The following is a 57,671-nucleotide window of genomic DNA, read 5'->3' on the forward strand; positions in this document are numbered from 1 at the left end:
TTTACGAGGCGGTGGACGAATGACGATGAAGGGTGGGGTGGCCAGCCAGGACTTCTCCGCGGCGATCGCGGCGGCTTGCGAGCCTGCGACGGCCGTCTGGTCTAAGGTTTGCGTGGCGTTGAAGCGCGAGCTGGGCGATGCGGCTTTCGGGTCGTGGATCGCGCCCGCCATTCTGCGTGAGGCCGCCTCTGGCGACATCGTCCTGGTGACCCCGACGGGCATCGCCCGCGACTGGATCCGCCGCAGCGCTTGGCGCCGCATCGGCGAGCTGTGGGCGGCCAACGACCCGACCGGCCGCCGCATCGACCTGAAGTCGCGCCTGGAGTTCGAAGCCCTGGCCGGCGTCTATGTCGAAGCCTCCGCCAAGCCCGCCACCGCCGCCGAGCCGATCGAGATCGTGCTGCCGGTGTCGACCGACGCTCCCGCCGTGGCCCCGACCAGCGCCAAGTCGCCCCGCACCCAGGGCCTGCAAGAGCGCTTCACCTTCGAGACCTTCGTTCCGGGTCCGGCCAACGAGTTCGCCCACGCCGTGGCGCGCCGGATCGCCAACTGGGCGGACGGCCACTTCAACCCCGTGCTGTTCCACGGCCCCTACGGCTTCGGCAAGACGCACCTGCTGAACGCCCTGGCCTGGGAAGCCATGCGCAACGCGCCGGAAAAGCGCGTGGTCTATCTGACCGCCGAGCGCTTCCTGTCGACCTTCGTTCGCGCCGTGATGGATCGCCAGACGGCGGCCTTCAAGGAAGAGCTGCGCGCCGCCGACCTCCTGATCATCGACGACGTGCACTTCATCGCCGGCAAGCAGTCGACCCAGGAAGAGCTGTTCCACACCCTGACCGCGCTGGTCGAGGAAGGTCGTCGCGTCGTGTTCTCGGCCGACCGTCCGCCGTCGGCCATGACCGAAATGGACGCCCACCTGCGCTCGCACCTGTCGGCGGGCCTGGTCTGCGGCCTCGAGCCGGCCGACCGTTCGCTGCGCCTGGGCATCCTGGAGCGCAAGATCCAGACCCTGTCGGCCGCCCACGGCTTCGAGCCGACCATGCGTCCGGACGTGCTGCAATTCCTCGCCGACCGCTTCACCGACAGCGTCCGTGAGCTGGAAGGCGCCCTGAACACCCTGTCGGCTCGCGCCGGGGAAGGGCTGTCGCGCATGACCCTGGAAGAGGTTCAAGCCATTCTGCGCCCGCACCTGCGGTCGGGCGAGAAGCGCATCACCATCGACGACATCCAGAAGGCCACGTCCGAGCACTACGGCATGAAGCAGGCCGACCTGCTCAGCGAGCGCCGTAACCGGGCCGTGGCCCGTCCGCGCCAGGCCGCCATGTGGCTGGCCAAGCAGTTGACCACCCGCTCGCTGCCGGACATCGGCCGCCGCTTCGGCGGTCGCGACCACACGACGGTCCTGCACGCCGTGCGCCGCATCGAGGCCCTGCGGGCCGAGGACAGCGCCCTGAACCAGGACCTCGAGACCATCACGCGCAAGCTGCGCGGCTGATCTCGACGGACCGGCGCGCCGGTTTCCGGACGCAGATCAAGGAAAGGCCGCTCCGGAAGGGGCGGCCCTTTTTCTTGGCGTCAGCGCGCCCGTCGCAGGGTCAGGTTGATCCGGCCGCCGCCCGGGACCAGGCTGGACGAGCCGGGCAGGATGCGGTCGACGCCGTGGAAGGCCAACCGCGCGGGACCCGACAGGCGGCAGACGTCGCCCGAGCTCAGCCGCAGGCTCCGCGTCGGATCCTTGCGATGCGTCCCGCCGATCCGGAACACCGCGGTGTCGCCCAACGAGATCGACAGAACCGGAAAGCTGGGATCGACCTCGTCGCGATCCTGGTGCAGGCCCATGCGAGCCTCGCCGCGATAGAGGTTGACCAGGCACGAGTCCGGCGGCGTCTCAGGATCCGCCAACCGCGCCCAGAGCCCGAGCAGGACCTGCGGCATCGGCGGCCAGGGCTGCTCCGTGCCCGGATGGCGATCCGTATAGCGATAGCCGCTCCGATCGCTGATCCAGCCCAGCGGCCCCAACGCCGTCATGGCCGCGCTCATCGCCTTGCCCTGTGGCGTTTCGTACTGCGCGAAGGGCGCGGTCTGGGCCGCCTCCAGGATCGACGCGACCAGAGCCTTCTGGGTCTCGACGTCCAAAACGCCGGGCCAGAGGTCGAAACCCGGAACGACAGACAGCGACTGCAACATTACGGATTATTAACGCGCGAGGCGAAGGTGGAAGGTGTTGGTTTGCGCCGCCGGCTGAGGGGGCCGGATAATTTTTCCAGTCTGGAAGCCAACATGCGTCGTCTCTTGTCCTCTACGGCCGCTGCCGTGATCCTTTTGGCCGCGGGGGGCGCTTCCGCCGCCACCGCGACGGCCCCGACCGCCGGCTCGAAGGGGGCGACCTTCGCCACCGTCACGACCCAGCTGCCGCGAAACGTCCGGCCCACGCACTATGATCTGGCCTTCACGCCCGACGCCGACAAGCTGAGCTTCAAGGCCCGCGTGAAGATTTCCATCGAAGTGGTCGAGCCGACCGCCACCGTGACCCTGCAGGCCGCGGACCTGACCTTCGACAAGGCCGAGATCGCCGGCCCCAAGGGGGAAAAGATCGGGGTCGCCAAGGTGAAGGCGGACGAAGAGGCTCAGACCGCCAGCTTCACGTTCGACAAGCCGCTGCCCAAGGGCAAGTACGTCCTGTCGATCGATTACGCTGGCAAGATCTACACCCAGGCCGCCGGCCTGTTCGCCCTCGACTACGAGACCGAGGCCGGCAAGAAGCGCGCGATCTACACCCAGTTCGAGAACTCCGACGCCCGCCGTTTCATCCCGTCGTGGGACGAGCCGTTCTACAAGGCGACCTACAGCGTCGAGGCGACCATCCCGACCGGCCAGATGGCGCTCTCCAACATGCCGATCGCCTCGTCCAAGGATATCGGCGGCGGCAAGACCGTCGTGACGTTCGCGACCTCGCCGAAGATGTCGACCTACCTGCTGTTCTTCGGCCTGGGCGAGTTCGACCGCGCCTCGGTCAAGGCGGCCGGCGTCGACGTCGGCGTGGTCACCAAGAAGGGCGACACGCCGAAGGCGGAGTTCGCTCTGAAGTCGGCGGCGGACATCCTGCCCTGGTACAACGACTATTTCGGCACGCCCTATCCCCTGCCGGTGATGGACAACATCGCCGCCCCTGGCCGTAGCCAGTTCTTCAGCGCCATGGAGAACTGGGGCGCGATCTTCTACTTCGAATACGCGATGCTGCTGGATCCGAAGATCTCGACCGAGACGGACAAGCAGAACGTCTTCACGACCGTCGCCCACGAAATGGCCCACCAGTGGTTCGGCGACCTGGTCACCATGGCCTGGTGGGACGATCTCTGGCTGAACGAGGGCTTCGCCTCGTGGATGGAAGGCCGGGCGACCGAGCACTTCCACCCCGAATGGAACTCGGCGCTCGCCGCGGTCGGCGGCCGGGAATACGCCATGAGCCTGGACGCTCTGTCGACCACCCACCCGGTGGTCCAGCACGTCGAGACGGTCGAGCAGGCCAGCCAGGCCTTCGACGGCATCACCTACCAGAAGGGCGAGGCCGTCATCCGCATGCTGGAAAGCTATGTGGGCCATGACGCCTGGCGCGACGGCGTGCGCGCCTACATGAAGAAGCACGCCCACGGCAACACGGTCAGCGACGACCTGTGGCAGGCCGTGGAGGCGGCGGCCAAGAAGCCGATCACCGCCATCGCCCACGACTTCACCCTGCAGCCGGGCGTGCCGCTGATCACGGTCGACAGCGCCACCTGCGCCGCCGGCAAAACCACGCTGGCCCTGACCCAGGGCGAGTTCAGCAAGGACATGCCGAACAAGAAGCCGCTGGTCTGGCGGACGCCGGTGACGGTGAAGGCCCTGGGCGGAGGCGAAGCCAAAACCCTGGTGGCGGACGGCAAGGGCTCGGTGAGCGTCGAGGGCTGCGGACCTGTCGTCGTCAACGCCGGCCAGAGCGGCTATTTCCGCGTCCAGTACGGCCCCGAGCGCTTCGCCGCCCTGGCCGGCGCCTTCGCCAAGCTGCCGGCGATCGACCAGCTGGGCGTGATGAGCGACGCCTGGTCGATGGGCCTGGCCGGCTATCAGCCCGCCACGGACTTCCTGGATCTGGCCAAGGCCACGCCGGATGACGCCGATCCGCAGGTGCTGTCCAAGATCGCCGGCGTCTACTCGACGATCGACGCGTACTACGAAGGCATGCCGACCGAGAGCGGGCCGCGTTCCGCAAGCTCGCGATCGCCAAGCTGCGTCCGCTGCTGGCCAAGGTCGGCTGGACCGCCAAGAGCGGCGAGCCGGACAACATCGCCATCCTGCGCGCCAACCTGATCGGGACCCTGGGCGGCCTGGGCGATCCGGACGTGGTGGCCGAGGCCATCCGCCGCTTCAAGGCGGACAAGACCGACCCGAGCGCCATTCCGGGCCCGTTGCGCCGGACGATCCTGGGCGTCGTGGCCAAGGGCGCCGACGCCGCCACCTGGGACGCCATCCACGCCCAGGCCCAGGCCGAGAAAACCCCGCTGATCAAGGCCCAGCTCTACTCGCTGCTGGCGTCCAGCGAGGACGAGGCGCTGGCCAAGAAGGCGCTGGAGCTGGCCCTGACGCCGGAGCCGGGCGAGACGATGTCCAGCACCATGATCTCGCGCGTCGCCGGCAATTTCCCGGACATGACCTTCGACTGGGCCGTGGCCAACAAGGACGCCGTCAACGCCAAGGTCGACACCAGCTCGCGCACCCGTTTCATCCCGGGCCTGGGCTCGGCCTCGTCGAACCCGACCATGGCCGACAAGATCAAGGCCTACGCCGCCGCCAACCTGGCCGAGGGCTCGCGCAAGGAGGCGGAGAAGTCCGCCGCTTCGGTGCTCAACCGCGCCAAAATTCGCCAGGATCGCCTGCCGGCGATCACGGCCTGGGTCGCCAGAGCGCGTTAGGACAGGCTCCAAGGCGGGCCAGCGCGGTAAGCGCCTATAAGTTCAAGACTTTCCATGGCCGCGCTCTCCGGGCGCGGCCATTTTTATGGGCCTGGGGACCAGATTCCCCCTCGCCCCATGGGGTTATGGTCTTGCACCCCGGCCCCTATCCCCCATATCCGGCTTCGAAGCGGGGTTGACGGGCTCGTCAACTTCGCACAACGCATTCTGCCCGTTCGGCTTTCGTCGGCCGGGCAGGATGTGGAACGTAAACCCGAGAGAGTGCGAACCACGGGGACGGTACGAGAAAAACCGGGGCGCTTCCGAGAAGGCCCTTGTCACCGCCGTCCGCCTAAAGGAGCGACAGGTACGAAGATGAGCAAGATTATCGGCATCGACCTTGGCACCACGAACTCGTGCGTCGCCATCATGGACGGCAAGAACCCCAAGGTGATCGAGAACGCCGAGGGCGCTCGCACCACCCCGTCGGTCGTGGCCTTCATGGAAGACGGCGAGCGCCTTGTCGGCCAGCCCGCCAAGCGTCAGGCCGTGACCAACCCGACCAACACGCTGTTCGCGATCAAGCGCCTGATCGGCCGCTCGGCCAGCGATCCGGTGGTCGAGAAGGACAAGGGCATGGTGCCCTACGAGATCGTCAAGGGCCCGACCGGCGACGCCTGGGTCAAGGCCCACGGCAAGGACTACAGCCCGCAGGAAGTTTCGGCCTTCATCCTGCAGAAGATGAAGGAAGCCGCCGAAGCCCATCTGGGCGAACCGGTGACCAAGGCGGTCATCACGGTTCCGGCCTACTTCAACGACGCCCAGCGTCAGGCGACCAAGGACGCCGGCAAGATCGCCGGCCTGGAAGTCCTGCGGATCATCAACGAGCCGACCGCCGCGGCCCCCTGGCCTACGGCCTGGACAAGGACAACAACAAGAAGATCGCCGTCTATGACCTGGGCGGCGGCACCTTCGACGTGTCGATCCTGGAAATCGGCGACGGCGTCTTTGAGGTGAAGTCGACCAACGGCGACACCTTCCTGGGCGGTGAAGACTTCGACCTTCGGATCGTCGACTACCTGGCCGACGAGTTCAAGAAGGAGCAGGGCGTCGACCTGCGCAAGGACAAGCTGGCCCTTCAGCGCCTTCGTGAAGAGGCCGAAAAGGCCAAGAAGGAGCTGTCGAGCACGGCCCAGTACGAAGTGAACCTGCCGTTCATCAGCATGAACGCGTCGGGCCCGCTGCACCTGAACATCAAGCTGTCGCGCGCCAAGCTGGAAGCCCTGGTCGACGACCTGATCGCCCGCACCATCGGTCCGTGCGAACAGGCCCTCAAGGACGCCGGCCTGAAGAAGAGCGACATCGACGAAGTGATCCTGGTCGGCGGCATGAGCCGCATGCCCAAGGTCCAGCAGGCGGTGCAGGACTTCTTCGGTCGCGAGCCCCACAAGGGCGTGAACCCCGATGAAGTCGTGGCGCTGGGCGCGGCCGTCCAGGCTGGCGTGCTGCAAGGCGACGTCAAGGACGTGCTGCTGCTGGACGTGACCCCGCTGACCCTGGGCATCGAGACCCTGGGCGGTGTGTTCACCCCGCTGATCGAACGCAACACCACGATCCCGACCAAGCGCTCGCAGACCTTCTCGACCGCGGACGACAACCAGTCGGCCGTGACGATCCGGGTCTTCCAGGGCGAGCGCCCGATGGCGGCCGACAACAAGATGCTGGGTCAGTTCGACCTGGTCGGCATCCCGCCGGCGCCGCGTGGCGTGCCGCAGATCGAGGTCACCTTCGACATCGACGCCAACGGCATCGTCCAGGTTCACGCCAAGGACAAGGCGACCAACAAGGAGCACTCGATCCGCATCCAGGCCAACGGCGGCCTCTCGGACAGCGACATCGAGCGCATGGTCAAGGAAGCCGAGGCCAACAAGGCGGCGGACGAGAAGAAGAAGCAGCTGGTCGAGGCCAAGAACCAGGGCGAGGCGATCCTGCACTCGACCGAGAAGGCCCTGGCCGAGCACGGCGACAAGGTCGGCGCGGCGGAAAAGTCGGCCATCGAGACGGGTGTCGCCGATCTGAAGTCGGCCCTGGAAGGCGAGGACGTCGAGGCCATCCAGGCCAAGACCCAGGCTCTGATCCAGGCCTCGATGAAGCTGGGCGAGGCCATGTACGCCGCCCAGCAAGGCTCGGCCGAGGGCGGTGAGTCCCCGGCCGCGGACGACGGCGTCGTCGACGCCGAGTTCGAGGAAGTCGACGACAACAAGCCGGCGGCTTAAAGCTAGCCATGCGCGCGCCGCGGAACATTCGCCAAAGGATCGTTCCGCGGCCGCGACCTTCTGTCTCGGGAGCCACGAGCGCCTTGCGCCGGGCCGCGGGTCATCCCACCTCTTCCTTCATCAACGCCACTTTCGTGGGCCTTTTGGGCGCCAGACGCTGACGATGCGCGACTATTACGAAATTCTCGGCGTGACCCGGACTGTCGACGAGGCAGGTCTGAAGTCCGCGTTCCGCAAACTGGCGATGGAACACCACCCCGACCGCAACGGCGGTTGCGAGAACGCGACCGGGCGGTTCAAGGAAATCAACGAAGCCTATTCGGTCCTCTCGGATCCCCAGAAGCGCGCGGCCTACGATCGCTTCGGCCATGCCGGCGTCAACGGTCCGCAGGGCGGACCGGGCGGGTTCGGCGGCCAGGGCTTCGACGCCAGCGACATCTTCAACGACGTCTTTGGCGACGTTTTCGGCGAGATGTTCGGCGGCGGCCGTCGCCAGTCGAACGGTCCCCAGCGCGGCCAGGACCTGCGCTACGACCTGGAGATCAGCCTCGAGCAGGCCTATGCGGGCGCCGAGGTCGAGATCACCGTCCCCGCCGCCATGACCTGCGAGGTCTGCGAGGGCTCGGGCGCCAAGCCGGGCACCAGCCCCACCGTCTGCGGCACCTGCGGCGGCGCCGGCCGCGTCCGCGCCACCCAGGGCTTCTTCGCCGTCGAGCGCGGCTGCCCGCGCTGCGGCGGCTCGGGCCGTCTGGTGCTTGATCCCTGCGCGAACTGCAACGGCCACGGGCAGGTGCGCCGCGAGCGCGTCCTGTCGGTCCGCATCCCGGCCGGCGTCGACGACGGCGCCCGGATCCGTCTGGCGGGCGAGGGCGACGCGGGCGCGCGCGGCGGTCCGCGCGGCGACCTCTACATCTTCCTGTCGGTGACGCCGCACGAGCTGTTCGAACGCGATGGCCTCGACCTGCTCTGCACCGTGCCGGTGCCGATGACCACGGCGGCGCTCGGCGGCGACATCGACGCCCCCTGCCTGCTGGGCGGCGAGAACTGCGACGGCAATTGCAAGGTCAAGGTCACGGTGCCCGAGGGCGCCCAGACCGGCAAGACCGTCCGCCTGAAAGGGCGCGGCATGCCGTCCCTGCGCAGCCGTCAGCGCGGCGACCTGGTGGTCGAGCTGTTCGTGGAAACCCCAACCCACCTCTCCGCCCGCCAGAAGGAGCTGCTCAAGGAGCTGGCCGGCCTGTGCGGCGAGAAGCAGAACCCCAAGTCCGCCAACTTCGTCGGCAAGGCCAAGCGCTTCTGGGAAGAGGTCACCGGGAATTAACCTCTCCCGTCGGCGTCCCCGATTTTTGGGCGTTCCGTCCCCGGAAAACCTTAACGCCGCCTCTTAACGAGAGTCGCGACGCTCTATAGTTTCCGGGGCGATGAACGCCCACACGACGCCCTCAGCCGCCACGCTCGACCCCACCGGCGCGACGCCGGTGATGCAGCAGTTCTTCGAGATGAAGGCGCGCCAGCCCGATGCGCTGATCTTCTTCCGCATGGGCGACTTCTACGAGCTGTTCTTCGACGACGCCTACAAGGCGGCCGCCGCGCTCGGCATCAGCCAGACGTTCCGGGGCACGCACAACGGCCAGCCGATCCCGATGGCGGGCGTGCCGCAGCACGCGGCCGAGGCCTATCTCTCCAAGCTGATCCGCCTGGGCTTCAAGGTCGCCGTCTGCGAGCAGATGGAAGACCCCGCCGAGGCCAAGAAGCGCGGTTCGAAGTCCGTCGTCCGCCGCGACATCGTTCGCGTGGTGACGCCCGGCACCCTGACCGAGGACGGCCTGCTGGACGCTCGCGGCGCCAACCGTCTGGCCGCCGTCGCCATCCGGGCGGGGCAGGCGGCGGTGGCCTCGGTCGAGCTGTCGACCGGCGAGGTCGAGGTCTTCGCCCTGACCAAGGAAGCCGTCGCGCCGATCCTGGCGGCCCTGGCGCCGTCCGAGACCCTGGTCGCCGATCGGCTGCTGTCGGACGACGCCCTCTCCCAGACCCTGAAAATCTGCGGGGGCCTGGTGCAGCCCATGCCCTCGGCGCTCTCCGAGCCGCAGGCCTCCGAGGCGCGCGTGAAGCGCCTCTACGGCGTCGAGACCCTGGACGGCTTCGGCGGGCTGTCGCCGGCCGAGATCGGCGCCCTGGGCCTGATCGCCGCCCACCTGGAGATGACCCAGGCCGGCAAGCTGCCCGCGCTCCGCGCGCCGCGCCGCGCCGCTGATGCGGATGTGATGGCCATCGATCCGGCCACGCGCGGCAGCCTGGAGATCGACCGCACCCAGACCGGCGACCGCAACGGCTCGCTGCTGGCCGTCATCGACCGCACGGTGACCGCGGGCGGGGCGCGGATGCTGGCCTCTCGGCTGGCCCGTCCGTTGCTGGACGTCGCCGCCATCGACCAGCGCCTGGACGCGGTGGAATGGTTCGTCGAGCACCGCCAGCTGCGCCAGCGCCTGCGCGAGGTCCTGAAGGGGGCCGGCGACATGGCCCGAGGCCTGTCGCGTCTCGCCCTGGGCCGAGGCGGCCCGCGCGACCTCGGCTGCATCCGCGACACCCTGAAGGTCGGGGAGCGGCTGGCCGGCATGGCGGGCGGCTCGCCCGACCCGCTGTCGCCGCCGCCTTTCGAGCTGGAGCACGCCTTCAAGGCCCTGACCCCGGCTCTGCACGAAGGTCTCTCTCAGTTCCTCAACACGCTGGAGCAGGGCCTCGGCCCCGACCTGCCGGCCCTGGCCCGCGACGGCGGCTTTGTGGCCGCCGGCGTGCGGCCCGAGCTCGACCAGGCCCGCACCCTGCGCGACGACAGCCGGAAGGTGATCGTCGCCATGGAGGCCCAGCTGACGGCCGAGAGCGGCGTGCCGCTTAAGATCCGCCACAACGGCGTGCTCGGCTATTTCGTCGAGGCCACCGCTGGCAAGGCCGATCCCCTGTTCCAGCCGCCGCTGAACGCCACCTTCATCCACCGCCAGACCCTGGCCAACCAGGTGCGCTTCACCACCGTGGAGCTGGCCGATCTCGACGCCCGTATCGCGCAGGCCGCCGAGCGGGCGCTGGCCATGGAGGTCGCCGCCTTCGAGGACTGGCGCGAGCAGGCCCGCCTGCTGGCCGACGCCATCCAGATCGCCGCCGAGGCCCTGGCGCGGATCGACGTCGCCTCCGCCCTGGCCGAATGGGCCGAGGACGCCGGGGCGGTGCGCCCGATCGTGGACGCCTCTTACGCCTTCGACGCCAAGGGCGCCCGCCACCCGGTGGTCGAGGCCGCGGTGAAGCGGGCCGGCGAGCCCTACACCCCCAACGACTGCTGCCTGGACGCCTCGGGCGAGGGCGGGCCGCGCCTGTCGATCGTCACCGGTCCGAACATGGCCGGTAAGTCGACCTTCCTGCGCCAGAACGCCCTGCTGGCGATCCTGGCGCAGTCGGGCTGCTACGTGCCGGCCGCCAGTTTCCGGCTGGGCGTGGTCGATCGCCTGTTCAGCCGCGTCGGCGCCGGCGACGACCTGGCGCGCGGCCGCTCGACCTTCATGATGGAGATGGTCGAGACCGCCGCCATCCTCACGCAAGCCGGACCGCGCAGCCTGGTGATCCTGGACGAGATCGGCCGGGGCACGGCGACCTATGACGGCCTGGCCATCGCCTGGGCCTGCGCCGAGGCCTTGCACGACGTCAACCGCTGCCGCGCCCTGTTCGCCACGCACTATCACGAGCTGGCGACGCTGGAGGAGCGGATGAGCTTCGTCTCGAACCTCTCCCTGCGCGCCAAGGAATGGAACGGCGACCTCGTCTTCCTGCACGAAGCGGTGTCAGGTCCGGCCGATCGCTCCTATGGCGTGCAGGTCGCCAAGCTGGCCGGCGTGCCCATGCCGGTCGTGGCCCGCGCCCGCGAGGTGCTGGATCGCCTGGAGACCAAGGACCAGTCGCCGGCCAAGCTGGACGACCTGCCGCTGTTCGCCATGAGCCAAGCCGTGGTCCAGGCGCCCGCCAAGGCGGCGCCCAGCGCCGTCGAGACCACGCTGGAGGATCTCGACGTTGACGGCATGAGCCCGCGCGAGGCCCTGGAGGCGCTCTATCGTCTTAAGGGTCTGCTGAAGACCTAGAGTACTTAGTGGCAGCGTGACGGTCGCTAAAACCGGCTTCCACTTTTCGCTGTCACGCTGTGGTACCCATATAGTCAACATGCCCCGTCGCCTTCGCCCCACCCGCCTGGAACACGTCGTCGACGGTCACGCCCTGCGGGCGCGCCTCTCGGCCGCCGCCCTCGACTCGATCGGCAACGAGGCCGAGCAGCGGGCCCGCGCCATCGAGATTCTCAAGCAGGCCCTGTTTCGCGGCCGGATGATCGCTAAGGAGCGGTTGGAGAACGGCGCCAGCGGCGTCGAGACCGCCCGCCTGCTCAGCGGCGTCACCGACGAGGTGATCACCGCCCTCTACGATTTCACGACGGTCCACGTCTTCCGGGCCCGCAACCCGACCGAGGGCGAGCGCCTGTGCCTGCTGGCGGTGGGCGGCTACGGCCGCGCCACCCTGGCGCCGTTCAGCGACATCGATCTCCTGTTCCTGCGGCCCTACAAGCAGACGCCGCACGCCGAGAGCGTGATCGAGTACATGCTCTATGCGCTGTGGGATCTGGGCTTCAAGGTCGGCCACGCCTCGCGGACGATCGAGGAGTGCGTGCGGCTGTCGAAGGAAGACTTCACGATCCGCACCTCGATCCTGGAGGCCCGCCGCCTGACCGGCGACGAGCGACTGGCCGACGACCTCAAGCGCCGCTTCCGCGACGAGGTGATGAAGGGCACCGGCGCCCAGTTCGTCGCCGCCAAGCTGAAGGAGCGCGACGACCGCCAGGCTCGCGCCGGCGCCAGCCGCTACATGGTCGAGCCCAACGTCAAGGAAGGGAAGGGGGGCCTGCGCGACCTCCACACCCTGATGTGGATCGCCGAGTACCTGCATCCGGTCGACCGTCCCGAGGACGTCTTCAAGCTGGAGGTGTTCTCGACCCGCGAGACCAAGGCCTTCATCCGCGCCTTCGACTTCCTGCACGCGGTGCGGGCCCATCTGCACTTCACGACGGGCCGGCCCGAGGAGCGCCTCACCTTCGACCTGCAGCCGGAGATCGCGCGCCGCATGGGCTACGGCGACCGGGGCGATGCGCCGGCCGTCGAGCGGTTCATGCGCCGCTATTTCCTGATCGCCAAGGAGGTCGGGGCCCTCACCCGCGCCTTCTCGGCCAAGCTGGAAGCCGAGCATTTCAAGCACGAGCCCAAGGGCATCTCCCGCTTCCTGACGGGCGGCAAGCCCAAGCGCAAGGCGCTGGAGGTCAAGGGCTTCTTCGAGGACAACGGCCGCCTCAACATCGAGGGGCCGGAGATCTTCGAGGCCGATCCGGTCAACCTGATCCGCCTGTTCAAGATCGCCGACGAGCGCGATCTCGACCTGCATCCCGACGCTTTCACGGCGGTGACGCGGAGCCTGTCGCTGATCACGTCCAAGGTCCGCCGTGATCCCGAGGCCTGCCGGGCGTTCCTGGACCTGCTGGCGCGCGGCAAGCGCAGCTATCGCACCCTGACCTTGATGAACGACGCTGGCGTGCTGGGCCGGTTCATCCCGGAGTTCGGCCGCGTCGTCGCCCAGATGCAGTTCAACATGTACCACTCGTACACGGTGGACGAGCACACCCTGCGCGCCGTCGGCGTCATCGGCGACATCGCCGCCGGACGCCTGGCGGACGACCATCCCCTGGCCGTCTCGATCATGCCGCTGATCGAGGACCGCGAGGCCCTGTTCCTGGCCATGCTGCTGCACGACACCGGCAAGGGCGGCGTCGGCGGCCAGGAGAAGGCCGGCGCGCGCTCGGCCCGCAGCGCCTGCGAGCGCTTGGGCGTCGAGCGCACCAAGGTCGAGCTGGTCGCCTGGCTGGTCGAGAACCACCTCGTGATGAGCGATTTCGCCCAGAAGCGCGATGTCTCCGATCCCGGCACCGTCGCGGCCTTCGCGCGCATCGTCGAGAATCCCGAGCGCCTGCGTCTGCTGCTGGTCATCACCGTCGCCGATATCCGCGCCGTGGGCCCGGGCGTCTGGAACGGCTGGAAGGGCCAGCTGCTGCGCGAGCTCTACAACGCCACCGAGGCGGTGTTCCGGGGCGGTCGCGGCAGCGACGCCGCCGCCAATGTCCAGCGCCACCAGGAGGCCGCCGCTGAAACCGCGCGCGCGGCGCTGCTTGAGGCCGACCCCGACGCCGGTCGTTGGGTCGCGGCGATGGAGAACGCCTATTTCAGCGCCTTTTCGCAGGAGGACCTGCTCGAGCATGCCGTCCTCGCGCGTCGGGCGGCGGCCCAGGGCGGCGCGGCGGCCGAGGGGCGGGTGCGCTCCGGCCAGAACGCGGCCGAGATCGTGGTGGCCGCCAAGGACCGCCAGGGCCTGTTCGCCGATCTGGCCCTGACCATCTCGTCGCTGGGCGGCAACGTGGTCGGCGCGCGGGTCTTCACCTCGCGCCAGGGCCAGGCGTTGGACGTCTTCTACGTCCAGGACGTGACGGGCGCTCCGCTCGGCTGCGAGAACCCTCGCGCCTTGCGCCGCCTCGCCGACGCCCTGGAGGCGGCGGGCAAGGGCGAGCCTCTCGTCGTGGAGCCGCGTCGCGGCGCCGAGCAGGCTCGCGCGGCGGCTTTCGCGATCGCGCCCAGCGTGACCGTCGACAATGACGCCTCGGATGACGCGACCGTGGTCGAGGCGTCGGGTCGCGATCGCCCCGGCTTGCTGCACGCCCTGGCCAAGAGCCTGGCCGACAGCGGTCTGTCGATCCAGTCGGCCCACATCGACGGCTATGGCGAGCGGGCGGTCGACGCCTTCTACGTCCAGACGGCGCAGGGCGAGAAGATCACCGAGACCCGGAGGATCAACGCGCTGAAGGCCGACCTGCTGGACGCGCTGGAGCAAAACGAGGCCGGCGCGCCAGCCGCCCGGCCGGGCCTGCGACGCGCCCGCGCCAGCGTGGCCCGGTAGGCGCGGCGGCTACTTGCCGGCCGCGTCGATGGCCGCGTCGATCTCGGCCAGCGAATGATAGCCCGGCTCCATCTTGCGGCCGTTGATCTCGAAGGTCGGCGTGGCGGTGACGTCATTCTCGCTGGCGTTGCGCTCGACCCGCGCGTTCAGCGCCTTGATCTGGGCTTCGTCGGTCACGCACTGAGTGAACTGGTCCTCGCTCATGCCCGACGACTTGGCGATCTCGAGCAGGGTTTCGCGAGGGGTGTCGAACACGCCCGGTTGGCTGGCGAACACCGCGTCGACGACGGGGAAGTACTTCTCCTTGCCGGCGCAGCGGGCCAGCAGGAAACCGGCCGAGGCCACCGTCACCTCCGAGCCGCCGCCGACCAGCATCTCGCGGAAGACGTAACGCACCTTGCCCGTGTCGATATATTTGGCCTTGAAGGCCGGATAGACCTCCTTCTGCCAGGCCGCGCAGACCGGGCAGCCGACCGAGGCGTACTCGACGACCGTGATCTTGGCGTCCTTGTTCCCCAGGCTCATGTCGTCGGCCATCGCGGTGGGAGCGGAGGCCTTGTTGCAGCCCGCGAGGGTCAGGCTGGCGAGCATGGCGGCGGCGAGAGCAAGGCGACGCATCGAGTTTCAAACCTTCAGTTTAGCGGCGCGCCATCAAAGGGAGGATCGGTCGCCGGGTCAATCGCAGACGAGGGCGCGCGCCCTTGACGCCTCTCCGCCAAACGCCCAGAAGCCGCTCGTGACCGACACCGCCGCGCCCGCCTCCGCCGAACAGCCTCAGCCCCCCAAGAAGGGCGGCCTGCTGAAGTCTTCGGCGATCTATTCGGGCCTGACCCTGGTCAGCCGGTTCATGGGTTTCGCGCGCGATCTGGCGGTCTCGTTCCGCATGGGCGCCAGCGCCACGCCGGCGGCCGACGCCTACAACGCCGCCCTGGCGTTTCCGAACCTGTTCCGCCGCTTCTTCGCCGAGGGGGCCTTCGCGGCCGCCTTCGTTCCGGCCTACGCCAAGTCGCTGCAGCGCGACGGCGAGGAGAAGGCTGACATCCTGGCCGCCGACGCCATGGCGACCCTGGCGGCCTCCACCATCATCATCACCGTCGTCTGCCAGCTGGCCATGCCCTGGCTGATGATGCTGATCAGCCCGGGCTTCGGCTGGGGCACCGAGAAGTACAAGCTGGCGGTGCTGCTGACCCAGATCACCATGCCCTACCTGCCATGCATGGCGATCGTGGCGCACCTGTCGGGCGTGCTGAACGCCCGCGACCGCTTCATCCTGTCGGCCGGCGCGCCGATCCTGCTGAACATCGCCACCCTGGCTTTCATCCTGCCGCAGACGACGGCCGTCGGCGCGGCCCAGTGGGGCTCCATCGGCGTCGTGGTGGCGGGCGTCGCCCAGGCGGCGCTGCTGGTCTGGGGCGTCAACAAGTCGGGGGCCAAGGTCCACTGGCGGCTGCCGCGCCTGACGCCGGAGGTGCGCGAGCTGATCGGCAAGGCCATCCCGGGCGCCCTGGCGGCCAGCGCCACCCAGGTCAACATCTTCATCTCCGGCAACCTGGCCAGCCATGTTCCCGGCGGCCGGACCTGGCTGGCGACGGCCGATCGCCTCTATCAGCTGCCGCTGGGCCTGGTGGGCGTGGCCATCGGCGTCGCTCTGCTGCCGCGTCTGTCGCGCGCCGTGAACTCGGGCGACCGCGAGGACGCCCAGAGCGCGATGGACCAGGGCATCACCCTGGCCATGGCCCTGACCCTGCCGGCGGCCGCCGCCCTGGTCGCCATGCCCGGCTTCCTGTCGGACGGTCTCTACACCCGCGGCCAGTTCACGGCCTTCGACGCCAGCCAGACGGCGGCGGCGCTGTTCTTCTATGGCCTAGGTACTCCAGCCTTCGTGCTTCAGCAGCTCTATTCACGGGCCTTCTTCGCGCGCGGCGACACCAAGAGCCCGATGCGCTTCGCCCTCGTCTCGGTGGCGGTGAACATCATCTTCGGCGTCGTCCTCTTCAAGATGATCGGCGTGAAGGGCATCGCCGCCGCCACGGCCATCGCGTCCTGGCTGAACGTCGCCCAGATGGCGGTCGTTCTGGGCCGCAACGGCGAGTACGGCCCGTCGGCCCAGACCTGGTCGCGGCTCTCGCGCATTCTGCTGGCGAGCCTGGGCATGGGCGCGCTGATGGCCGCGGCCTCGCACTATCGCGACCTGATCGAGGCGCCGCTGCGCGCCATGGGGCTGACCGGCCACGCGATCGGGGCCAAGGAGTTCGCCCTGGCCCTGACCTGTCTGGCCGGCGTCGCGGTCTATCCGCCGCTGCTGTTCATGTTCGGCGGGGTCAAGCCGGCCGAGCTGAAGGCGGTGCTGCGGCGGGGCAAGGCTTGATCCATGCGGGCGAGGGCGCTAACCAGCGGGCCATGGCTCCGATCGGTCTCCTCGCGCCGCGATGGCGCGGCTCCAACTGACCCTGATCCCCGCGCTTTTGCGTGGTTCGCGTCCCTGCGCGCCCGCCATTCTTCTCGCATTCGACAGCAAGGCTTAGAGCCATGACCGACCAAGCTCCCGTCACCTATACGGGTCCCGCCCGCGTGCTTTCGGGCGTCCAGCCCTCCGGCGCCCTGCATCTGGGCAACTATCTCGGCGCGCTGGTGAAGTTCGCCCGCCTGCAGCACGAGATCGACACCTTCATCTTCGTGGCCGACCTGCACGCGATCACCGTGTGGCAGGAGCCGGACGCCCTGGCCCAGCAGACCCGGGAGATCGCCGCGGCCTACATCGCCTCGGGCCTGGACCCCGACAAGGCGACGATCTTCCCGCAGTCGGCGGTGCGCGAGCACGCCGAGCTGGCCTGGATCTTCCAATGCGTGGCCCGCCTGGGCTGGCTGGACCGGATGACCCAGTTCAAGGAGAAGAGCGGCAAGCACAAGGAGCGCAGCTCGGTGGGCCTCTACACCTACCCGGTGCTGCAGGCCGCCGACATCCTGGTCTACAAGGCCACCCACGTGCCGGTGGGCGAGGACCAGAAGCAGCACCTGGAGCTGACCCGCGACATCGCCCAGAAGTTCAACCACGACTTCGGGGTGCAGGGGTTCTTCCCGCAGCCCGAGCCGCTGATCCAGGGGCCGGGGGCGCGGGTCATGAGCCTGCGGGACGGCTCGGCCAAGATGAGCAAGTCCGATCCGTCGGATTATTCGCGCATCAACCTGACCGACACGGCCGACGACATCGCCGCCAAGGTCCGCAAGGCCCGCACCGATCCGGAGCCGCTGCCGGAAACGATCGAGGAACTGGCCGGCCGCGCCGAGGCCGACAACCTCGTGGGCATCTTCGCGGCCCTGTCGGGCCAGTCGAAGGCCGAGGTGCTGGCTGACTACGCCGGCAAGGGCTTTGGGACCTTCAAGCCGGCCCTGGCCGAGCTGGCGGTCGAGAAGCTGGCGCCGGTCGGCGAGAAGATGCGCGGCCTGCTGGGCGATCCGGCGGTGCTCGACGCGATCCTGGCCAAGGGCGCGGAAAAGGCTCGCGAGACCGCCGCCCCGACCCTGGCCGAGGTCAAGAAGCTGGTCGGCTTCTGGGGGGCTTAGGGTTCAGAGGTCCCTTCTCCCCTTGTGGGAGAAGGTGGCCCGAAGGGCCGGATGAGGGGTCGTCCAAACGATAACCGCCGCGACGGCGGCAAGCCAGTCGCGGCGGCCTCTATCGTCAACCCCTCGCCCGACCCGCTGCGCGGGCCACCCTCTCCCGCAAGGGGAGAGGGGCTCAGACCCGCTCCGGGATCCGCACCATCATCCGCTCGTAGCCCTTCACGAAGGTCGAGTAGACGCGCCTCGGCTCCTCCAGGACCTCGATCCGGGGGAAGCGCTGGAGGATCTCCTCCCAGACGATGCGCAGCTGCATCTCGGCCAGGCGATTACCGACGCAGCGGTGGATGCCGAAGCCGAACGACAGGTGTCGGCGGGCGCTGGGCCGGTCGATGATGAACTTGTCGGCGTCCTCGATCACGGTGTCGTCGCGGTTGCCCGACACGTACCACATGACGACCTTGTCGCCCTTCTTGATGGTCTGGCCCGAGAGCTCGTAGTCCTCCAGCGCCGTGCGGCGCATGTGGGCCAGGGGCGTCTGCCAGCGGATGATCTCCGAGACCATGTTCGGGATCAGGCTGGGATCGGCGCGCAGCTTGGCTTCTTCCTGCGGGTTCTTGGAGAGGGCGTAGAGGCCGCCGGTGATCGAGTTGCGGGTCGTGTCGTTGCCGCCGACGATCAGCAGGATGACATTGCCCAGATACTCCATCGGCGGCATGTCGCGGGTGGCTTCGCCGTGGGCCAGCATCGAGATCAGGTCGCTGCCCGGCTCGGTCTGGTTGACCCGCTCGTTCCAGAGATTGGTGAAATAGCCCAGGCACTCCAGCAGTTCGGCGCGGCGGGCGTCCTCGCTCTCGACGATGCCGCTTTCCGGAGAGGCGGTGGCGACGTCGGACCAGCGGGTCAGCTTGCGGCGCTCTTCCCAGGGGAAGTCGAACAGCGTGGCCAGCATCTGGGTGGTCAGCTCGATCGAGACCTTGTCGACCCAGTCGAACGGCTCGCCCACCGGCAGATCGTCCAGGATCCGCTGGACGCGCTCGCGGATGATGCCTTCCAGCCGCCCCAGGTTCTGCGGCGAGACGATCGGGCTGACCGTCTTGCGCTGGATGTCGTGCTTGGGCGGGTCCATGGCGATGAACATCGGCAGGACGAAGTCCTCGTCGAAGTTCCGGATGGTGATGCCGCCCAGATGGGCGTCGGACGAGAAGACCTGGTGGGTCGTGTCCACCGTCATGATGTCGTTATAGCGGGTGATCGACCAGTAGGGGCCGGTCTCCTCGTCGCCCTGGGAATAGTGGACGGGCGCCTCTTTTCGCAGGCGCTCGAAATAGGGCCACATGGCGTCGGCCTGGAACAGGGCCGGATTGGCCACGTGGATGTCTTCCAGCGGCGTCGCATAGGCTTGCGCGCGCGCGGCCTCCTTCAGGTCCACCGAACCGTCGCTCATCTGATCCTCCCGAAGATCATCGTTCCGCGTATCACGCCAGAAAATGACGCCGGTGTCACTTTCTTTGTTGGCGGCGCCCTGGTCTTGCGTCGCGAGGCCGCGAGGTCCATCTGAAGGCGATGTTCATCCAGACCGAAACCACGCCCAATCCCGAGGTGCTGAAGTTCCTGCCCGGCCGCGAGGTCCTGGTGGAGGGCGCGCGCGAGTTCCGTACGGCCGAGGAGGGCGAGGCTTCGCCGTTGGCCAAGGCGCTGTTCGACCTCGGCGACGTCACGCGGGTGTTCTTCGGACCGGACTTCCTGACCGTGACCAAGGGCGAGGCCGCCCAGTGGCCGCACCTGAAGGCGCCGATCCTGGCGGCCATCATGGACCACTTCACCAGCGGCCGGCCGCTGCTGCTGGACGCCGAGCCGGGCGGTGGTCACGACGAGGACGGCGTCTATGATGAAGAGGCCTCGCAGATCGTCGCCGAAATCAAGGAGCTGCTGGACACCCGTATCCGTCCGGCCGTGGCCCAGGACGGCGGCGACATCGTCTTCTCGCGCTTCGAGCCTCAGACGGGCGTCGTCTGGCTGCACATGCGCGGCGCCTGCTCGGGCTGCCCGTCCTCGTCGGCCACGCTGAAGGCGGGCGTCGAGAACATGCTCAAGCACTATGTGCCAGAAGTGACCCGGGTCGAGCAGACCCTGGGCTAATCGGCCGCTTGCGCGGCGGTTCGGAAGACCATATTGTAACTATAGAAGTTGCAAATAATCTTCTTGAGGATCGCTGATGGCCAAGCTCGACACGCCCGCGCTCGCCCAACTGTTCACCGACGCCCGCACGCGCAATGGCTGGAAGACGGATCCGCTTCCCGAAAGCCTGCTGCGCGAGCTGTATGATCTGACGAAGTTTGGCCCCACGGCCGTGAACTCCACGCCGGCGCGGTTCGTGTTCGTGACCAGCCCCGAGGCGAAAGCCAAGCTGGCGGCCCTGTCCTCCGGCTCCAACGGCAAGAAGATCCTCCAGGCGCCAGCGACCGTGATCATCGGCTATGACCTGGATTTCCCGGAAACCCTCGACACCCTGTTCCCACACGCCCCGGGCGCCAAGGACTGGTTCGGCGATGCGGCGGGCCGCGAAGCCACCGCTTTCCGTAACAGCTCGCTGCAGGGCGGCTATTTCATCCTGGCCGCGCGGGCCCTGGGCCTGGACACCGGCCCGATGTCGGGCTTCGACAACGCCGCCGTCGACGCCGCGTTTTTCGCGGGCACGAACATCAAGAGCAACTTCATCGTCTCGATCGGATACGGCACCGACGAGGGTCTGTTCCCGCGCAATCCGCGTCTCGACTTCGAGGCGGCGGCGAAGATCCTGTAGGGGCCTGAACGCCTCCGCCGCCAGTTCGCCGACAGGCGACGTGACGGCGGGGGCGCTCGCGCGTTAAAAGGGCGCCATGACCCTACGCCGCATTCTTCTCGCTCTGCCGTTCGTACTGCTGGCCGCCTGCGGGCCGGCCAAGAAGGACGAGGCCGCCAAGGGCGCCGAGCCGGACGCCAAGGCGCCGGTGGCGGTCGCCGTCGCCCCCTATGCCGGCGGCCCGCTGACGGTCGGCAAGGACGGCGTGGGCCCGATCAGCGGCGCGACGGCCTTCGACCTTCCGACGCTGAAGGCGCTTTTCCCTAAGGCGAAGGTCGAGCAGGCCTTCCTGCACTTCGGCGAGGGGCCGCCCCAGCCGATCATCAATGTCGAACAGGACAACACGCCGCTGCTGGAGATCGGCAAGACCGACGAGGGCGCCATCGCCTATGTCGCGGCGTCCGGCGGCGATATCCGCGGCCCCAAGGGCGAGCAACTGCTGGCCAAGTGGGCCGACCTTGGCTTCACGGTCGATCAGTGTCGCGCCGGTCAGGGCCGCGAGATCAATCAGGTGATCTGCGTTCGACCCGAGGCCGCCACCGTCTCCTATGTCTTCGGCGTTCCTGGCTGGACCAAGGGCGGCGTGCCGCCCGAGGCCGTGCTGAAGGCCAAGGGCCAGCTCAACGCCCTGGTCTGGCGACCGGCCGAAGGCGCCGCGGTCGGCGCGGCCTGATCCATGATCCTTTCCATCGACACCTGCCTCGGCGCCAGTTCGGTCGCCGTGATCGACGGCGAGCGCGTCCTGGCTTCGCGCAGCGAGCCCATGACGCGCGGCCATCAGGAGCGGATCGGGATCATCGCCCGCGAAGCCGCCGCGGAAGCGGGGATCGCTTTCGCGGACCTCGACCGGATCGGCGTCACCGTCGGCCCGGGTTCGTTCACCGGCCTGCGGGTGGGCCTGGCCTTCGCCAAGGGCCTGGCGACCGCATTGTCCATCCCGTGCGTGGGCGTCACCACGCTGGAGGCGCTGGCCTTTGGCGTCGAAGGGTTCGTCGCGGCGGTGCTCGATGCGCGCATGGGCCAAGTCTACATCCAGGTCTTTTCCGACGGGGCGGCGCTGATGGCGCCTGACGCCTTGGGCGTGGGCGAAGCGACCGCGCGTCTGGCCGAGCTTTATTCCGGAGGCCGGGCCACGTTGGTCGGCTCTGGCGCGCCCCTTCTGGGCGACGCGCTGAGCGACGCGGAGGTGCTGACGCTGGCCGCCCCGGACCCCGTCTCCGTCGCCAGGCTGGCGGCCGCGCGGCCCGCGCCAAGCCATTCTCCCCGGCCGCTCTATCTGCGCGCGCCCTACGCCACCTTGCCGGACGTCGCGTCGTCATGAACCTGCGTCCCGCTGGGGCCGAGGCCTCGTTCGATCTCGCCGACCTGCACGACAAGGCCTTCGACCGGCCCTGGACGGCGCTCGAATTCGAAGAGCTCCTGAAGTCGCCTGGCGTCTTCGCCGTTCTAGGCGAGGCGGGAGACCCTGCTGAGGCCAAGGGGTTCATCCTGTGCCGCTCGATCGCCGGCGAGGCGGAGATCCTGACCATCGCCGTCGATCCCGCTGCGCGTCGGCGGGGCTGGGGCGCGGCGCTGGTCGAGGTCGCCGCCGGGATCGCGGCCGAAACGGGCGCCGAGGCGCTATTTCTAGAGGTCGCGGTCGACAACGTCGCGGCGGTCGCGCTCTATCAAGCGAGCCGTTTCGCCAAGGTTGGCGTCAGGAAAGGCTATTATCCCCACCCGGATGGCGCCAAGGACGCGGTGGTCATGCGGCGGGCGCTTAACACTTAAGGGCTGATTGCCTATCTTGCCCGCGACTCAGACGGAGGCTCCCGCCTTGGATCGACTCGAAAAGGCCTGCATCGAAAAGGGCATGCGCATGACGGACCAGCGCCGCGTGATCGCGCGCGTGCTGTCGTCGGCCGAGGACCATCCCGATGTCGAGGAGCTGCACCGCCGCGCCCACGCCATCGATCCGCATATCTCGATCGCCACGGTCTATCGCACCGTGCGCCTGTTCGAGGAGAGCGGCATCATCGAGCGCCACGACTTCCGGGACGGTCGCTCGCGCTACGAGGAGACCCCGACCCACCACCACGACCACCTGATCGACATGAAGACCGGCAAGGTCGTCGAGTTCGTGGACGAGGAGATCGAGGCCCTGCAGAACGCCATCGCCCGAAAGCTCGGCTACAAGCTGGTGGACCATCGGCTCGAGCTCTACGGGGTCCCGCTGGAGGAGTAGGGGTAGGCTGCGACGCCCGCCGCCCTTGCGGAACGGGCCTCTCGACCCCATAACCTCGCCGGATGAGCGAGACCCCGCAAAAGCGCCTCTTTATCAAGACCTACGGCTGTCAGATGAACGTCTATGACAGCGAGCGCATGGCCGACGTCCTGCGCCCGCTGGGCTATGGCGTCGTCGATGACCCCGAGGGCGCGGACCTGGTGGTGCTGAACACCTGCCACATCCGCGAGAAGGCCACCGAGAAGGTTTATTCCGAGCTCGGCTACATCAAGCAGATGAAGGACCGCAAGGCCGAGGCCGGCGGTCGCATGACCATCGCCGTGGCCGGGTGCGTCGCCCAGGCCGAGGGCAAGGAGATCATGCATCGCCAGAAGGCGGTCGATCTGGTCGTCGGGCCCCAGGCCTACCACCAGCTGCCCGAGCTGATCGCCCGCGCCCACCGCGCGACCGGCGAGCGCCTGGCCGCCGACTTCGCCGCCGACGAGAAGTTCGACGCCCTGCCGGCCGAGCGCCACGTCACGGGCGTCACCGCCTTCCTCACCGTGCAGGAAGGCTGCGACAAGTTCTGCACCTTCTGCGTGGTGCCCTACACCCGCGGCGGCGAGTGGTCGCGGCCGGTGAACGACATCGTCGAGGAGGCCAAGCGCCTGGCCGATCAGGGCGTGCGCGAGGTCACCCTGCTGGGCCAGAACGTCAACGCCTATGACGGCGACGGCTCGACCCTGGCCAAGCTGGTCCGCCAGCTGGCCAGGATCGATGGCCTGGACCGCATCCGCTACACGACCAGCCACCCGCGCGACATGGGCGATGATTTGATCGAGGCCCACGGCGAGCTGCCGGAGCTGATGCCCTATCTGCACCTGCCGGTGCAGGCGGGCGGTGATCGAATCCTCAAGGCCATGAACCGCGACCACACGGCCGAGAGCTATGTCCGCCTGATCGAGCGCATCCGCGCCGCCCGGCCGGACATCGCCATGAGCGGTGACTTCATCGTCGGCTTCCCCGGCGAGCGCGACGGCGATTTCGAGAAGACCCTGGACCTGGTCCGGGAGGTCGGTTTCGCATCCGCCTTCTCGTTCAAATATTCGCGTCGCCCCGGCACGCCGGCCTCGGCCATGCCGGGCCAGGTCGAGGAAGAGGTCAAGGCCGAGCGCCTGGAGCGCCTGAACCAGTTGCTGGACGAGCAGCAGCGCGCGTTCAACGCCGCCCAGGTCGGCAAGGTGTTGCCCGTGCTGTTCGAAAAGCCCGGCCGCCATGCCGGCCAGATCGTTGGCCGCAGCCCCTATCTGCAGGCCGTCCATTGCGAGGGCGGCGAACAATTGATCGGGAAGATCGTTCCCGTTCGTATCGAGAGCGCCGCCAAGATGAGCTTGGGCGGGGCGCTCGAACCTGTCCTGGAGACCGCTTGAGCCGTACGCCTGAGTTCCTGCCGCTGTCCGACGACGCCGTCCACGCCGTCTCCGGTCCGTCTGGCCGCCACGCCGCCCTGATCGAGGACGCCTTCAAGGTGCTGATCGAGACGCCGGGCGGCGGGGTCACCATCACCGGCGACGCGCGGGGGCGCACCGGCGCCAAGCGGGTGCTCGAGGCCCTGGCTCAGCGCGCTGACGCCGGCGAGGAAGTGGTCGAGGCTGATGTGCGCATCGCCCTGGGCGTCGCCCAGCAGGCTGGCGGACAGGCGTCGCCCCGCGCGGTGCGCAAGGGCAATGTCTCGCCGAAGACCAAGGGCCAGGCGCGCTACATGGAGGCCATGGCCAGCCATCCGCTGAGCTTTGGCCTGGGCCCCGCCGGCACCGGCAAGACCTTCCTGGCCGTCGCGCATGGGGCGGGCATGCTGCTGCGCGGCGAGGTCGACCGCCTGATCGTCACCCGCCCCGCCGTCGAGGCCGGCGAGAAGCTGGGCTTCCTGCCGGGCGACCTCAACGAGAAGGTCGATCCCTACATGGCCCCGGTCTGGGAGGCCCTGACCGACATCATGGGCGCCGACCAGCTGCGCCGCCGTCGCGAGAAGCTGGAGATCGAGGTCGCCCCGATCGCCTTCATGCGCGGCCGCACGCTGAGCCACGCCTTCGTCATCGTCGACGAGGCGCAGAACTGCTCGCGCCTGCAGATGAAGATGGTCCTGACCCGTCTGGGCGAAGGCGCGCGCATGGTGGTCACCGGCGACCCGACCCAGGTCGACCTCCTGAACCCGAGGGACTCAGGGCTCGCCCACGCCGTCTCGATCCTGGAAGGGGTCGAGGGCGTCGCGGTCTCGCGCTTCACCTCGGCGGACGTCGTGCGCCACCCGCTCGTCGAGCGGATCGTCAAGGCCTATGACGCCGATGCGGCGCAAAGCACGCCCAGGTAAGAGTACTCTCCGCTAGATGACCATCACCGTAGACATCGAGATCGAGGACGAGGCCTGGACCAAGGCCGCCGAGGACGCCGAAGCCCTGGTCTGGCGCGCCGCCCAGGCGGTGCTGGACGCGCATGAGGACATCGAAGGCCAGGGGATCGTGATCCTGCTGACCAACGACGACACCGTTCAGGGGCTGAATCGCGACTTCCGCCAGAAGGACTATGCGACCAACGTCCTGTCCTTTCCTTCGCCACCCAATCCAGAAGGCCAGATCGGCGACATCGCCCTGGCCTACGGCGTTTGCGCGCGGGAGGCCGAAGAGCAGGGCAAGCCTCTGGCGCACCACCTGCAACATCTGGTGGCGCATGGCGTGCTACATCTCCTAGGATACGACCACGAGAGCGACGACGAGGCGGAAGCCATGGAGGCGCTCGAACGCGAGATCCTGGCGGGGCTGGACGTTCCTGACCCCTACGCCAGCGATAAAGAGGGACGCTGACCAGGGCCATGCCCAGCGACGAGCCTAGTCAACAGCCCGCCGCGCCGGCGCGTAGAAGCCGGGGCGTGCGGGCGTTCTTAAGACGCATGCGAAAGCGGCTGACCGTCGGTGGCGGCGAGTCTCCGCGTCCGCCCGAGCCGCCGGCCCAGACCGGCGAAGTCGACCTCGTCGACCAGGCCGAGGCCTTCCAGACCCTGAGGGTCGCCGATGTGATGACGCCACGGGCCGACATCATCGCGGTCGAGCTCTCCACGCCATTCGAAGCGTTGGTCGCCCAGTTCGTCGAGGCGGGTCACTCACGCATGCCGATCTATCGCGAGACTCTGGACGACCCGGTGGGCGTGGTCCACGTCAAGGATGTCTTCAAGCTGCTCGCCGAGGACGTCCGCCGTCCGACATCCGCCGACCTCGTGCTGAACAAGCTGCGCCGTGAAGCGTTGTATGTGCCCGCCTCGATGAAGGCCGCCGATCTGCTTCTGCGCATGCGCACCAGCCGGATCCACATGGCGCTGGTCATCGACGAGTTCGGCGGCACGGACGGCGTGGTGACGATGGAAGACCTGATCGAAGCGGTGGTCGGCGAGATCGACGACGAACATGACGACGCCGCGGCGGTCGCGATCGTGGCGCGGCCGGGCGGCGTCTACGACGCCGACGCGCGCGCGCCGCTGGAGGAGCTGGAAGCCGCCCTCGGGCGCGAACTGGCGCCGGCGGACATGGAAGAGGACATCGACACCGTCGCCGGCCTCGTCGTGGCCCTGGCCGGGCGCGTGCCGCAGCGGGGCGAAGTGATCGCCCATCCGGACGGCTACGAGTTCGAGGTCGTCGAGGCCGATCCGCGCCGCGTGCGCCGCGTGCGCGTGCGCGGCGGCCCCGCGCCGCGGCCAGAGGCCCTCGAGTCGGTGTCCGAGGACCTCGGCGCTTCGTGACCGCCTGGAGCCGCTTTCGACAGCGCCCCTGGAGCGGATCCCTGCTGGCCCTGATCGCCGGCTTGGCCGCCGCCCTGGCCCACCCGCCGTTCGGCGTGCTGCCTGGGCTGCTCGGCTACGCGCTGCTGCTGCATCTTCTGGACACCGCGGCCGAGACCAAGCCGTTGCGTTCGGCCTTCTGGCGCGGCTGGCTGGCGGGCGTCGGCTATTTCGGACTCGGCACCTGGTGGATCGGCGAGGCCTTCCTCGTCGACGCCGCCAACCAGGGCTGGATGGCGCCATTCGCGATCGCCGCCATGGCGGGCGGCCTGGCGCTGTTCTGGGGCTTGGCGGGCCTGCTGTATCGGCTCGCGCGTCCAGCGAGCGCTTGGCGCATCCTGACCTTCGCTGGCGTCTTCGCGGCGCTGGAGTGGGCGCGGGGTCATGTCCTGACCGGCTTTCCCTGGAACCTGCCGGGCGAGACCTGGCGCGCGGGTTCCGCGCCGTCGCAGGCGGCCGCCCTGGTGGGCGCCTATGGCCTGACCTGGATCACCCTGGCCATCGCCGCCGCGCCGGCGGTCTGGCGTGAAGGGCGGGGCGGTCGCGCCGCCCTGGCCTCGGCGGCCGTCGGACTGGCCGGGCTTTACGGCTATGGCGCGCTGGCCCTGCACAAGCCCTTGCTTCAAGAGCGGCCCGTGTCCGTTCGCATCGTCCAGGCGGACATCAAGCAGGACGCCAAGTGGGACGCGGCGCGCTTCGCCCAGATCGTCCAGGCCTACGTCTCGCTGACGGCCAAGCCCTATGCGGGCAAACCGGCCGACCTCGTGATCTGGCCCGAAGGCGCGCTGCCGGCTGCGATCAACGACTATCTCGCGCCCGGGACCTGGGTGCGCCAGGCGATCGTCGACAGCGTGCAGCCCGGACAAACCCTGCTGATCGGCGGCTACCGCTACGAGGGCCCGATCGACAAACCCGTCTACTACAACAGCCTGATCGCCCTGCGCCGAACCGACACCGACCTCGAGATCGTCGGCGTGTACGACAAGCATCGGCTTGTGCCTTTCGGCGAATACTTGCCTGCGGAAGCGTTTCTTACCCAAATTGGGTTTAAAAGTTTGGCCCACCTGGGGGACGGCTTCGCCACCGGGCCTAGACCCGCGCCGTTGCGGGTCCTGCCGGATCTCCTGACTCAGCCCCTGATCTGCTACGAGAGCCTCTTTCCCGGATTAGCCAAGAAAAACAAGGACGTCCGGGTCCTGATCAACGTCTCGAACGACGCCTGGTTCGGGGTCACGTCCGGGCCGCTGCAGCATCTCAACCTGGCCAGCTACCGTGCGATCGAGCACGCAAGGCCCATCCTCCGCGCCACGCCGACAGGTGTCAGCGCTGTCATCGGGGCGGATGGTCGAGTTTTGGACGACGCCCGCCTCGGCCTAGGACAAACTGGCGTTATCGATGCGCAAATACCAGGCCGCGGTCAGGTGACGCCTTTCGACAACTTCGGCGATGGCGCCTTTTTGGCGCTTCTACTGATATCTATGGTTGCGTCAGTTCGCCTGAGAGCAGGTAAATCCTTGTGGACTATTGCGCCATCGAAAGACTCGCGCTGAATTAAAACCGCAATTTCAGCTATCAAGCGTGGGCATGAGCGATTTGTCGGGCGCCGAACGCCATCCCAATCCGGTCGACCTGCACGTGGGCGCGCGCATTCGGATGCGCCGCAAGATCCTTGGCGTGAGTCAGGAGCGTCTGGCGGAGGACCTGGGTCTGACCTTCCAGCAGATCCAGAAGTATGAGCGCGGCGCCAACCGGGTCAGCGCCAGCAAGCTGTACGAGATCGCCAAAAGCCTTCAGGCGTCGGTCGGCTATTTCTTCGAGGGGCTCGAGACCACCGTCGACGGCGTGTCGGAGCCGGGCGAGCCGTTCGTCCACGATTTCCTGATGACGTCCGAAGGTTTGGAGCTGGCCGCCCAGTTCCCGCGGATCACGCGGTCGAAGGTTCGTCGTCGGATTTTAGAGCTGGTCCGCTCCATGGCCGAGGAGGAGGAACTCGGCGAAGACGATTGATCGCCAGGTTCGCTTGCCCGCATAAACATATCTTTATATGGTTCCGGTCTAACTGAACGCCGAATGGCGTGCTTACGCGCGCCTCCCATGGCCGGAGCTGTCTCTTGACCCGTTCGTCCTACATCTTCACCAGCGAGAGCGTTTCCGAAGGCCATCCCGACAAGGTCGCCGATCGCATCAGCGACACCGTCGTCGACGCCTTCCTGAGCGTGGATCCCGAGGCTCGCGTGGCCTGCGAGACCCTGGTCACCACCAACCGCATCGTGCTGGCGGGCGAGGTCCGCGCCGGCAAGCCGGGCGCCGACAAGAAAGCCAACAAGCAGCTGACCAAGGACATCCTCGGCTCGCTGGAGCCGAAGGTCCGCGCCGCGATCAAGGACATCGGCTACGAGCAGAAGGGCTTCCACTGGCAGAAGGCGAAGTACGCCAACTACCTGCACGGCCAATCGGCGCACATAGCCCAGGGCGTGGACGCCACCGACAAGAAGGACGAGGGGGCCGGCGACCAGGGCATCATGTTCGGCTACGCCAGCACCGAGACGCCTGAGCTGATGCCGGCGACCCTGCAGTACAGCCACAATGTCCTCAAGCGCCTGGCCGAACTGCGCCACTCGGGCGAACTGTCCGAGCTGGAGCCCGACGCCAAGAGCCAGGTCACGCTCGAGTACGATGGCAGCGGCCGCCCGCAGCGCGTGGTGTCGATCGTCGTGTCGCACCAGCACAAGAAGAAGATCGACGGCAAGGCCGCGACCTCCAAGCGCGTCCTGGACCTGATCAAGCCGCACATCCTGCCGATCTTCCCGGACGGTCTGATCACCAAGAAGACTCAGTGGCTGGTCAACCCGACCGGCCGTTTCGAGATCGGCGGCCCGGACGGCGACGCCGGCCTGACCGGCCGCAAGATCATCGTCGACACCTACGGCGGCGCGGCCCCGCACGGCGGCGGCGCCTTCTCGGGCAAGGACCCGACCAAGGTCGACCGCTCGGCCGCCTACGCCTGCCGCTACCTGGCCAAGAACGTCGTGGCCGCCGGCCTGGCCGACCGCTGCACCATCCAGATCGCCTACGCCATCGGCGTGGCCCAGCCGGTCTCGTTCCACGTCGACCTGCACGGCACAGGCAAGGTCGATCCGGCGGTGCTGGAAAAGACCCTGCCGCAGCTGATCGGCGGCGCCACCCCGCGGGCCATCCGCGAGCACCTGCAGCTGAACCGTCCGATCTACGCCCGTACGGCCGCCTACGGTCACTTCGGCCGGACGCCCGACAACGAGGGCGGCTTCTCGTGGGAGAAGACCGACCTGGTCAGCGACCTGAAGGGCCTGGCGTAAGCTTCACCTTAGACTTTCGGAAGCGGGCTCCGATCCAGCCGGGTCGGGGCCCGTTTTCATTTCGTGCTCAGAGCTTTAAGACGCGCCCCATGACCAACCCGCAACAACCCCACGGGCCGCTGCGCTCGTTCGGCCGCCTGAAGTCGCGTCCGGTGAAGCCGCGCCAGCAGGCGCTGCTCGACACCCTGCTGCCCGAGATCGCCGTTCCGCAGGGGCCGTTCCAGCCGCTGGACCTGGCGCCGGGCGCCAAGGCGGTCTGGCTGGAGATCGGTTTCGGTGGCGGCGAACACATGGCCACCCAGGCTGGCCGTAACCCGGACGTCTTGGTGATCGGGGCCGAGCCGTTCGTGAACGGCGTCGCCAGCGCGGTCCGTCACGTCGAGGAGCAGGCGCTCAAGAACGTCCGCATCCACGAGGGCGACGCCCGCGACGTGGTCGACTGGCTGCCGGATGCGTGCCTGGACCGCGTCTTCATCATGTTCCCGGACCCCTGGCACAAGGCGCGGCACAACAAGCGCCGCCTGATCCAGCCGGCGTTCGTCGCCAAGCTGGCGCGGGTGATGAAGCCGGGCGCGGCCCTGCGCTTCGCGACCGACTGGGCCGACTACGCCGAATGGACCACCGAGCGGGTGCTGGCGGATCCGACCTTCCGTTTCGCGGACGAGACGGCCGACCGCAACGCGATCCCGGCCGATCACGTCACGACGCGCTACGAGGAAAAGAAGCTGGGCGACTGCGCGCCGGTGTTCCTGGACTTCGTCCGGGTCTGAAAGAAGAAAGGCCGGCGCTGGGCGCCGGCCTTTTTCGGATCAGTAGGTTTCGTTGTAGCGCTTGATCGCCGTGCGGATGATGTCGGCGGTTTCCTCGATGTCGGCCCACCCGCTGATCTTGGTCGACTTGCCCTTTTCCAGGTCCTTGTAGTGCTGGAAGAAGTGGGCGATCTGCTCGGTCAGGATGGTCGGCAGGTCGCGCCAGCTGGAGACGCCCGTGTAGAACGGGTGCAGCTTGTCGACCGGCACGGCGAGGATCTTCTCGTCCGAACCGGCCTCGTCGACCATCATCAGGGTGCCGATCGGGCGGCAGCGGATGATCGCGCCAGGCACCACCGGGGTCGGGCCCACGACCATGATGTCGGCGGGGTCGCCGTCGTCGGCCAGGGTGTGCGGGATGAAGCCGTAGTTGGCCGGATAGAACATGGCCGTGTGCAGGAAGCGGTCGACCATCAGGGCGCCGCTTTCCTTGTCGATCTCGTACTTCACCGGCTCGCCGCCCTGCGGGATCTCGATGATGGCGTTCAGATCGTAAGGCGGATTGGCCCCGGTCGGGATCTTGGAGAGGTCCATCGTGACTCTTTGTCTTGTGTTGGCTCGCGGGGAGGCGGCCTGCGCGGACGGGCTTATAGGCCGAAATTGCTGCGACGCGGAAGGGGAGAGCGTCGTCGGAGTCGACAAGGCTCCCCAATTCGCCTATAAACCATCCCACATCGTCCGTTAGCGCTAGATGGCGCTTTCGAGCGGCGGCCCAAAAGGCTGCCGCTTTTTGTTTGGCCGAAGGGGCGCGCCTCTTTCGGCCCATCGAGTTGAGAAGAACGTGCGCGGCAAGACGCAGGAAGACCGTGACCTGATCGAGATGCTCGACCCCGTCGCCGAGAGCCTCGGCTACGAGATCGTGCGGCTGCGCCTGATGGGCGGCGCCGAGCAGCGCCGGCTGCAGATCATGGCCGAACACCCGCTGCTGGAGGACGGCACGGGCGGCGACATGAACGTCGAGGACTGCGCCCGCCTGTCGCGCGGCATCTCCGAAATCCTGGACGCGGCCGACCCGATCGCCGGCGAATATACGCTGGAAGTCTCCAGCCCCGGCGTCGACCGCCCGCTGACCCGCCTGAAGGATTTCGAGGACTACGCCGGTCTCGAGGCCCGCATCGAACTCGACCGCGTGGCCGAAGGCCGCAAGCGCTTCAAGGGCGAACTGGCCGGGATCGAGGACGACCAGGTCGGCCTGAACATCGAGGGCGAGGACGACGTCACCGTCTACTTCCCGTTCGCCTGGATCATCGACGCCAAGCTCGTCATGACCGACACCCTGATGGATCGGGGCGCCAAGCAGCGCGCCGCCCGCCTGAAATCAGAAAACGACCAATCCGACAACGACGACGTGTCCGAAAGTGAAGAGGACTGACCATGGCCATCGGCATCGCCGCCAACCGGCTTGAACTCCTGCAGATCGCCGATGCGGTCGCCCGTGAAAAGGGCATCGAGAAGGAAGTCGTCATCGAGGCCATCGAGGACGCGCTGCAGAAGGCCGCCCGCGCCCGCTACGGCGCCGAGCACGACATCCGCGTCAAGATCGACCCGAAGACGGGCGAGACGACGCAGAAGCGCGTGATCGAGGTCGTGTCCGACGACGCCGAGCTGGAAGGCGAGATCGGCAAGATGCCGCTGTCGATCGCCAAGCGCGCCTGGCGCGACGCCGAGATCGGCAAGGTCTACGAAGAGGCCCTGCCGCCGTTCGAGATCGGCCGCGTCCAGACCCAGATGGCCCGCCAGGTCGTCATGCATAAGGTCCGCGAAGCCGAGCGCGAGCGTCAGTACGACGAGTACAAGGATCGCGTCGGCGAGATCGTCAACGGCAGCGTCAAGCGCGTCGAATACGGCAACGTGATCGTCGATCTGGGCCGCGGCGAAGGCATCATGCGTCGCGATCAGTCGATCCCGCGCGAAAACTTCAACGTCGGCGACCGCATCCGCGCCTACATCTACGACGTCCGTCGCGAGACCAAGGGCCCGCAGATCATGCTGAGCCGCGCGCACGGCGGCTTCATGGCCAAGCTGTTCGCCCAGGAAGTGCCGGAAGTCTACGACGGCGTCATCGAGATCCGCGCCGTGGCCCGCGACCCGGGCTCGCGCGCCAAGATGGCCGTCATCTCGAACGACAGCTCGATCGACCCCGTCGGCGCCTGCGTCGGCATGCGCGGTTCGCGCGTGCAGGCGGTCGTGGCCGAGCTGCAGGGCGAGAAGATCGACATCATCCAGTGGTCGGAAGACGAAGCCACCTTCATCGTCAACGCCCTGGCCCCGGCCGAAGTCTCCAAGGTCGTCATGGACGAGGAAGACGAGCGCGTCGAAGTCGTGGTGCCGGACGAGCAGCTGTCGCTGGCCATCGGCCGTCGCGGTCAGAACGTCCGTCTGGCCTCGCAGCTGACCGGCTGGCAGATCGACATCATGACCGAAAGCCAGGAGAGCGAGCGCCGTCAGCGCGAGTTCACCGAGCGCACGGCCCTGTTCCAGGAAGCCCTGGACGTCGACGAGGTCATCGCCCAGCTGCTGGTCACCGAAGGCTTCGCCGCGGTGGAAGACGTCGCCTATGTCGAGCCGCACGAGATCGCCGCGATCGAGGGCTTCGACGAGGAGACCGCCGAGGAACTGCAGGCCCGCGCTCGCGAATTCCTCGAGAAGGAAGCCGCTGAGCTGGACGCCAAGCGCAAGGCGCTGGGCGTCGAGGACGAGGTCCTGGCCATCGAGGGCGTGACCCTGGCCATGGCCGTGGCTCTGGGCGAAGGCGACGTGAAGACGGTCGAGGACTTGGCGGGTCTGGTGCCCGACGACATGCGTGGCTGGTTCGAAAGCAAGAATGGCGAGCGCGTGCGCGAGCCGGGCATCCTGGAGACCTTCAACCTGTCGCCCGAGGACGCCGAGGCGCTGATCATGCGCGCTCGCGTGGCCATGGGCTGGGTCGAGGCGCCGCCGGAGCCGGAATACGAAGAGGTCGAAGGCGAGTTCGAAAGCGACGGCGAGGTTGTCGCCGAGGACGTCGTCTCGGAAGAGGCCGTTTTGGAAGAAGCTGTCTCGGAAGAAGAGGCCTAAGGCCCTCCCAAGCGTTAGGTGACGGCCTCGCGGAGCAATCCGCGGGGCCGTTCGCTATTCAGGACCCATGACCGACCAGACCAACCCCAAGACCCACGCCGAGGCCAGCCGCCAGCGCAAGGACATCGTCCTTGGCGAGGCGACCGACGAGGCGCGCCTGATCCGCTTCGTGGCGGGGCCGGACGGGGCTGTGGTCCCGGACCTGGCGCGCAAGCTGCCCGGTCGCGGGGTCTGGGTCGGGGCCGATCGGGACTCAGTCTCGACCGCCGCCAAGAAGGGTCTTTTCTCGCGCGCGGCCAAGATGAAGCTGACGGCCGCGCCGGACCTCGCCGATCAGGTCGAGGCCTTGCTGGCGCGACGTGTTCTGGAGGGCCTGGGCCTTGCGCGGAAGGCTGGCGTCATTATCTCGGGATACGAGAAGGTGGTCGCCGCCCTGGCAACGGGTAAGGTGGCCTGGCTGATCGAGGCGTCGGACGGCGCCGAGGACGGTCGCCGCAAGATCCTCGCCGCCGCCCGCAGGGCCCCCACGCCGCCCCGTTTGCTGGGCGCGTTCAGTTCGGACGAATTGGGTTTGGCCTTGGGCGGGGAGAATGTGATACACACGGCGCTCCTTGCTGGGCGTGGCCTGGATCGCTGGACTTTGGACGTCGAGCGTTTATCAGGCTTCCGCCCGCTCTCACCGACCGAATGGACGGCGAGGGAGCGCGGGGAGGGCTAGAGCTTTTGCATCTCACCGGAACCGACGGTGCGATGCAAAAGCTCTAGAATCTTAAGACGTTGGATACGGCCATCCGGGCCGTGTCCGTGGGCGAAGGGTCGGGAAACGCGCCTGCTTCGGCAGGTACGTCCAGGCCCCTTTCTCACATGGAACGAACGGTTTTTTTAGCCGGGTACCGCCCGGCGGAAGTACAAGCGAGCGCATGAGCGACGAGAACGAAAACGGCCGACCCGGCGGACGAGCCCCGATCACGCTGAAGCCCCGTCAGGGCTCGGTGAGCGCTGGGGTCGTGAAGCAAAGCTTCAGCCACGGCCGGACCAAGACGGTGGTTGTGGAAACCAAGCGGACGCGGCCCCACGCGCCCGCGTCCGGCAATCTTGCCGCGCCGTCTTCGGCAGAGCGTCGCCAAGACGGCCCCGCGCCCCGCCCGCAGCAGTCGCAAGGCGGCGCGTCGGCGGGCGGCGGTTCCGCCGGTGGTCTTTCGCAGGAAGAACTGCGCGCCCGTCAACGCGTTGTCGACGCCGCCCGCGAGGCTCAGGCCCGTCAGGCCGCCGATCGCGCCGCCGCGGAAGCCCGCGCCCGAGCGGCTCAGGAAGCCGCTCAGCGTGAAGCCGCCGCCAAGGCCGCGGCCGAACGCGCGGCGGCGGCTCCGGCTCCGGCTCCCACGCCGGCCGCGCCCACGCCTGTGACGCCGCCCCCGGCCGCTCCGGTTCAGCCGCCTGTCGCGCAAGCGCCGGCCGCGCCGCGCGCCGAAGCGCCGCGTCAGGAAGCGCCTCGTCAGGACGCTCCCCGCCAGGACGCCTCTCGTCAGGACGCCTCGCGCGCCCCGACGTCGGGCCAGACCCGCACCTACGAACCCAGCCGCGACCGCCGCGACGATCGTCCGACCACGACGACCTATCGTCCGGCCCCGCAAGGCGACCGTCCGTTCAACCAGCGCGCCCCGCGTCCCGACGCCGGCGCCAACTTCGGCCAGCGCGCCCCCCGCGCCCCGAAGGCGACCGTCCGCGCGGTCCGCGTCCCGACGGTGATCGTCCGCAAGGCGATCGCGGCGGCTATCGCGGCGACCGTCCGCAAGGCGATCGTCCTCAGGGCGACCGTCCGCAGCAGACCGTCCGCTACTCGGCGCTCGCGCCGCGTCCGGCGCCGGGCGCTCGTGGTCCTGGCGGTCCGCCGCGCGGTCCGCGTCCGGGCGTTCCGGCCTCGGCCCCGGCCACGCCGGAAATCCAGCGCGCCACCCGCTCGGCACCGCGTCCCGGCGGCAGCGTCATGGATCGTCGTCCGGACGAGGATGACGATCGTCGCAAGAGCGCCGCGCCGAACAAGGCCGTCTCGCGCGTCAAGGGCGCTCCGCAGCGCCGCGAAGGCCGCCTGACCATCCAGGCCGTCGCCGGTGACGGGGATTCCGCCGACCGCATGCGTTCGCTCGCCTCGGTCCGCCGGGCCCGTGAGCGCGAAAAGGAAAAGCGTCGCGGCGGCGTGGCCGAACAGGCCCGTGTCGCCCGCGAGGTCGTGATCCCGGACGTCATCACCGTGCAGGAGCTGTCCAACCGGATGGCCGTGCGCGGCGTGGACATCATCAAGTTCCTGATGCGTCAGGGCGTGATGCTGAAGATCAACGACGTCATCGACAACGACACCGCCGAGCTGGTGGCCACCGAATTCGGCCACACCGTCAAGCGCGTGTCGGAAGCCGACGTTGAAGAAGGCTTCATCGGCGCCGACGATCACGACGATCACATGGAAGCGCGGCCCCCGGTCGTCACGATCATGGGTCACGTCGACCACGGCAAGACCAGCCTGCTCGACGCCCTGCGTTCGACGGACGTGGCGGCGGGCGAAGCTGGCGGCATCACCCAGCACATCGGCGCCTATCAGGTTCGCCTGAAGGACGGCCAGCGCGTGACCTTCCTGGACACGCCCGGTCACGCCGCCTTCTCGCAAATGCGCGCTCGCGGCGCCAACATCACCGACATCGTGGTGCTGGTGGTGGCGGGCGACGACGGCGTCATGCCCCAGACGATCGAGGCGATCAAACACGCCAAGGCCGCCGAGGTGCCGATCATCGTCGCCGTCAACAAGATGGACAAGCCGGGCGCGGACTCCACGCGCGTGGTCAACGAGCTGCTGCAGCACGAGATCGTCGTCGAAAGCCTGGGTGGCGACACCCAGCTGATCGAGGTCTCGGCCAAGGCCCGCACGGGTCTCGAGGAGCTGCTCGAAGCCATCCTGCTGCAAGCCGAAGTGCTCGACCTGAAGGCCAACCCCGACCGCACCGCCGACGGCGTGGTGATCGAGGCCAAGCTGGACAAGGGTCGCGGCGCCGTCTCGACCGTCCTGGTCAACCGCGGCACGCTGAAGCGCGGCGACATCGTCGTCGCCGGCGCCCAGTTCGGCCGCGTCCGCGCGCTCCTCAACGAGCGTAACGAGCAGCTGACCGAAGCCGGTCCCGCCACCCCGGTCGAGATCCTCGGCCTGGACGGCGTGCCCTCGCCGGGCGAAGCGTTCGCCGTGGTCGAGAACGAGGCCCGCGCTCGCGAGCTGACCGAATACCGCATCCGCCAGAAGCGCGAGAAGTCGATGGCCCCCGTGGGCGCCGGCGCCTCGATGGCCGACATGATGGCCAAGCTGCAGGACAAGAAGCTGAAAGAACTGCCGCTGGTCATCAAGGCCGACGTGCAGGGTTCGGCCGAAGCGATCATCGGTTCGCTGGACAAGATGTCGACCGACGAGGTCCGTGCGCGGATCATCCTGTCGGGCGCCGGCGCGATCAGCGAAAGCGACGTCATGCTGGCCAAGGGCGCCGGCGCGCCGGTCATCGGCTTCAACGTCCGGGCCTCGGCCCAGGCGCGAGCCCTGGCCGAACGCGAAGGGGTCGAGATCCGCTATTACGCGATCATCTACGACCTGCTGGACGACATCAAAGGCGTGCTCTCGGGCATGCTGGCCCCGATCCAGCGCGAAACCTTCCTCGGCAACGCCGAGGTCCTGCAGGCCTTCGACATCTCCAAGGTCGGCAAGGTCGCCGGCTGTAAGGTCACCGAAGGCGTTGTCCGCAAGGGCGCCAAGGTCCGGATCATCCGTCAGGACATCGTGGTGCTCGAGCTGGGCACCCTGCAGACGCTCAAGCGCTTCAAGGACGAGGTCAACGAAGTCCCTGTCGGTCAGGAATGCGGCATGATGTTCGCCGGCTTCCAGGACATCAAGGTCGGCGACGTGATCGAGTGCTTCACCGTCGAAGAGATCAAGCGCCAGCTCGACTAGAGCGCGTTGGGCGAAAGTGGGGGCGGTTTCGCCCTCAGAACGCGCTCAAGGTAAAAACCTAGAGCTTGTCGGACACCGACAAGCTCTAGGGGCTGGTCACGAGATCGGAAATGCCGAAGGGCGCGGATCGCAAGGTCCGCGCCCTTTGTCTTGGGCGCTTTCGCCAGACTGGAAATCGCCCCAATCCGGCGCTACGCCTTCGTCATGCGTATTAAGGCCCTCCTCGCTCTGACCGCTGTCGCCGCGTCCTTGACCGCTTGCGCGACAGCTGACCGCTATGACGCCGCCGGCGACGTCCACGACCTGCTGGTGGCGATCCGTGACAACGACCGCGCCCGCTTTGACGCGCACGTTGATCGCCGCGCTCTGAAGGGCCAGATCGAGGCGCGGTTGATGGATGAAGCGCGCCGGCGAGGGTCCAGCGACGCGCTTTCAGCCTTGGCGGCCCTGGCGGCGGGTCCAATCGCCGACGTGGCTAGCGAAGCCTTGATCCGGCCCGAGACCTTCCGCGCGGCGGCGACCTATTATGGCTATACCCCGGACCGCCCGATCCCAGGCCGGGTCGCGATCGCCAGCACCCTTCGGCCGGTCGACAATGGCCGGGTCTGCGCGGCCAAGAAGGACGGTCCTTGCCTGCTGACCTTCACACGCGAGGGCTCGACCTGGCGTCTGACCGGCTTTGATCCGCAGGCGGCGAACCTGCATCTGAAGCGATGATCAAGACTGGCTGGGGCGTTGCGGCCCTGATCCTGCTGTCCGCTTCGGCCGCGCGCGCCGAGACGCGGATGTTCTCGTACGACCCGATCTCGCCCGACGCCAAGCGGCTGACGGGCGCGGGCGTGACGATCCTGTTCAACCAGGGCCTGCTGGGCGGCGGTCGCCCGATCAAGGTCCTGGCCACCGGCGTCCCCGCAGAGGCGCGGCTCAGGGACGGCCGGCAAAGGGACCTGGGTCCTGGTGGTCTTTCCGCGATGGAGGGCGTCGACGCCGACGCGACGCTCTACGAAGTCGATTCCAGCGCGGCCCAGGGCAAGATCTATGTCCGCGCCTTCTGCCCGGGCTCGACGCGACTTTGGCTGTCATTCAGCACCATCGTCATCCGGCGCGACCTGCGGATTCAGGCGTTCGGCGACGATCCCAAGGCGCAAGGGCGGGCGCGGCTCTGCGGCACGCTGGACTTCTCCTACCGCGGCGAATGGCGGCTGCCGAAGGGCCGCTCCGCGCCGGACCCGATGCAGGACTGGACCGACAATCCCCAGCATCCCGACACCTCGAACTGATCTGGCCGCCTGGCCCCTTCCGGTCTAGCGTTCGCGCCGGGGCAGGGAGGGCCAGGGAATGCCGAACGATCCGCTGGAGGGGTTCGAGCGCTTCGATTTCGATGACGGCCGCTGGACGCGCGAGGTCTACCGGATAGGCGCGGGACCCGCGGTCATCGTCATTCACGAGGTTCCGGGCCTGCATCCGGGCGTGCTGGCCTTCGCTCGGGATCTGGCGGACGCGGGCATGACCGCCTTCTGCCCCAGTCTGTTCGGCAAGCCCGGCAAGACGGTGACGCAAGGCTATGCGATCGGCGAGATCCTCAAGAACATGTGCGTGCGGCGCGAGTTTCGCGTCTGGAAGGACGGCCGCTCTAGCCCGATCGTCGACTGGCTGCGCGCCCTGGCCCGCGAGGTTCACGCCGAATGCGGCGGCAAGGGCGTGGGCGCCGTGGGGATGTGCTTCACCGGCGGCTTCGCCTTGGCGATGATGACCGAGCCAGCCGTGGTGGCGCCCGTGATGTCGCAGCCGTCGCTGCCGTTCGTGGACCGCGGCGGACTCGACTGCTCGGCCGCCGAGCTGGCCTGCGCCAAACAGCGTTTCACGGACGAGGGGCTGTCCCTCATGGCGCTGCGCTTCCGGTCCGACAAGCTGGTCCCCGACGCCCGCATCGCGCGCCTGAAGGCCGAGTTCGGCGACAAGGTCGAGGTGATCGAGCTGGAGGACCACGACGCCGCGCCCGGGGTGCCGATGGCGCCGCACTCGGTCCTGACCCTTCACCTTCATCGCTCGGTCCCCGATTGCGGGACGATGAAGGCGCGCGACCGGGTGATCGCGTTCTTCCAGGAGCGGGTGGGGGCCTAGCGGACGCCGCGCTGGACTTCCGCCGCCGGGAGGCCTAGACACCGCGCCTTCGATTTTCCCCGCGCACCGGCGTTCGATCCGCCGGCCGGGCCAAAAGGACGTTCGCGCCATGAAGCGCCATGCCGACAACAAGAAGGGGGCCGCGACCGGCCCCTCGCAACGCCAGCTCCGCGCCGGCGAACTGATCCGCCACGCCCTGGTCGAGATCCTCCGGGAGGAGGAGCTGCAGGACGAAGCGCTGCACAACATCTCGGTCACGGTGTCCGAAGTGCGGATGAGCCCGGACCTCAAGCACGCCGTCTGCTTCGTCGAGCCGCTGGGCGCGGGCCTGACCGGCGAGGACACGACGGAGGTGATCAAGGGCCTGAACCGTGTGTCCAAGTTCCTGCGCGGCCGCCTGGGCCGCAGCATCGACATGAAGTTCACGCCGGACCTGAAGTTCATCCACGACGAGAGCTTCGGGACCGCCGCCTATATGGACAAGCTGTTCCTGGACCCGAAGGTCCAACAGGACACGCGTCGCCTTTCGGACGTCCTCGACGAAGACGAGGACTGAGCATGGCTCGCCGCAAGAAGGGCGAGACGGTCTCGGGCTGGATCTGCCTGGACAAGCCCTACGACCTGACCTCGACCACGGCCGTCTCCCGCGTTCGTCGCGCGTTCAACGCCCAGAAGGGCGGCCACGCAGGCACGCTGGACCCCCTGGCCACCGGCATCCTGCCGATCGCCCTGGGCGAGGCGACCAAGACCGTTCCGTTCCTGATGGACGCCGACAAGGCCTATCGCTTCACCATCGCCTGGGGGCGGGACACCACCACCCTCGACCGCGAGGGCGAGACCACGGCCAGCTCCGACGTCCGTCCGACCCGCGACCAGGTCGAGGCGGCGCTGCCGGCCTTCGTCGGCGAAGTCGACCAGGTCCCGCCGAATTTCTCGGCCATCAAGGTCGACGGCGAACGCGCCTATGACCTGGCCCGTGACGGGGTCGAGTTCGAGTTGCCGACCCGCAAGGTGACGATCTTCGACCTCAAGGTCGTCGAGCAGCCGGACGTCGACCACATCACGCTGGAGATGGAATGCGGCAAGGGCACCTATGTCCGCGCCGTGGTCCGGGACCTCGCCAAGGCGCTCGGAACCTGCGGTCACGTCGCCGACCTGCGCCGCACCCGCGTGGGGGGCTTCTCGGAGGCCGGGGCGATATCGCTGGAAACTCTCGAGAATTTGAGCTATGAGGCCCGGCTGTCGGAGGCATTGCTTCCGGTCGAGACCGCGCTGGACGACATCCCGGCGTTGGCCGTGACCGATGAAGACGCCTTCCGGCTTGCACAGGGACGCGCCATCGTCCTGCTTCCGCGTCAGGTGGAAACGTTGAAAGCCGAGCTTCCGCCCGGCGATCGCACCGTTTCCGCCATGTCCGGCGACAGGTTGGTGGCCCTGTGCGAGATGCGCGCCGGGCGGCTCAATCCGGTGCGGGTCTTCCAACTCACCTGAGCGGAGACTTACCGATGTCGATCACTATCGAGCGCAAGGCCGCTCTCATCGCCGAACACGCCCGCGGCGCGGGTGACACCGGCAGCGCTGAAGTCCAGGTCGCGATCCTCTCGGAACGCATCTCGAACCTGACCGAGCACTTCAAGACGCACAAGAAGGACAACCACAGCCGTCGTGGCCTGCTGAAGCTGGTTTCCCAGCGTCGCCGGCTCCTCGACCACCTGAAGAAGTCCGACGCCGGTCGCTATCAGTCCCTGATCGAAAAGCTGGGTCTGCGTCGCTAAAGGCATCAGGTCCGCCGCCCCGCGAAAGCAGGGCGGCGGATCGCGTATTGGGAGCTCGGCGGCCGAGACAGGCCGTACGCCAGGCTCCTCAAGGACGCCCGCTCCAACCGGGTCGTCCCTTTGTCCGAGGGTTCACGTCCTCAAACCCGCCTGTCACACTGGATGAGGATCATCGGGCCGGCTTCCGTTAGCCGTCCGCCCCTGTCCGCCCCCGAAGGGAATCCGCCCGCGGGAACCGAAAGAAGAAAAATGTTCGATATCAAACGCAAGACGATCGAGTGGGGCGGCAAGACGCTGGTCCTCGAAACCGGTCGCATCGCCCGTCAAGCCGACGGCGCCGTCCTGGCCACCATGGGCGAGACTGTCGTCCTGGCCACCGCCGTGTTCGCCAAGAGCCAGAAGCCGGGCCAAGACTTCTTCCCCCTGACGGTCAACTATCAGGAAAAGACCTTCGCGGCCGGCAAGATCCCCGGCGGCTTCTTCAAGCGCGAAGGCCGTCCGTCGGAAAAGGAGACCCTGGTCTCCCGCCTGATCGACCGTCCGATCCGCCCGCTGTTCGTCAAGGGCTTCAAGAACGAAGTCCAGGTCGTCGTCACCGTGCTGCAGCACGACCTCGAGAACGATCCCGACATCCTGGGCATGGTCGCCGCCTCGGCCGCCCTGACCCTGTCGGGCGCCCCGTTCATGGGTCCGATCGGCGCCGCGCGCGTCGGCTGGGTCGACGGCGCCTACGTGCTGAACCCGACTCTCGACGAGATGAAGGAAAGCAAGATGGACCTCGTCGTGGCCGGCACCGCCGACGCCGTGATGATGGTCGAATCGGAAATCCAGGAGCTCTCGGAAGAGATCGTGCTGGGCGGCGTCAACTTCGCCCACCAGCAGATGCAGGCCGTGATCGACGCGATCATCGACCTGGCCGAGCACGCCGCCAAGGAGCCCTTCGCGTTCGAGCCGGAAGACACCGACGCGATCAAGGCCGAGATGAAGGGCATCGTCGGCGCGGACATCGCCGCCGGCTACAAGATCACCAAGAAGCAGGACCGCTACGAGGCGATCGGTAACGCCAAGAAGAAGGCCATCGAGGCTCTGGGCAAGTCGGACACCAATCCGGCCGGCTACGACCCGCAGAAGCTGGCCGCCATCTTCAAGGAACTGGAAGCCGACGTCGTGCGTCGCGGCATCCTGGACACCGGCCTGCGCATCGACGGCCGCGACGTCCGCACCGTCCGTCCGATCCTGGGCGAAGTCGGCATCCTGCCGCGCACCCACGGTTCGGCTCTGTTCACCCGCGGCGAGACCCAAGCCATCGTCGTGGCGACCCTGGGCACCGGCGACGACGAGCAGTTCATCGACGCCCTGGAAGGCACCTACAAGGAATCCTTCCTGCTGCACTACAACTTCCCGCCCTATTCGGTCGGTGAGACGGGCCGCATGGGCTCGCCGGGCCGCCGCGAAATCGGCCACGGCAAGCTGGCTTGGCGCGCCCTGCGCCCGATGCTGCCGAGCAAGGAAGACTTCCCCTACACGATCCGCCTGGTCTCGGAGATCACCGAGTCGAACGGTTCGTCCTCGATGGCCACGGTCTGCGGTTCGTCGCTGGCCATGATGGACGCCGGCGTGCCGCTGGTCCGTCCGGTCTCGGGCATCGCCATGGGCCTGATCCTGGAAAAGGACGGCTTCGCGGTCCTGTCGGACATCCTCGGCGACGAGGATCACCTCGGCGACATGGACTTCAAGGTGGCCGGCACCAGCGAGGGCCTGACCTCGCTGCAGATGGACATCAAGATCGCCGGCATCACGCCCCAGATCATGGAGCAGGCCCTGGCTCAGGCCAAGGAAGGCCGCGCGCACATCCTGGGCGAGATGAACAAGGCCATGGACGCGCCGCGTGAAGACGTCGGCGATTTCGCCCCGAAGATCGAAACCATCACCATCCCGACCGACAAGATCCGTGAAGTGATCGGCTCGGGCGGCAAGGTGATCCGCGAGATCGTCGCCACCACCGGCGCCAAGGTCGACATCAACGACGACGGCATCGTGAAGGTCTCGGCCTCGGACGGCGCCAAGATCAAGGCCGCGATCGACTGGATCAAGTCGATCACGGACGAAGCGGAAGTCGGCAAGATCTATGACGGCAAGGTCGTGAAGGTCGTCGACTTCGGCGCCTTCGTGAACTTCTTCGGCGCCAAGGACGGTCTCGTCCACGTCAGCCAGATCAGCAACGAACGCGTCGCCAAGCCGTCGGACGTGCTGAAGGAAGGCCAGATGGTCAAGGTGAAGCTCCTGGGCTTCGACGACCGCGGCAAGACCAAGCTGTCGATGAAGGTCGTCGACCAGGAAACCGGTGAAGACCTGTCGAAGAAGGAAACGGCGGCCGAAGAGGCGTAAGCCTTCAAAGCCCGGTTTTCCGGAACGAACGCGGCGGGCGGCTCCGAAAGGGGCCGCCCGTTTTGCGTTTTGGGAGCGCGTGACGCCGTGAGGCGTTGTCCCTGGCTGAACAGGGAGCGCCGCCATGGACATCCGCCAGCAAGCCGACCGCGAGATCGACGAGGCTCCCGACAAGTCCGTCGGTTTCTTGCTGCCCGAGGATGAGTGGGAGGCTTTCTTGGCCTCGACGGGCGCCGAGGCTCGTGGCGATCCGCCGGAGACGGTTTATCGCGGAGCGCGGTTCAAGCGCGCCCCGGTGACCGCCATCACCCACGAAGAAGGGTTTTAAGCGCTTGGGTCGGCTCTTGGCGCTACCGCTCCGATGGATCAGGCCTCGAGGCCTTGATGTGTCGCGCTTGCTCGAATGGGCCGCGCGCTTGGGCTATGCGGCTCGCGGGCTGGTCTATCTCGGACTCGGGACCATCGCCCTGCTCGCCGCGGGAGACCTTACACCCCAGGCCAAGGGGGCCACGGGCGTGCTCGAGACCTGGGCCGGATGGCCCATGGGGCTGGTGCTGATCGGCGGCGTGGGGTGCGGCCTGACCGGCTTTGCGGCGTGGCGCGCGATCCAGGCGGTGTTCGACGCCGACCACCATGGGACATCCCCCAAGGCCTGGGCGATCCGGGCGGGGCAGGCGATCAGCGGCCTCGTCTATGGCGGTCTGGCGCTATCGGCCTTCGAGCTGCTCGACGTCTTTGAGGATTTCGGCGAGGCGGACGAAGCCGGGGATATCCAGGAGACCTCCGCCGCCGTGCTCGGCGCGCCCCACGGCGATGGGTTGCTCATCCTGGCCGGGCTCGTCGTGATCGGCTTTGGCGTCGGCAACGTCATCCAAGGTCTAACGCAGGACTTCGGTCGGCGCCTGGCGTGCGACAAGGCCCTGTGTCGATGGGTCGAGCCCCTGGCCAAGATCGGTTACGCCGCCCGGGGGCTGGCCACGCTGCCGGTCGGTGTCTTCCTCATGCTGGCGGGCCTGGAAGCGCGGGCGACCGAGGCTCGCAGCTGGGGGCAGGCCTTGCAAACCGTCGAACAGAGGCCTTTCGGCGGCTTCGTGCTCGGCGCGCTGGCGGCGGGTCTCATCGCCTTCGGCCTGTTCGGTTTCGTGGAGGCGCGTTATCGGCGCATCTCGCCGCCGTCGGAGCTGTCGATTTGATTTAGATCAAAAATAGAAACCATGGATTTCGACCATTTCTATATATGCGCCCATGGCCGCGCGGCATTCTCTTTTCATCGGAACAACGGGACGGGCCAGACGGCCTTCCGAATGAGGGATCGGGATCATGAGCAGCGGCTTCTTCACCACCAACGACGGCGCGCAGATCTTCTTCAAGGACTGGGGTCCCAAGGACGCGCAGCCGGTCGTGTTCCACCACGGTTGGCCGCTGTCGTCGGACGACTGGGACGCCCAGATGATGTTCTTCCTGAACAAGGGCTACCGCGTCATCGCCCATGACCGCCGCGGCCATGGCCGCTCCAGCCAGACCGACACCGGCAACGAGATGGACACCTACGCCGCCGACGTCATCGCGCTGGCTAGGCATCTGGACCTGAAGAACGCCATTCACATCGGTCACTCGACCGGCGGCGGCGAAGTGGCCCGCTACGTAGCGCGCGCCGAGCCCGGCCGCGTCGCCAAGGCCGTGCTGATCGGCGCGGTGCCGCCGATCATGCTGAAGACGCCCGCCAATCCCGGCGGCCTGCCGATGGAGGTCTTCGACGGCTTCCGCTCGGCCCTGCTGACCAATCGCGCCCAGTTCTTCCACGACGTGGCCGCCGGTCCGTTCTACGGCTTCAACCGCGACGGCGCGAAGGTCTCGCCGGCGACGGTCGAGAACTGGTGGCGCCAGGGCATGATGGGCGGCGCGAAGGCCCACTACGATTGCATCGCCGCCTTCTCGGAGACCGACTTCACCGAAGACCTCAAGGCGATCGACGTCCCGGTCCTGATCCTGCACGGCGAGGACGACCAGATCGTCCCGATCGCCGACAGCGCCGAACTGGCCATCAAGCTGGTCAAGACCGGCAAGCTGATCACCTATCCGGGCTTCCCGCACGGCATGGCCACGACGGAAGCCGAAACCATCAACCGCGACCTGCGGGCCTTCATCGAGGGCTGAGGTCGATGCGTGTTTCCCTCTCCCCACGCGGGAGAGGGTGGCCCGCGAAGCGGGTCGGGTGAGGGGGGCGCTCGAAATGACCGGCGCGACCCCTCATCCGTCGCTTCCAGCGACACCTTCTCCCGCAAGGGGAGAAGGATTTTATCCCCGCTTCGGCGTGACCTTCACCACCGCCATGTCCGGCGCGCCATTGCCGCCCCGGCAGGCGGCCCACTTGAACTTCAGGTCCATGCAGACCCAGACCTCGGTCAGGCGGCCGTCCTTGACGCGGACGTTGAGGCCTTCCGGCGAGAGCTTGCCGTTGCGGTCGATGAACGCCTTGCGGACCTCGCCCGCCGTCATGATCCCGTCGGCGCCGGGATCGAGGTCCGGCACGTTCAGCTTCTCGCGGATCTTGCGGGCCTTCTTGAAATAGGCCTCGGGCGTGTCCCACTGGCACGTGCCGTGCGCCTGCCACTCGTGTTGCAGCAGCCAGGGCGAAGGCGTCATGCAGAGGTTGGCCTTGACGGTGGCGGGGCTCATCGGCGGGCTAGGGCGGCAGTAGCGGGGGTGAACCCTGTCCGGCCCGTTCGGCCACAGGCCGTGCACTGTGAAGCCGAAGCTGTTGGCCTGGCACTGGATCGCTTTATCGGACTCCGGGATGCCAGCGCGGCAGGCCTCCGGCGACCAGTACAGCGCCAGCAGATAGGCGGCGATCGGGACGTCCGTGTGGATCTCGTTCGGCGGCGGGACCTCGGACGGGGACGGAGTGACCGAGATCGGAACCGCGCACGACTTGAGGTCCGAAGCGTTGGCGGTCCCGGCGAGGGCCAGAGACGCGACGGCGGCGACAAGGGCGATCTTCATGGGCGGCTCCGGCAGGTCAGTCGGCGCGGATAGGGACCCGCGCCGCCGCCGGCGTCAAGCTGGCGCTCAGCGCCGGGCTTCGGTGGCCATGCGGACAGCCAAGCCGCCGAGCACCGTCGCCATCAGCCAGCGCTGGACCATCGCGAAGCCCGGTCGCTGGGCCAGGAAGCCGGCGATGGATCCCGCGGCCAGGCAGATCGCGCCGTTGACGGTGATGCTGACGCCGATCTGGGTCAGGCCCAGGGCCAGGGACTGGCTGAAGACGCCGCCTTGCTCGGTATGGATGAACTGCGGCAGCAGCGACAGATAGAGCATGGCCGCCTTGGGGTTCAGCAAATTGGTCAGGAAGCCCATGCTGATCAGCTTGGCGGGGCTGTCCTTGGGCAGGTCGCGGACCTGGAAGGGCGCGGCGCCGCCCGGCCGGATCGCCTGCCAGGCCAGCCAGGCCAGATAAAGCGCGCCGCCGAACCGCAGGGCGTCATAGGCGATCGGCGCGGCCATCAGGAGCGCGGTGATGCCCAGGGCCGCGCACAGCAGATAGACGATGAAGCCGGCGGCCGTGCCGATCAGCGACACGATCCCCGCCCAGCGGCCCTGGCAGATCGAACGGCTGACCAGATAGAGCATGTTCGGCCCAGGGGTCAGGGCCATCCCCAGGCAGATGAGCGTGAAGGCGATCCAGGTCTTGGCGTCCGGCATGGCGCGGCTCCGTTTGCGATATGGAGGGCGCCCAGGCGAGCGGCTTTGAACGTCCGCGCTTCCCGAGGGTCGTTTCCCTCCGAACGCCAGTCGCGCGAACGCCGACCCCTAACACACAAGGTCTGACGAGGGGAACGAAAGGGTCATCAACTCGACACATAAACCGCAATTGCGAGCGATTATCATTGCGACTGCGTCTCAAGGTCGCTAAGAACGCCTCGCAATTTCAGGACGGGCGTCGTTCGCGCTCTCTGGGGACAAGATCAATATGCGTAATCCGACCTTCGCCGGCGTTGTGAGCCGGCCTCGCCGCGCCTTGGGCGTCGCCGCCGTCGCGGGCCTCGCGGGCCTTGGCCTGGCTCAGGCCGCCTCGGCCGCCGCCATGGACGCCGCCGCCCCGATCGCCACCGCGCCCGCCGCGGACAGCACCGAGGTTTCGTCGGTGAAGATCGACGCCAAGCGCGTGACCGACCCTTCGTCGAGCAAGTTCACCGCGCCGCTGTTGGACACGCCACGCTCGGTGACGGTCATTCCGTCCGCGATCATCGAGCAGACCGCGGCGACCTCGCTGCAGGACATTCTGCGCACCTCGCCCGGCATCACCTTCGGCGCCGGCGAGGGCGGTCAGCCGCTGGCCGACCGTCCTTTCATCCGTGGCCAAAGTTCGGGCAACAACGTCTTCGTCGACGGCGTGCGGGACACGGGCGGGCAAACCCGCGAGGTGTTCAACCTCGAGCAGGTCGAAGTCATCAAGGGGCCGGATTCGGTCTATAGCGGCCGCGGCTCGGGCGGCGGCAGCATCAACCTATCGTCCAAGACCCCCAAGGCCGAGAGCTTCGTGGGCGGTTCCGCCGCCGCCGGCACGGATCAGTATTACCGCGTCACCGCGGACGGCAACTACGCCTTCGCCAAGAACGCGGCGCTGCGCCTGAACCTGATGGCTACGGGCGGCGACACGCCCGGCCGCGACAGCGTTTCTTTCAAGCGCTGGGGCGTCGCGCCTTCGCTGGCCTTCGGCATCGACACCCAGACCCAGGCCACGCTCAGCTACTATCACCTCGATACCGACCAGGATCCGGACTACGGCATTCCGCTGGCGTCCAAGCGCACCTGGGGCGTGGCGGGCACGGACAGCCGCACGCGCCCGGCCAGCGGCATCCTGGATGTCTCGCGCGACGCCTACTACGGCCTCGAGCGCGACTGGATGAAGACCAAGGCCGATATCGCCACGATCGCCGTCCGTCACGAGATCAACGACGATCTCGCGATCCGTCAGGTGGTTCGCTACGGCAAGACGCTCAACGACTATCTGGTCACCAATCCGGGTGACGGCGGCGCGGCCCAGTTCGTGGCCGGCGAGTGGTGGATGAAGCGCGGGACCAAGTCGCGCTGGAACGAGACCACCACGACCGCCTTCGTCACCGACCTGACCGGCAAGTTCGAGCTGGCCGGCCTGAAGAACCGCTTCAACATCGGCGTGGAGCTGTCGCGCGAAGTCAACGACAACGCCACCTACGTGATCTTCACGACGGCGGGCTCGGCCTGCCCGGCCGGCTTCACCGGCGCGGGAACGGGTGACTGCACGCGGCTTTACGCGCCCAATCCGGGTGACGCCTGGACCGGTGTGATCAACCGGGGTCCGCTCTCGACCTCGAAGACCCGCAACGGTTCGATCTACGCCTTCGACACGATCGATCTGACCGACAAGCTGCTGCTGAACGTCGGCGTCCGCTACGACGACTATTCGACCCAGGGTGTCAACGCCACGGCGACCAGCGCCAACGGCGTCGTGACGGGCGTGACCTATACCAGCCTGCCCAAGGCCAGCTGGGACTTCGTCAACTACCAGATCGGCCTGAACTACAAGCCGACCCCGTCGAGCAGCCTCTACGTCTCGTACGCCACCTCCTCGACGCCGCCGAACATCGCCGGCGGCGACCAGAACACCGCCGCCACTCCGGCCCAGGTCGTGCTGGACCCCGAGGACACGACCAGCATCGAAGCTGGCGCCAAGTGGAACGTCTTCAACGACAAGCTCGCGCTTTCGGGCGCGGTCTTCCGCACCGAACGCAAGAACGCCCAGATCGCGCTCAGCGCGACCGAAGTCGCCCAGGCCGGCGAAGTGCGCGTGCAGGGCGTCGAAATCGGCGTGTCGGGTTACGTCACGCGGGCCTGGCAGGTGTTCGGCGGCTACACCTACATGGATAGCGAGCTGGTCAAGGGCCCCTACACCAGCGTCAACGTCGGCGATCCGCTGGCTAATACGCCCAAGAACACCGTCAGCCTGTTCACCACCTACCGCGTGCTGCCGCAGCTGTCGGTCGGCGGCGGCGTCTACTACGTGTCGAAGATGTTCGGCGGCAACCAGGGCGGCGCCGGCGGTGGGACCAATAAGGTCTTCGCCCCGTCGTACACCCGCTATGACGCCTTCGCCTCGTGGACCATCAGCAAGACGGCGAGCTTGCAGCTCAACGTCCAGAACCTGACCGACGAGCGCTACATCGCGCGGACCAACGGCGTGCACCACGCCGATCCGGCGCCGGGCCGCCAGGCGCTGCTGACCCTGAACGTGAAGTACTGATCCTCCCCTCACGGTGCTTCACATGAACGCCCCGCCCGGCTTTTGTCGGTCGGGGCGTTTTTCCTTTTGATCCAGGCGATGATCTGATCCGGATCAAAGGAGACGCTGGCCCACTCAGCTAGGAACGGTTCGCAAATAGGATGTCGCTCATGATGCTGCAGATTCCCGAAGTGCTGACCAAGGCGCAGGTGGCCGAGTGCCGGGCGATCCTCGACGCCGGCCCTTGGGTGGACGGCAACGTGACTTCGGGCTTCCAGGCCGCGCGCGCCAAGAACAACGAGCAGCTGCCGCAGGAAAGCGCCGAGGCGCGCCAGGTCGGGGCGATCATCGTCCAGGCGCTGCAGTCGAATCCGTTGTTCGTCTCGGCCGCCCTGCCGCACACCATCCTGTCGCCGATGTTCAACCGCTACGGCGAGGGCATGGGCTTCAAGGACCACGTCGACAACGCGATCCGCCGCGATCCCGTGACCGGCCAGCGGCTGCGCACGGACCTGTCCTGCACGCTCTTCCTGGCCGAGCCCGAGGACTATGACGGCGGGGAGCTGGTGGTGAACGACCTCTATGGCGACCACGTCGTCAAGCTGGGCGCGGGAGACGCGATCCTCTATCCCAGCACCAGCCTGCACCACGTCACGCCGGTCACGCGCGGCGCGCGGGTGGCCAGCTTCTTCTGGATCCAGAGCCTGGTGCGCGACGACGTCAAGCGCGGCCTGTTGCTGGACATGGACGTCGCCATCCAGCGCCTGTCCCGGAAGGTCGATCAGGACGAGGAGGGGATCCTGTCTCTGACCGGCGTCTATCACAACCTGCTGCGCCAGTGGGCCGAGGTCTGACGATTTCGGGCGCAATGTTCGAAGAACGCCGGTACCGCGAACCTAAAGTTTACGGTTGCGCCGCACGATCCGCCCAACTTGGCGGAGACTGAATGTCTGAGGCGACGATCAAAGCGGACGGCGTGCAAGCGACGACGCGCGGGTCCTCGTCCTTCGACGAGGCCGAGGCCGCGCGCTGGTTCTTCGACAACGCCAGCGATCTCTTCACCGTCGTTTCACCGGAAGGGCGGTTCGCCAGGGTCAACGCCGCCTGGACCACGCTCACCGGTTGGTCGGCCGACGAGCTGGTCGGGCATCCGACCATAAAGTTCATCCATCCCGACAGCCACGCCGAACTGATCGACTCCTCGCGCCGCCTGCGGGAGACAGGATCGGCGATCAACGAGGTTCGGGTTCTCTGCAAGGACGGCCGCTGGGTCTGGCTGCAGGGCCGTTCGCGGCTGGGGCCTCACGGCGAGATGATCGGGCTGATGCACGACATCTCCGGCGAGGTCGAAGCGCGGGCGCAACTGGAGGCGGCCAGGCGCACCCACGAGATGCTCGCCGAGGCCGCTGGCATCGGCATCTGGAGCTATGAACCCGCCGACGCCCGCATCGACTGGACGCCGGACGCCGTGGCGGCGTTGGGCCTCACGCCCGCCGAGATCGCCACGCCGGAGCTGTTCTTCGCGCGGATCGCGCCCGAGCAGCGAGGCAAGGTCGCCGAGGCCTTCAGCCGAGCGGTGCAGACCGGCGAAGGCGGATCGATGGAGTATCGCCTGCGCGGCCACCATGGCCGCTGGCTGACCTTCCGCAGCACCTATCGCGCCGAACCGCGCCCGGGCGGCCTCCACGCCCTCAAGGGCATTTCACAGAACATCACCGACGTGGCGCGCAGTCGCGACAAGGCGATCTGGAGCGAGCGTCGCGCCCGCCGGCTGGTCGAAGACGCACCGTTCGCGGTCGGCGTTTACGACGTCGATCTGCGCCTGCGACTGGTCAGCCCCAAGTTTCTCGAGATCTTCAAGGCGACCGAGGCGGACGTCATCGGCAGGTCGCTGCAGGAGCTGACCAACGGCAGCCGACGCCGTTTCGTCGCCGGCGTGGCGCGGGCCTTGTCGGGCGAGATCGTGACCCGCCGGGAGGACCGGTTGCTCGACGCCGAGGGCGACGAGCACTGCCTGCGCTGGGAGGCGCGGCCTTGGCGCGACGTGAACGGCGAGATCGTCGGCGTGATCACCTACATGGACGACGTGACGGCCCTGGCGGCCGCGCGGCGCGAGGCGCGGATCAACGCCCGCCGCCTCAAGGTGGCGCTGGGCGCGGCCCGGGCCGGCGTCTACGAGATCGACCATGAGCGCGCCAGCTTCTGGGGCTCGCCGGAATTCCATCGCATGGTTGGGCGTCGGGTCGGCTACGAGGACGTCCGCGAGGCCATCTGGCCGATGATCCATCCCGAGGATCGCAAGAAACTCTACGCGGCCGCCGCGGAATGGCGGCGACTGGGGGACCAAGGCGCGCACGAATACGACGTGCGGCTGTGCCCCTCCGAGGGCGAGACGCGCTGGATCCGGGTTTTCCACGAAGCCCGGCGCGATTCCAGCGGCCGTCCGCGCAAGGCGTTCGGTCTGGTTCTCGATATCGACGAACACAAGCGGGCCGAGCTGGCCCTGATGGCCGCCGAGCGCGCGGCCCAGGCGGCCAGCGAGGCCAAGGCCCAGTTCCTGGCCAATATGAGTCATGAAATCCGCACCCCGATGAACGGTGTGCTGGGGGTCCTGCACGTGCTCAAGCGCGAACTGCCGTCCGGCGAGAACGCCGACCTGCTGGGCGAGGCCCTCGCCGCCGGTCAGATGCTCTCGACCCTGCTCGACGACGTCATCGACATTTCGCGCATCGAAGCTGGGCGGCTCGAGCTGAACCACGAGGCGGTCGACCCCGCCGAACTGGCGCGCGGCGTGGTGCGTCTTCTGGCGGGTCCGGCGTCGGAGAAAGGTCTGAGCCTGGACCTCGACATCGCCCAGAACCTGGGTTGGATCCAGACCGACGCGACAAGGGTGCGCCAGGCGCTGTTCAACCTGATCGGCAACGCGGTCAAGTTCACGGTGAAGGGCTCGGTGACCGTGCGCGTGCGCCGGCTTGGCGCGGCGGACGCGCAGCGCCTGGTCTTCGACGTCGTCGACACCGGGGTCGGGGTGCCGCTGGCGGCGCAAGAGCGCCTGTTCGAGCGCTTCCAGCAAGCCGACGCCAGCACCACGCGCAGGTTCGGGGGCTCGGGCCTCGGCCTGGCGATCAGCCGCAACCTGGCGCGAATGCTGGGCGGCGACATCACGCTCCGCTCGAAGCCAGGCGAGGGTTCGACTTTCAGCCTGACCATCGCCGCGCCGCCCGCCGCCGCGCCCGCGGGGATCGGGAGCGAGGCCGACGACCTCCTGGCCGGGCTGCGCGTGCTGGTGGTCGAGGACAATGCGACGAACCAACTGGTGGCGCGGCGCATCCTGGAGCAGCTCGGCGCGGCGGTCACCGTGGCCGACGACGGCGCTTCAGGGGTGGCCGCGGCGCGCGACGGCGGTTTCGACCTGATCCTGATGGACGTGCAGATGCCCGGCATGGACGGCCTCGAGGCGGCCCGGCGGATCCGCGCGCTCCCGGGCGAGGCCGCCCGGTCGCCGATCATCGCCCTGACCGCCAATGTCATGGCCCATCAGCGCGCCGCCTATCGCGCCGCCGGCATGGACGGCGTCGCCGCCAAGCCGATTTCCCCGGCGGCCTTGGTCGCCGAGATTCTTCGCCTGTCGAACAATGGGTCGTCTGGCGCGAGAGCGGCGGGAGGCGCGTTGGCCTAACGACGTTCCGCCTCTTTTCCCCGCGGGCTGAACCACGCTAAAGCAGGAGAAAACAGGGAGAACACATGGCCGACCGGAGTCAGGAACGCGCCTCGATGCGCACGGTGGTGGCGGCGTCGTCGGCCGGCACCGCGTTCGAGTGGTACGACTTCTTCATCTTCGGCAGCCTGGCCCAGGTCATCTCCAAGACGTTCTTCGCCGGCCTGCCCGAGACCGCGGGCTATATCGCCGCCCTGGCCCTGTTCGGGGTGGGCTTCGCGTTCCGCCCCCTGGGCGCCCTGGTGTTCGGCAAGATCGGCGACCAGGCCGCGGCCGCAAGGGCGCGTTCCTGGCCACCGTGCTGCTGATGGGCGGGGCGACCTTCGCCATCGCCTTCCTGCCGACCTATCAGCAGGCGGGGATCATCTCGCCGATCCTGCTGGTCCTGATGCGCTGCGTGCAGGGCTTCGCCCTGGGCGGGGAGTACGGCGGCGCGGCCATCTACGTTGCCGAGCATTCGCCGCCCGATCAGCGGGGCTGGTCCACCTCCTGGGTGCAGACCTCGGCCGCGTTCGGCCTGTTTGGCGCTCTCCTGGTCATCCTGCTGACACGCTGGGTTCTCGGTGCGCATGTCGGCCCCGACGCCTTCGACGCCTGGGGCTGGCGCATCCCGTTCGCCGTTTCGATCGGCCTGCTGGGCGTCTCGGTCTGGATGCGGATGAAGCTGACCGAAAGCCCCGCCTTCGAGGCCATGAAGGCCGAGGGCGAAGCCTCCAAGGCGCCCTATGCCGAGGCGTTCGGCCAATGGAAGAACCTGAAGCTGGTCCTGCTGGCCTTCTTCGCGATGATGTCGGCGCAGGGGGCGGTCTGGTACACCAGCTTCTTCTACGTCCAGACCTTCATGGAGAAATTCCTGAAGGTCGATCCGGTCGACATCAACGGCCTGATGATGACCGCCACGGCGATCAGCGCCGTCTTCTACGTCGTGTTCGGCTGGCTGTCGGACCGTATCGGCCGCAAGCCGGTGATGCTGGGTGGCATGACCCTGGCGCTGCTGTTCTACTTCCCCGGCTTTCATCTCCTGGAGAAGGCCGCCAACCCCGCCCTGGCCGAGGCCAGCGCCCGCGCCCCGGTGGTGGTGGTCGCCGATCCCAAGGACTGTTCCCTGCAGTTCGACCCCGTGGGCAAGGCGGCCTTCGTCACCGCTTGCGACATCGTCAAGAGCGCGCTCGCCAATGCGGGCGTCTCCTACGCCAACCAGAAGGCTCCCGCTGGATCGGTGGCGACCATGAAGGTCGGCGGCGTCGAGGTCGTGTCCCAGAGCGCCAAGGGCTTGTCCAAGGCCGAGGCCAAGGTCGTGAAGGCGGCGGTCGAGGCGAAGATCAAGGCGGCGCTGGCTGACGCCGGCTATCCGGCCAAGGCCGACCCGGCCCGGATGAACCGCCCGATGATGCTGGGCGTGCTGTTCGTGTTCGTGATCGCGGCCACGGCCTTGTTCGGACCCCTGGCGGCCGCGCTCGTCGAGCTGTTCCCCACCCGCGTGCGCTACACGGCGCTGTCGCTGCCCTACCATATCGGCACCGGCTGGGTGGGCGGCTTCGTGCCCTTCTTCGCCTTCGCCATCGTGACGGCGGTCGGCGATATCTACGCCGGTCTCTGGTACCCGGTGGCCTTCACCCTGCTCAGCGTGCTGACCACGGTGTTCTTCCTGCCGGAAACGAAAGGGCGGCCGCTGGACTAGGGCCTTCGCCCGTCGGGCTCGGCGATGGGCAGGGTGTCGACGGTGACGCCCGCGCCCGCCAGCGCCTCAAGCGTTGCGGGAGCGACCGGCCCTGCGTGAAGCCAGACGATTTGCCGGCCCTCGCGCGCCAGCGCGGTCAGATGATCGGGGGCGGCCTCATCTCCCGACAGGCGCTCGACGTCGCGCCGCGCCAGGCGGACGACTTCCGGATCGGCGGCCGCGTCGATGACCACGACGTCGGCGGTCCCGAGGGCGCGGGCCGCCCTCAGGCTCAAGAGCTCGACGGGGCCGTCGGCGGAAAGGAGTTTCACGCCGCCCGCGCGGGCCTCTCCGTCGGCCAGGGCGTCGCGGAGCAGGGTCTCGGCCCGGGCCATGTCGCCCGCCAGGGCCGCTTCCGCCGCCGGGCCGCGCACGGCCGCGCGGAGGAAGGCGCGGCGCTCGTGCAGCACGGGCAGGGCGCGTCGCACCTCGTCCTGAAATCGAGCGAGCAGGGCGGCGACCCGACCGACGCCTTCGGGGACCTGCGCCTCGATGGCGTTGCGCAAGAGCGTCGCCATGACCGGCGCCGAGCCGCCCGTCCCGACCGCCGCCACCACCTGGCCCCGGTCGATGATGGCGGGCGTGTTGAAGTCGCAGAGGGCGGGGCGATCGACGACGTTGACCAGCGCGCCGGCCGCCCGCGCCGCGGCGACGGCGGCCTGGACGAAGGCCTCGTCCGCATCGCCCACGAACACCAGGACGGCGTTCCGATAGGCGTCCGCGGCGAACGCCTCCGGGCCTTCCAGGCGCACGACCGTGGCGGGAGAGTCCTCAAACAGCCGGGCCTTGGCCTCGGCCGGCTCGCCTGAACCGGCGATCACGACCTTGCGCCCGGCCAAGGGGAAGTAGGCGGGAAAAGAGTCCAACGTCGGGTCCTTCGGAACTACTGCGACCGGCAATCCTGATAGGGGCCGCCGGGGAAGCCTTTCAGCATGGCGTCCGGGCCTTTGCTCCAGATCTCGGCCTGGCCCGCGGTGTAGCGGGCGCCTGAACCCGAGCGCGCCAGCTTCAGGGTTCGGGTGACGCCGCCGGCGCTCACCACGACCCGCTTGCCGTGCAGGGCGTAGGCGGCGGGTGAAGTTCTTGCCCGCCTGGCATCGGTAGCGGATCGGCGCGTCGGTGGCGTCCGGCGCCAGGGTCGCGCAGCCCGCCGCCGTCAGGGCCAGCAGGACGAGGGGAACAAGGGCGCGCCGCATACCGGAGCCTCCGGGTGATCGATCGGTCCAGCATAGCGGGTTTGGTCGACCACGATCCAGGCGAACACGATTTACGCTGGTCAAGCCTGATGTGAACGGTGTTAGCTTTGGAGGCGGGCGACTGCGGGGAGGCACGCGACATGGCGACCACGCTGGACATCAATGGCAAGGCGGTGACGGCGCAGGCCGCGCCCGATACGCCGCTGCTCTGGGTGCTGCGCGACGAACTGGGGCTGACTGGCACGAAGTTCGGATGCGGCATGGCTCAGTGCGGCGCCTGCACGGTTCACCTCGACGGCCAGCCCATCCGGTCCTGCGTGACGCCGATCGCCGCGGTCGGCGCGGGCAAGATCACCACGATCGAGGGCCTCGGCGGCGCTCACCCGGTCCAGGCGGCGTGGGTGCGTCACGACGTGCCCCAATGCGGCTACTGCCAGTCGGGTCAGATCATGTCGGCCGCCGCGCTGTTGGCCGAGAAGCCCAAGCCCTCCGACGAGGATATCGACAGCGCCATGGCCGGGAACATCTGCCGCTGCGGCGCCTACCAGCGCATCCGCGCGGCGATCAAGGACGTCGCAGAGGGAGGCGCCCAATGAACAGGCCCTTCAAACCGACGGCGCCCAGCCGCCGCGACGTGGTC

At 68.1% G+C, this 57,671-nt stretch carries 46 protein-coding genes, 6 pseudogenes and 1 riboswitch (1 of these 53 running past the window's edge); of the genes and pseudogenes, 43 read left to right on the top strand and 9 right to left on the bottom strand.

Annotated elements, in window-relative coordinates; genetic code table 11:
- Window positions 1-19: 19 nt before the first annotated feature.
- Window positions 20-1,495 carry a chromosomal replication initiator protein DnaA gene (gene dnaA / locus CSEG_RS00010; RefSeq protein ID WP_013077210.1) on the top strand — a complete coding sequence of 492 codons (1,476 nt, stop codon included), beginning with the start codon at window positions 20-22 and terminating at the stop codon, window positions 1,493-1,495.
- 80 nt (window positions 1,496-1,575) lie between these two features.
- Here the strand turns inward: dnaA and CSEG_RS00015 are convergent, their stop codons facing one another.
- On the bottom strand, window positions 1,576-2,187 hold the full coding sequence (locus CSEG_RS00015) for an alpha-ketoglutarate-dependent dioxygenase AlkB (protein WP_013077211.1): 612 nt from the start codon (window positions 2,185-2,187) through the stop codon (window positions 1,576-1,578).
- A 93-nt stretch (window positions 2,188-2,280) separates the two neighbouring features.
- Between CSEG_RS00015 and CSEG_RS00020 the strand changes: the two are divergent.
- The 5 genes and pseudogenes from CSEG_RS00020 to CSEG_RS00040 all read left to right on the top strand — a co-directional run bounded on the left by CSEG_RS00020 (window position 2,281) and on the right by CSEG_RS00040 (window position 14,230).
- Window positions 2,281-4,949, top strand: a pseudogene (locus CSEG_RS00020) (M1 family aminopeptidase).
- A 354-nt stretch (window positions 4,950-5,303) separates the two neighbouring features.
- Window positions 5,304-7,204: pseudogene (gene dnaK / locus CSEG_RS00025) on the top strand (molecular chaperone DnaK).
- Window positions 7,205-7,367: 163 nt separating this feature from the next.
- Window positions 7,368-8,525: a molecular chaperone DnaJ gene (gene dnaJ / locus CSEG_RS00030; RefSeq protein ID WP_013077212.1), complete on the top strand. Its 1,158-nt coding sequence runs from the start codon at window positions 7,368-7,370 to the stop codon at window positions 8,523-8,525.
- 100 nt (window positions 8,526-8,625) lie between these two features.
- Window positions 8,626-11,328, top strand: a complete 2,703-nt coding sequence (gene mutS, locus CSEG_RS00035) for a DNA mismatch repair protein MutS (protein WP_013077213.1) — start codon at window positions 8,626-8,628, stop codon at window positions 11,326-11,328.
- 79 nt (window positions 11,329-11,407) lie between these two features.
- Window positions 11,408-14,230 carry a [protein-PII] uridylyltransferase gene (locus CSEG_RS00040; protein WP_013077214.1) on the top strand — a complete coding sequence of 941 codons (2,823 nt, stop codon included), beginning with the start codon at window positions 11,408-11,410 and terminating at the stop codon, window positions 14,228-14,230.
- A 9-nt stretch (window positions 14,231-14,239) separates the two neighbouring features.
- Here the strand turns inward: CSEG_RS00040 and CSEG_RS00045 are convergent, their stop codons facing one another.
- On the bottom strand, window positions 14,240-14,848 hold the full coding sequence (locus tag CSEG_RS00045; protein WP_013077215.1) for a thioredoxin domain-containing protein: 609 nt from the start codon (window positions 14,846-14,848) through the stop codon (window positions 14,240-14,242).
- 118 nt (window positions 14,849-14,966) lie between these two features.
- Between CSEG_RS00045 and murJ the strand changes: the two genes are divergently transcribed.
- The 3 genes from murJ to trpS all read left to right on the top strand — a co-directional run bounded on the left by murJ (window position 14,967) and on the right by trpS (window position 17,794).
- Window positions 14,967-16,598, top strand: a complete 1,632-nt coding sequence (murJ, locus tag CSEG_RS00050) for a murein biosynthesis integral membrane protein MurJ (protein WP_013077216.1) — start codon at window positions 14,967-14,969, stop codon at window positions 16,596-16,598.
- A gap of 32 nt (window positions 16,599-16,630) precedes the next feature.
- Window positions 16,631-16,678, top strand: a complete 48-nt coding sequence (locus CSEG_RS22955) for a hypothetical protein (protein WP_193852715.1) — start codon at window positions 16,631-16,633, stop codon at window positions 16,676-16,678.
- Between the two features lie 81 nt (window positions 16,679-16,759).
- On the top strand, window positions 16,760-17,794 hold the full coding sequence (gene trpS / locus CSEG_RS00055; RefSeq protein ID WP_013077217.1) for a tryptophan--tRNA ligase: 1,035 nt from the start codon (window positions 16,760-16,762) through the stop codon (window positions 17,792-17,794).
- Window positions 17,795-17,966: 172 nt separating this feature from the next.
- Here trpS and CSEG_RS00060 read toward each other — a convergent pair whose 3' ends face one another.
- Window positions 17,967-19,235, bottom strand: a complete 1,269-nt coding sequence (locus CSEG_RS00060) for a cytochrome P450 (protein WP_013077218.1) — start codon at window positions 19,233-19,235, stop codon at window positions 17,967-17,969.
- A 119-nt stretch (window positions 19,236-19,354) separates the two neighbouring features.
- Between CSEG_RS00060 and CSEG_RS00065 the strand changes: the two genes are divergently transcribed.
- The 14 genes from CSEG_RS00065 (at window position 19,355) to trmB (ending at window position 30,770) form a co-directional block, all read left to right on the top strand.
- The gene (locus CSEG_RS00065) at window positions 19,355-19,930 is read left to right on the top strand and encodes a NifU family protein (RefSeq protein WP_013077219.1); all 576 of its coding nucleotides are present in this window, start codon (window positions 19,355-19,357) and stop codon (window positions 19,928-19,930) included.
- Window positions 19,931-20,006: 76 nt separating this feature from the next.
- Entirely contained in the window at window positions 20,007-20,594 is a 588-nt protein-coding gene (locus CSEG_RS00070; protein ID WP_013077220.1) for a malonic semialdehyde reductase, read from the top strand.
- A 76-nt stretch (window positions 20,595-20,670) separates the two neighbouring features.
- On the top strand, window positions 20,671-21,306 hold the full coding sequence (locus CSEG_RS00075; protein WP_013077221.1) for a DUF1131 family protein: 636 nt from the start codon (window positions 20,671-20,673) through the stop codon (window positions 21,304-21,306).
- A gap of 3 nt (window positions 21,307-21,309) precedes the next feature.
- Window positions 21,310-21,954 (top strand): tRNA (adenosine(37)-N6)-threonylcarbamoyltransferase complex dimerization subunit type 1 TsaB, encoded by a 645-nt coding sequence (gene tsaB, locus CSEG_RS00080; protein ID WP_013077222.1) that lies wholly within the window; start codon window positions 21,310-21,312, stop codon window positions 21,952-21,954.
- A complete protein-coding gene (locus tag CSEG_RS00085; RefSeq protein ID WP_013077223.1) occupies window positions 21,951-22,403 on the top strand; it encodes a GNAT family N-acetyltransferase in 453 nt (150 codons plus the stop codon). The genes tsaB and CSEG_RS00085 overlap by 4 nt, the downstream gene beginning before the upstream one ends.
- Before the next feature lie 46 nt (window positions 22,404-22,449).
- The gene (locus CSEG_RS00090; RefSeq protein WP_013077224.1) at window positions 22,450-22,857 is read left to right on the top strand and encodes a Fur family transcriptional regulator; all 408 of its coding nucleotides are present in this window, start codon (window positions 22,450-22,452) and stop codon (window positions 22,855-22,857) included.
- A 62-nt stretch (window positions 22,858-22,919) separates the two neighbouring features.
- A complete protein-coding gene (gene miaB / locus CSEG_RS00095) occupies window positions 22,920-24,266 on the top strand; it encodes a tRNA (N6-isopentenyl adenosine(37)-C2)-methylthiotransferase MiaB (protein WP_013077225.1) in 1,347 nt (448 codons plus the stop codon).
- Entirely contained in the window at window positions 24,263-25,207 is a 945-nt protein-coding gene (locus CSEG_RS00100; RefSeq protein WP_013077226.1) for a PhoH family protein, read from the top strand. Before miaB ends, CSEG_RS00100 begins: the two co-directional genes overlap by 4 nt.
- Before the next feature lie 34 nt (window positions 25,208-25,241).
- The gene (gene ybeY / locus CSEG_RS00105) at window positions 25,242-25,697 is read left to right on the top strand and encodes an rRNA maturation RNase YbeY (RefSeq protein ID WP_167535149.1); all 456 of its coding nucleotides are present in this window, start codon (window positions 25,242-25,244) and stop codon (window positions 25,695-25,697) included.
- 8 nt (window positions 25,698-25,705) lie between these two features.
- Entirely contained in the window at window positions 25,706-26,626 is a 921-nt protein-coding gene (locus CSEG_RS00110; protein ID WP_013077228.1) for a hemolysin family protein, read from the top strand.
- On the top strand, window positions 26,623-28,215 hold the full coding sequence (gene lnt, locus CSEG_RS00115) for an apolipoprotein N-acyltransferase (protein ID WP_013077229.1): 1,593 nt from the start codon (window positions 26,623-26,625) through the stop codon (window positions 28,213-28,215). Before CSEG_RS00110 ends, lnt begins: the two co-directional genes overlap by 4 nt.
- 28 nt (window positions 28,216-28,243) lie before the next feature.
- The gene (locus tag CSEG_RS00120) at window positions 28,244-28,672 is read left to right on the top strand and encodes a helix-turn-helix domain-containing protein (protein WP_167535112.1); all 429 of its coding nucleotides are present in this window, start codon (window positions 28,244-28,246) and stop codon (window positions 28,670-28,672) included.
- Between the two features lie 104 nt (window positions 28,673-28,776).
- A complete protein-coding gene (metK, locus tag CSEG_RS00125) occupies window positions 28,777-30,000 on the top strand; it encodes a methionine adenosyltransferase (protein WP_013077231.1) in 1,224 nt (407 codons plus the stop codon).
- A gap of 89 nt (window positions 30,001-30,089) precedes the next feature.
- The gene (trmB, locus tag CSEG_RS00130; RefSeq protein ID WP_013077232.1) at window positions 30,090-30,770 is read left to right on the top strand and encodes a tRNA (guanosine(46)-N7)-methyltransferase TrmB; all 681 of its coding nucleotides are present in this window, start codon (window positions 30,090-30,092) and stop codon (window positions 30,768-30,770) included.
- Between the two features lie 39 nt (window positions 30,771-30,809).
- Here trmB and ppa read toward each other — a convergent pair whose 3' ends face one another.
- The gene (ppa, locus tag CSEG_RS00135) at window positions 30,810-31,343 is read right to left on the bottom strand and encodes an inorganic diphosphatase (RefSeq protein WP_013077233.1); all 534 of its coding nucleotides are present in this window, start codon (window positions 31,341-31,343) and stop codon (window positions 30,810-30,812) included.
- Between the two features lie 247 nt (window positions 31,344-31,590).
- Between ppa and rimP the strand changes: the two genes are divergently transcribed.
- From rimP to CSEG_RS00205, 14 genes and pseudogenes are all read left to right on the top strand, one after another.
- Window positions 31,591-32,181, top strand: a complete 591-nt coding sequence (gene rimP / locus CSEG_RS00140) for a ribosome maturation factor RimP (protein WP_013077234.1) — start codon at window positions 31,591-31,593, stop codon at window positions 32,179-32,181.
- Window positions 32,182-32,183: 2 nt separating this feature from the next.
- A complete protein-coding gene (gene nusA / locus CSEG_RS00145; protein ID WP_013077235.1) occupies window positions 32,184-33,866 on the top strand; it encodes a transcription termination factor NusA in 1,683 nt (560 codons plus the stop codon).
- Between the two features lie 67 nt (window positions 33,867-33,933).
- Complete coding sequence (locus CSEG_RS00150; protein ID WP_013077236.1) at window positions 33,934-34,584, top strand: RNA-binding protein; 651 nt, start codon at window positions 33,934-33,936, stop codon at window positions 34,582-34,584.
- Between the two features lie 202 nt (window positions 34,585-34,786).
- Window positions 34,787-37,848 (top strand): annotated as a pseudogene (infB, locus tag CSEG_RS00155) (translation initiation factor IF-2).
- Window positions 37,849-38,052: 204 nt separating this feature from the next.
- On the top strand, window positions 38,053-38,565 hold the full coding sequence (locus CSEG_RS00160) for a DUF2939 domain-containing protein (protein WP_013077237.1): 513 nt from the start codon (window positions 38,053-38,055) through the stop codon (window positions 38,563-38,565).
- Window positions 38,562-39,128, top strand: coding sequence for a hypothetical protein (locus CSEG_RS00165; protein WP_013077238.1), 567 nt, complete (start codon window positions 38,562-38,564; stop codon window positions 39,126-39,128). The genes CSEG_RS00160 and CSEG_RS00165 overlap by 4 nt, the downstream gene beginning before the upstream one ends.
- A gap of 58 nt (window positions 39,129-39,186) precedes the next feature.
- The gene (locus CSEG_RS00170; RefSeq protein WP_013077239.1) at window positions 39,187-39,972 is read left to right on the top strand and encodes a dienelactone hydrolase family protein; all 786 of its coding nucleotides are present in this window, start codon (window positions 39,187-39,189) and stop codon (window positions 39,970-39,972) included.
- Between the two features lie 109 nt (window positions 39,973-40,081).
- On the top strand, window positions 40,082-40,528 hold the full coding sequence (gene rbfA / locus CSEG_RS00175) for a 30S ribosome-binding factor RbfA (RefSeq protein WP_013077240.1): 447 nt from the start codon (window positions 40,082-40,084) through the stop codon (window positions 40,526-40,528).
- 2 nt (window positions 40,529-40,530) lie between these two features.
- Window positions 40,531-41,463 carry a tRNA pseudouridine(55) synthase TruB gene (truB, locus tag CSEG_RS00180; protein ID WP_013077241.1) on the top strand — a complete coding sequence of 311 codons (933 nt, stop codon included), beginning with the start codon at window positions 40,531-40,533 and terminating at the stop codon, window positions 41,461-41,463.
- Between the two features lie 14 nt (window positions 41,464-41,477).
- Window positions 41,478-41,747: a 30S ribosomal protein S15 gene (rpsO, locus tag CSEG_RS00185; protein ID WP_013077242.1), complete on the top strand. Its 270-nt coding sequence runs from the start codon at window positions 41,478-41,480 to the stop codon at window positions 41,745-41,747.
- A gap of 249 nt (window positions 41,748-41,996) precedes the next feature.
- Window positions 41,997-44,135, top strand: a complete 2,139-nt coding sequence (pnp, locus tag CSEG_RS00190) for a polyribonucleotide nucleotidyltransferase (RefSeq protein ID WP_013077243.1) — start codon at window positions 41,997-41,999, stop codon at window positions 44,133-44,135.
- Window positions 44,136-44,259: 124 nt separating this feature from the next.
- Window positions 44,260-44,463, top strand: coding sequence for a hypothetical protein (locus CSEG_RS00195; protein ID WP_013077244.1), 204 nt, complete (start codon window positions 44,260-44,262; stop codon window positions 44,461-44,463).
- A 58-nt stretch (window positions 44,464-44,521) separates the two neighbouring features.
- The gene (locus tag CSEG_RS00200) at window positions 44,522-45,328 is read left to right on the top strand and encodes a DUF1206 domain-containing protein (protein ID WP_013077245.1); all 807 of its coding nucleotides are present in this window, start codon (window positions 44,522-44,524) and stop codon (window positions 45,326-45,328) included.
- Window positions 45,329-45,455: 127 nt separating this feature from the next.
- Complete coding sequence (locus CSEG_RS00205) at window positions 45,456-46,292, top strand: alpha/beta fold hydrolase (RefSeq protein WP_013077246.1); 837 nt, start codon at window positions 45,456-45,458, stop codon at window positions 46,290-46,292.
- A gap of 8 nt (window positions 46,293-46,300) precedes the next feature.
- Here CSEG_RS00205 and CSEG_RS22365 read toward each other — a convergent pair.
- The 3 genes and pseudogenes from CSEG_RS22365 to CSEG_RS00215 form a co-directional block, all read right to left on the bottom strand.
- Window positions 46,301-46,432, bottom strand: a pseudogene (locus CSEG_RS22365) (hypothetical protein); the annotation flags it as partial.
- Window position 46,433: 1 nt separating this feature from the next.
- Complete coding sequence (locus CSEG_RS00210) at window positions 46,434-47,138, bottom strand: ribonuclease T2 (RefSeq protein WP_013077247.1); 705 nt, start codon at window positions 47,136-47,138, stop codon at window positions 46,434-46,436.
- A gap of 66 nt (window positions 47,139-47,204) precedes the next feature.
- Entirely contained in the window at window positions 47,205-47,837 is a 633-nt protein-coding gene (locus CSEG_RS00215; RefSeq protein ID WP_013077248.1) for a LysE family translocator, read from the bottom strand.
- A gap of 22 nt (window positions 47,838-47,859) precedes the next feature.
- Window positions 47,860-47,941, bottom strand: a riboswitch (ZMP/ZTP riboswitch).
- A 164-nt stretch (window positions 47,942-48,105) separates the two neighbouring features.
- Between CSEG_RS00215 and CSEG_RS00220 the strand changes: the two genes are divergently transcribed.
- The 4 genes and pseudogenes from CSEG_RS00220 (at window position 48,106) to CSEG_RS00235 (ending at window position 55,796) form a co-directional block, all read left to right on the top strand.
- Entirely contained in the window at window positions 48,106-50,418 is a 2,313-nt protein-coding gene (locus CSEG_RS00220) for a TonB-dependent receptor (protein WP_013077249.1), read from the top strand.
- A 149-nt stretch (window positions 50,419-50,567) separates the two neighbouring features.
- On the top strand, window positions 50,568-51,251 hold the full coding sequence (locus CSEG_RS00225; protein ID WP_013077250.1) for a Fe2+-dependent dioxygenase: 684 nt from the start codon (window positions 50,568-50,570) through the stop codon (window positions 51,249-51,251).
- A 92-nt stretch (window positions 51,252-51,343) separates the two neighbouring features.
- Window positions 51,344-54,076, top strand: coding sequence for a PAS domain-containing hybrid sensor histidine kinase/response regulator (locus tag CSEG_RS00230; protein WP_013077251.1), 2,733 nt, complete (start codon window positions 51,344-51,346; stop codon window positions 54,074-54,076).
- Window positions 54,077-54,141: 65 nt separating this feature from the next.
- Window positions 54,142-55,796 (top strand): annotated as a pseudogene (locus CSEG_RS00235) (MFS transporter).
- On the opposite strand, the gene CSEG_RS00240 reads toward CSEG_RS00235, so the two are convergent.
- A complete protein-coding gene (locus tag CSEG_RS00240) occupies window positions 55,793-56,701 on the bottom strand; it encodes an NAD(P)-dependent oxidoreductase (RefSeq protein WP_013077252.1) in 909 nt (302 codons plus the stop codon). The pseudogene CSEG_RS00235 and the gene CSEG_RS00240 sit on opposite strands and share 4 nt — an antisense overlap.
- Window positions 56,702-56,718: 17 nt before the next feature.
- Window positions 56,719-57,031: pseudogene (locus tag CSEG_RS21750) on the bottom strand (MliC family protein).
- A gap of 140 nt (window positions 57,032-57,171) precedes the next feature.
- Here CSEG_RS21750 and CSEG_RS00245 point away from each other — a divergent pair.
- The gene (locus tag CSEG_RS00245) at window positions 57,172-57,627 is read left to right on the top strand and encodes a (2Fe-2S)-binding protein (protein WP_013077253.1); all 456 of its coding nucleotides are present in this window, start codon (window positions 57,172-57,174) and stop codon (window positions 57,625-57,627) included.
- A protein-coding gene (locus CSEG_RS00250) for a xanthine dehydrogenase family protein molybdopterin-binding subunit (RefSeq protein ID WP_013077254.1) crosses the window boundary here: on the top strand, window positions 57,624-57,671 show its beginning. The gene runs 2,127 nt beyond the window's last position; only the first 48 of its 2,175 coding nucleotides appear in the window; its start codon is at window positions 57,624-57,626; its stop codon lies off the right edge, out of view. The genes CSEG_RS00245 and CSEG_RS00250 overlap by 4 nt, the downstream gene beginning before the upstream one ends.

The organism is Caulobacter segnis ATCC 21756, from assembly GCF_000092285.1.
In the GTDB taxonomy this organism is placed as follows: Bacteria; Pseudomonadota; Alphaproteobacteria; order Caulobacterales; family Caulobacteraceae; genus Caulobacter; species Caulobacter segnis.

Excerpts from the sequence above, each read along its gene's own strand:
- truB (WP_013077241.1), top strand. The coding sequence starts at position 40,531 with ATGGCTCGCCGCAAGAAGGGCGAGACGGTCTCGGGCTGGATCTGCCTG.
- mutS (WP_013077213.1), top strand. The coding sequence starts at position 8,626 with ATGAACGCCCACACGACGCCCTCAGCCGCCACGCTCGACCCCACCGGC.
- ppa (WP_013077233.1), bottom strand. The coding sequence starts at position 31,343 with ATGGACCTCTCCAAGATCCCGACCGGGGCCAATCCGCCTTACGATCTG.
- CSEG_RS00165 (WP_013077238.1), top strand. The coding sequence starts at position 38,562 with ATGATCAAGACTGGCTGGGGCGTTGCGGCCCTGATCCTGCTGTCCGCT.
- CSEG_RS00110 (WP_013077228.1), top strand. The coding sequence starts at position 25,706 with ATGCCCAGCGACGAGCCTAGTCAACAGCCCGCCGCGCCGGCGCGTAGA.
- CSEG_RS00245 (WP_013077253.1), top strand. The coding sequence starts at position 57,172 with ATGGCGACCACGCTGGACATCAATGGCAAGGCGGTGACGGCGCAGGCC.
- CSEG_RS00220 (WP_013077249.1), top strand. The coding sequence starts at position 48,106 with ATGCGTAATCCGACCTTCGCCGGCGTTGTGAGCCGGCCTCGCCGCGCC.
- CSEG_RS00015 (WP_013077211.1), bottom strand. The coding sequence starts at position 2,187 with ATGTTGCAGTCGCTGTCTGTCGTTCCGGGTTTCGACCTCTGGCCCGGC.
- dnaJ (WP_013077212.1), top strand. The coding sequence starts at position 7,368 with ATGCGCGACTATTACGAAATTCTCGGCGTGACCCGGACTGTCGACGAG.
- CSEG_RS00075 (WP_013077221.1), top strand. The coding sequence starts at position 20,671 with ATGACCCTACGCCGCATTCTTCTCGCTCTGCCGTTCGTACTGCTGGCC.
- trpS (WP_013077217.1), top strand. The coding sequence starts at position 16,760 with ATGACCGACCAAGCTCCCGTCACCTATACGGGTCCCGCCCGCGTGCTT.
- CSEG_RS00210 (WP_013077247.1), bottom strand. The coding sequence starts at position 47,138 with ATGAAGATCGCCCTTGTCGCCGCCGTCGCGTCTCTGGCCCTCGCCGGG.
- CSEG_RS00060 (WP_013077218.1), bottom strand. The coding sequence starts at position 19,235 with ATGAGCGACGGTTCGGTGGACCTGAAGGAGGCCGCGCGCGCGCAAGCC.
- miaB (WP_013077225.1), top strand. The coding sequence starts at position 22,920 with ATGAGCGAGACCCCGCAAAAGCGCCTCTTTATCAAGACCTACGGCTGT.
- CSEG_RS00085 (WP_013077223.1), top strand. The coding sequence starts at position 21,951 with ATGAACCTGCGTCCCGCTGGGGCCGAGGCCTCGTTCGATCTCGCCGAC.
- CSEG_RS00065 (WP_013077219.1), top strand. The coding sequence starts at position 19,355 with ATGTTCATCCAGACCGAAACCACGCCCAATCCCGAGGTGCTGAAGTTC.
- dnaA (WP_013077210.1), top strand. The coding sequence starts at position 20 with ATGACGATGAAGGGTGGGGTGGCCAGCCAGGACTTCTCCGCGGCGATC.
- CSEG_RS00040 (WP_013077214.1), top strand. The coding sequence starts at position 11,408 with ATGCCCCGTCGCCTTCGCCCCACCCGCCTGGAACACGTCGTCGACGGT.
- CSEG_RS00070 (WP_013077220.1), top strand. The coding sequence starts at position 20,007 with ATGGCCAAGCTCGACACGCCCGCGCTCGCCCAACTGTTCACCGACGCC.
- rbfA (WP_013077240.1), top strand. The coding sequence starts at position 40,082 with ATGAAGCGCCATGCCGACAACAAGAAGGGGGCCGCGACCGGCCCCTCG.
- CSEG_RS00225 (WP_013077250.1), top strand. The coding sequence starts at position 50,568 with ATGATGCTGCAGATTCCCGAAGTGCTGACCAAGGCGCAGGTGGCCGAG.
- trmB (WP_013077232.1), top strand. The coding sequence starts at position 30,090 with ATGACCAACCCGCAACAACCCCACGGGCCGCTGCGCTCGTTCGGCCGC.
- CSEG_RS00170 (WP_013077239.1), top strand. The coding sequence starts at position 39,187 with ATGCCGAACGATCCGCTGGAGGGGTTCGAGCGCTTCGATTTCGATGAC.
- CSEG_RS00205 (WP_013077246.1), top strand. The coding sequence starts at position 45,456 with ATGAGCAGCGGCTTCTTCACCACCAACGACGGCGCGCAGATCTTCTTC.
- tsaB (WP_013077222.1), top strand. The coding sequence starts at position 21,310 with ATGATCCTTTCCATCGACACCTGCCTCGGCGCCAGTTCGGTCGCCGTG.
- CSEG_RS00230 (WP_013077251.1), top strand. The coding sequence starts at position 51,344 with ATGTCTGAGGCGACGATCAAAGCGGACGGCGTGCAAGCGACGACGCGC.
- nusA (WP_013077235.1), top strand. The coding sequence starts at position 32,184 with ATGGCCATCGGCATCGCCGCCAACCGGCTTGAACTCCTGCAGATCGCC.
- CSEG_RS00160 (WP_013077237.1), top strand. The coding sequence starts at position 38,053 with ATGCGTATTAAGGCCCTCCTCGCTCTGACCGCTGTCGCCGCGTCCTTG.
- CSEG_RS00150 (WP_013077236.1), top strand. The coding sequence starts at position 33,934 with ATGACCGACCAGACCAACCCCAAGACCCACGCCGAGGCCAGCCGCCAG.
- CSEG_RS00215 (WP_013077248.1), bottom strand. The coding sequence starts at position 47,837 with ATGCCGGACGCCAAGACCTGGATCGCCTTCACGCTCATCTGCCTGGGG.
- CSEG_RS00195 (WP_013077244.1), top strand. The coding sequence starts at position 44,260 with ATGGACATCCGCCAGCAAGCCGACCGCGAGATCGACGAGGCTCCCGAC.
- CSEG_RS00045 (WP_013077215.1), bottom strand. The coding sequence starts at position 14,848 with ATGCGTCGCCTTGCTCTCGCCGCCGCCATGCTCGCCAGCCTGACCCTC.
- rpsO (WP_013077242.1), top strand. The coding sequence starts at position 41,478 with ATGTCGATCACTATCGAGCGCAAGGCCGCTCTCATCGCCGAACACGCC.
- pnp (WP_013077243.1), top strand. The coding sequence starts at position 41,997 with ATGTTCGATATCAAACGCAAGACGATCGAGTGGGGCGGCAAGACGCTG.